The sequence below is a fragment of the Helicobacter pylori genome (genome assembly GCF_030062585.1).
GTDB lineage: Bacteria > Campylobacterota > Campylobacteria > Campylobacterales > Helicobacteraceae > Helicobacter > Helicobacter pylori_CN.
On sequence record NZ_CP071935.1, the window covers coordinates 1363545 to 1420483 of the forward strand.

At 38.6% G+C, this 56939-nt stretch carries 57 protein-coding genes, 1 tRNA gene and 2 pseudogenes (2 of these 60 cut by a window edge); 22 read left to right on the forward strand and 38 right to left on the reverse strand.

All coding sequences use genetic code 11. The annotated features are described in order from the left end of the window. The 22 genes from J5F42_RS06545 to J5F42_RS06650 all read right to left on the reverse strand — a co-directional run. Positions 1 to 8, reverse strand: the beginning of a protein-coding gene (locus tag J5F42_RS06545; protein WP_021172305.1) for a flagellar biosynthesis anti-sigma factor FlgM. 196 nt of this gene lie to the left of the window's left edge; 8 of the gene's 204 nt are visible here — the first part of the coding sequence; it begins with the start codon at positions 6 to 8; its stop codon lies beyond the left edge, outside the window. 63 nt (positions 9 to 71) lie between these two features. Continuing rightward, a complete protein-coding gene (locus J5F42_RS06550) occupies positions 72 to 278 on the reverse strand; it encodes a hypothetical protein (RefSeq protein WP_001088955.1) in 207 nt (68 codons plus the stop codon). 31 nt (positions 279 to 309) lie between these two features. Further along, complete coding sequence (locus tag J5F42_RS06555; RefSeq protein ID WP_078261266.1) at positions 310 to 867, reverse strand: FKBP-type peptidyl-prolyl cis-trans isomerase; 558 nt, start codon at positions 865 to 867, stop codon at positions 310 to 312. Continuing rightward, positions 854 to 1849 (reverse strand): hypothetical protein, encoded by a 996-nt coding sequence (locus J5F42_RS06560; protein ID WP_097689817.1) that lies wholly within the window; start codon positions 1847 to 1849, stop codon positions 854 to 856. Before J5F42_RS06560 ends, J5F42_RS06555 begins: the two co-directional genes overlap by 14 nt. 7 nt (positions 1850 to 1856) lie before the next feature. Further along, on the reverse strand, positions 1857 to 2396 hold the full coding sequence (locus tag J5F42_RS06565; RefSeq protein WP_078249486.1) for an outer membrane protein Omp18: 540 nt from the start codon (positions 2394 to 2396) through the stop codon (positions 1857 to 1859). Between the two features lie 66 nt (positions 2397 to 2462). After that, positions 2463 to 3716, reverse strand: a complete 1254-nt coding sequence (gene tolB / locus J5F42_RS06570; RefSeq protein ID WP_097559714.1) for a Tol-Pal system protein TolB — start codon at positions 3714 to 3716, stop codon at positions 2463 to 2465. Continuing rightward, complete coding sequence (locus tag J5F42_RS06575; protein ID WP_097699045.1) at positions 3713 to 4507, reverse strand: energy transducer TonB; 795 nt, start codon at positions 4505 to 4507, stop codon at positions 3713 to 3715. The genes tolB and J5F42_RS06575 overlap by 4 nt, the downstream gene beginning before the upstream one ends. 18 nt (positions 4508 to 4525) lie before the next feature. Next, positions 4526 to 4927: an ExbD/TolR family protein gene (locus tag J5F42_RS06580; RefSeq protein ID WP_001105112.1), complete on the reverse strand. Its 402-nt coding sequence runs from the start codon at positions 4925 to 4927 to the stop codon at positions 4526 to 4528. A 43-nt stretch (positions 4928 to 4970) separates the two neighbouring features. After that, a complete protein-coding gene (locus J5F42_RS06585; protein ID WP_097699044.1) occupies positions 4971 to 5549 on the reverse strand; it encodes a MotA/TolQ/ExbB proton channel family protein in 579 nt (192 codons plus the stop codon). A 10-nt stretch (positions 5550 to 5559) separates the two neighbouring features. Then, positions 5560 to 5931, reverse strand: a complete 372-nt coding sequence (gene atpC, locus J5F42_RS06590; protein WP_164863130.1) for an ATP synthase F1 subunit epsilon — start codon at positions 5929 to 5931, stop codon at positions 5560 to 5562. Positions 5932 to 5941: 10 nt separating this feature from the next. Continuing rightward, on the reverse strand, positions 5942 to 7342 hold the full coding sequence (atpD, locus tag J5F42_RS06595; RefSeq protein ID WP_001879504.1) for a F0F1 ATP synthase subunit beta: 1401 nt from the start codon (positions 7340 to 7342) through the stop codon (positions 5942 to 5944). 32 nt (positions 7343 to 7374) lie between these two features. Further along, positions 7375 to 8280 carry an ATP synthase F1 subunit gamma gene (atpG, locus tag J5F42_RS06600; protein WP_097699042.1) on the reverse strand — a complete coding sequence of 302 codons (906 nt, stop codon included), beginning with the start codon at positions 8278 to 8280 and terminating at the stop codon, positions 7375 to 7377. Positions 8281 to 8294: 14 nt separating this feature from the next. After that, positions 8295 to 9806, reverse strand: coding sequence for a F0F1 ATP synthase subunit alpha (atpA, locus tag J5F42_RS06605; protein ID WP_079356542.1), 1512 nt, complete (start codon positions 9804 to 9806; stop codon positions 8295 to 8297). A gap of 22 nt (positions 9807 to 9828) precedes the next feature. Then, positions 9829 to 10371, reverse strand: a complete 543-nt coding sequence (locus tag J5F42_RS06610; RefSeq protein ID WP_079356541.1) for a F0F1 ATP synthase subunit delta — start codon at positions 10369 to 10371, stop codon at positions 9829 to 9831. Next, on the reverse strand, positions 10372 to 10887 hold the full coding sequence (locus J5F42_RS06615; RefSeq protein WP_000244687.1) for a F0F1 ATP synthase subunit B: 516 nt from the start codon (positions 10885 to 10887) through the stop codon (positions 10372 to 10374). Between the two features lie 3 nt (positions 10888 to 10890). After that, positions 10891 to 11325: a FoF1 ATP synthase subunit B' gene (locus J5F42_RS06620; RefSeq protein WP_001027627.1), complete on the reverse strand. Its 435-nt coding sequence runs from the start codon at positions 11323 to 11325 to the stop codon at positions 10891 to 10893. Positions 11326 to 11429: 104 nt separating this feature from the next. After that, on the reverse strand, positions 11430 to 12302 hold the full coding sequence (locus J5F42_RS06625) for a ParB/RepB/Spo0J family partition protein (RefSeq protein ID WP_021175468.1): 873 nt from the start codon (positions 12300 to 12302) through the stop codon (positions 11430 to 11432). A 3-nt stretch (positions 12303 to 12305) separates the two neighbouring features. After that, entirely contained in the window at positions 12306 to 13097 is a 792-nt protein-coding gene (gene soj / locus J5F42_RS06630; protein WP_001879503.1) for a chromosome partitioning ATPase Soj, read from the reverse strand. Positions 13098 to 13102: 5 nt separating this feature from the next. Further along, a complete protein-coding gene (locus J5F42_RS06635; protein ID WP_283491256.1) occupies positions 13103 to 13741 on the reverse strand; it encodes a biotin--[acetyl-CoA-carboxylase] ligase in 639 nt (212 codons plus the stop codon). Further along, entirely contained in the window at positions 13738 to 14655 is a 918-nt protein-coding gene (gene fmt, locus J5F42_RS06640; protein WP_283491257.1) for a methionyl-tRNA formyltransferase, read from the reverse strand. The genes J5F42_RS06635 and fmt overlap by 4 nt, the downstream gene beginning before the upstream one ends. 11 nt (positions 14656 to 14666) lie before the next feature. Beyond that, the gene (locus tag J5F42_RS06645) at positions 14667 to 17249 is read right to left on the reverse strand and encodes a TrlF family AAA-like ATPase (protein WP_283491258.1); all 2583 of its coding nucleotides are present in this window, start codon (positions 17247 to 17249) and stop codon (positions 14667 to 14669) included. Between the two features lie 44 nt (positions 17250 to 17293). Continuing rightward, entirely contained in the window at positions 17294 to 18595 is a 1302-nt protein-coding gene (locus J5F42_RS06650) for a DUF2130 domain-containing protein (RefSeq protein WP_283491259.1), read from the reverse strand. 295 nt (positions 18596 to 18890) lie between these two features. Here J5F42_RS06650 and J5F42_RS06655 point away from each other — a divergent pair. Further along, positions 18891 to 19302, forward strand: a pseudogene (locus J5F42_RS06655) (hypothetical protein). A gap of 474 nt (positions 19303 to 19776) precedes the next feature. Here J5F42_RS06655 and J5F42_RS06660 read toward each other — a convergent pair. The 5 genes from J5F42_RS06660 to J5F42_RS06680 form a co-directional block, all read right to left on the reverse strand. Further along, positions 19777 to 20532: a HugZ family heme oxygenase gene (locus J5F42_RS06660; protein ID WP_283491260.1), complete on the reverse strand. Its 756-nt coding sequence runs from the start codon at positions 20530 to 20532 to the stop codon at positions 19777 to 19779. 60 nt (positions 20533 to 20592) lie between these two features. Further along, positions 20593 to 22218, reverse strand: a complete 1626-nt coding sequence (gene argS, locus J5F42_RS06665; RefSeq protein ID WP_097699469.1) for an arginine--tRNA ligase — start codon at positions 22216 to 22218, stop codon at positions 20593 to 20595. 2 nt (positions 22219 to 22220) lie between these two features. Further along, entirely contained in the window at positions 22221 to 22460 is a 240-nt protein-coding gene (gene tatA, locus J5F42_RS06670; protein WP_000508588.1) for a twin-arginine translocase TatA/TatE family subunit, read from the reverse strand. A 70-nt stretch (positions 22461 to 22530) separates the two neighbouring features. Next, positions 22531 to 23151 (reverse strand): guanylate kinase, encoded by a 621-nt coding sequence (gmk, locus tag J5F42_RS06675; RefSeq protein ID WP_000551231.1) that lies wholly within the window; start codon positions 23149 to 23151, stop codon positions 22531 to 22533. Next, a complete protein-coding gene (locus J5F42_RS06680; protein WP_097699470.1) occupies positions 23144 to 24643 on the reverse strand; it encodes a midas domain-containing protein in 1500 nt (499 codons plus the stop codon). The genes gmk and J5F42_RS06680 overlap by 8 nt, the downstream gene beginning before the upstream one ends. A 145-nt stretch (positions 24644 to 24788) precedes the next feature. Here J5F42_RS06680 and J5F42_RS06685 point away from each other — a divergent pair, with 145 nt between their 5' ends. Further along, positions 24789 to 25331: a phospholipase D-like domain-containing protein gene (locus J5F42_RS06685; RefSeq protein ID WP_078215875.1), complete on the forward strand. Its 543-nt coding sequence runs from the start codon at positions 24789 to 24791 to the stop codon at positions 25329 to 25331. Positions 25332 to 25339: 8 nt separating this feature from the next. Here the strand turns inward: J5F42_RS06685 and J5F42_RS06690 are convergent, their stop codons facing one another. Further along, positions 25340 to 26077, reverse strand: coding sequence for an outer membrane protein (locus J5F42_RS06690; protein WP_001878238.1), 738 nt, complete (start codon positions 26075 to 26077; stop codon positions 25340 to 25342). 131 nt (positions 26078 to 26208) lie between these two features. Between J5F42_RS06690 and flgH the strand changes: the two genes are divergently transcribed. From flgH to pseH, 4 genes are read left to right on the forward strand one after another with little or no spacing between them, the layout of a single operon-like run. After that, positions 26209 to 26922: a flagellar basal body L-ring protein FlgH gene (gene flgH, locus J5F42_RS06695; protein ID WP_001921802.1), complete on the forward strand. Its 714-nt coding sequence runs from the start codon at positions 26209 to 26211 to the stop codon at positions 26920 to 26922. A gap of 17 nt (positions 26923 to 26939) precedes the next feature. After that, positions 26940 to 27629 (forward strand): pseudaminic acid cytidylyltransferase, encoded by a 690-nt coding sequence (gene pseF, locus J5F42_RS06700; protein ID WP_283491261.1) that lies wholly within the window; start codon positions 26940 to 26942, stop codon positions 27627 to 27629. Beyond that, positions 27620 to 28486 (forward strand): CMP-N-acetylneuraminic acid synthetase, encoded by an 867-nt coding sequence (locus J5F42_RS06705; RefSeq protein ID WP_283491262.1) that lies wholly within the window; start codon positions 27620 to 27622, stop codon positions 28484 to 28486. The genes pseF and J5F42_RS06705 overlap by 10 nt, the downstream gene beginning before the upstream one ends. After that, the gene (pseH, locus tag J5F42_RS06710) at positions 28483 to 29025 is read left to right on the forward strand and encodes a UDP-4-amino-4,6-dideoxy-N-acetyl-beta-L-altrosamine N-acetyltransferase (protein ID WP_283491263.1); all 543 of its coding nucleotides are present in this window, start codon (positions 28483 to 28485) and stop codon (positions 29023 to 29025) included. Before J5F42_RS06705 ends, pseH begins: the two co-directional genes overlap by 4 nt. Here pseH and J5F42_RS06715 read toward each other — a convergent pair. Both J5F42_RS06715 and J5F42_RS06720 read right to left on the reverse strand, forming a co-directional pair. After that, entirely contained in the window at positions 28958 to 29896 is a 939-nt protein-coding gene (locus J5F42_RS06715; RefSeq protein ID WP_283491264.1) for a tetraacyldisaccharide 4'-kinase, read from the reverse strand. The genes pseH and J5F42_RS06715 overlap by 68 nt on opposite strands. Beyond that, positions 29893 to 30675, reverse strand: a complete 783-nt coding sequence (locus J5F42_RS06720) for an NAD+ synthase (RefSeq protein WP_078267541.1) — start codon at positions 30673 to 30675, stop codon at positions 29893 to 29895. The genes J5F42_RS06715 and J5F42_RS06720 overlap by 4 nt, the downstream gene beginning before the upstream one ends. Positions 30676 to 30759: 84 nt before the next feature. Between J5F42_RS06720 and J5F42_RS06725 the strand changes: the two genes are divergently transcribed. From J5F42_RS06725 to J5F42_RS06765, 9 genes and pseudogenes are all read left to right on the forward strand, one after another. After that, positions 30760 to 30836, forward strand: a tRNA-Arg gene (locus J5F42_RS06725). A gap of 87 nt (positions 30837 to 30923) precedes the next feature. Then, positions 30924 to 31916, forward strand: a complete 993-nt coding sequence (ilvC, locus tag J5F42_RS06730; protein WP_283491265.1) for a ketol-acid reductoisomerase — start codon at positions 30924 to 30926, stop codon at positions 31914 to 31916. Between the two features lie 23 nt (positions 31917 to 31939). Further along, complete coding sequence (gene minD, locus J5F42_RS06735) at positions 31940 to 32746, forward strand: septum site-determining protein MinD (RefSeq protein ID WP_283491266.1); 807 nt, start codon at positions 31940 to 31942, stop codon at positions 32744 to 32746. Next, on the forward strand, positions 32743 to 32976 hold the full coding sequence (minE, locus tag J5F42_RS06740) for a cell division topological specificity factor MinE (RefSeq protein ID WP_000051418.1): 234 nt from the start codon (positions 32743 to 32745) through the stop codon (positions 32974 to 32976). The genes minD and minE overlap by 4 nt, the downstream gene beginning before the upstream one ends. A 6-nt stretch (positions 32977 to 32982) precedes the next feature. Beyond that, on the forward strand, positions 32983 to 33783 hold the full coding sequence (gene dprA, locus J5F42_RS06745; protein ID WP_283491267.1) for a DNA-processing protein DprA: 801 nt from the start codon (positions 32983 to 32985) through the stop codon (positions 33781 to 33783). Further along, complete coding sequence (gene ruvX / locus J5F42_RS06750; RefSeq protein ID WP_283491268.1) at positions 33780 to 34184, forward strand: Holliday junction resolvase RuvX; 405 nt, start codon at positions 33780 to 33782, stop codon at positions 34182 to 34184. The genes dprA and ruvX overlap by 4 nt, the downstream gene beginning before the upstream one ends. Positions 34185 to 34309: 125 nt before the next feature. After that, positions 34310 to 34780 (forward strand): tetratricopeptide repeat protein, encoded by a 471-nt coding sequence (locus J5F42_RS06755; RefSeq protein ID WP_097699365.1) that lies wholly within the window; start codon positions 34310 to 34312, stop codon positions 34778 to 34780. Positions 34781 to 34966: 186 nt separating this feature from the next. Continuing rightward, positions 34967 to 35305, forward strand: a pseudogene (locus tag J5F42_RS06760) (hypothetical protein). Further along, a complete protein-coding gene (locus J5F42_RS06765; protein ID WP_283491269.1) occupies positions 35289 to 35849 on the forward strand; it encodes a hypothetical protein in 561 nt (186 codons plus the stop codon). The pseudogene J5F42_RS06760 and the gene J5F42_RS06765 overlap by 17 nt, the downstream one beginning before the upstream one ends. Before the next feature lie 143 nt (positions 35850 to 35992). Here J5F42_RS06765 and J5F42_RS06770 read toward each other — a convergent pair whose 3' ends face one another. Genes J5F42_RS06770 through pyrG form a run of 3 tightly spaced genes read right to left on the reverse strand, consistent with a single transcriptional unit; the run spans position 35993 to position 40049 of the window. Then, positions 35993 to 36874 carry an RluA family pseudouridine synthase gene (locus J5F42_RS06770; protein WP_283491270.1) on the reverse strand — a complete coding sequence of 294 codons (882 nt, stop codon included), beginning with the start codon at positions 36872 to 36874 and terminating at the stop codon, positions 35993 to 35995. Further along, entirely contained in the window at positions 36874 to 38424 is a 1551-nt protein-coding gene (gene recJ, locus J5F42_RS06775) for a single-stranded-DNA-specific exonuclease RecJ (RefSeq protein WP_283491271.1), read from the reverse strand. Before recJ ends, J5F42_RS06770 begins: the two co-directional genes overlap by 1 nt. A gap of 8 nt (positions 38425 to 38432) precedes the next feature. After that, complete coding sequence (pyrG, locus tag J5F42_RS06780; RefSeq protein ID WP_283491272.1) at positions 38433 to 40049, reverse strand: glutamine hydrolyzing CTP synthase; 1617 nt, start codon at positions 40047 to 40049, stop codon at positions 38433 to 38435. 258 nt (positions 40050 to 40307) lie between these two features. On the opposite strand from pyrG, the gene J5F42_RS06785 reads away from it, so the two are divergent. The 7 genes from J5F42_RS06785 to J5F42_RS06815 are packed head-to-tail and all read left to right on the forward strand — an operon-like array spanning position 40308 to position 48961. Continuing rightward, entirely contained in the window at positions 40308 to 40970 is a 663-nt protein-coding gene (locus tag J5F42_RS06785) for a phosphatase PAP2 family protein (RefSeq protein WP_283491273.1), read from the forward strand. 43 nt (positions 40971 to 41013) lie between these two features. Further along, positions 41014 to 42717, forward strand: a complete 1704-nt coding sequence (fliF, locus tag J5F42_RS06790; RefSeq protein ID WP_283491274.1) for a flagellar basal-body MS-ring/collar protein FliF — start codon at positions 41014 to 41016, stop codon at positions 42715 to 42717. A gap of 12 nt (positions 42718 to 42729) precedes the next feature. Next, on the forward strand, positions 42730 to 43761 hold the full coding sequence (gene fliG, locus J5F42_RS06795) for a flagellar motor switch protein FliG (RefSeq protein WP_000201863.1): 1032 nt from the start codon (positions 42730 to 42732) through the stop codon (positions 43759 to 43761). Next, the gene (gene fliH / locus J5F42_RS06800; protein WP_078240905.1) at positions 43748 to 44524 is read left to right on the forward strand and encodes a flagellar assembly protein FliH; all 777 of its coding nucleotides are present in this window, start codon (positions 43748 to 43750) and stop codon (positions 44522 to 44524) included. Before fliG ends, fliH begins: the two co-directional genes overlap by 14 nt. Before the next feature lie 2 nt (positions 44525 to 44526). After that, complete coding sequence (dxs, locus tag J5F42_RS06805; protein WP_198973048.1) at positions 44527 to 46377, forward strand: 1-deoxy-D-xylulose-5-phosphate synthase; 1851 nt, start codon at positions 44527 to 44529, stop codon at positions 46375 to 46377. Between the two features lie 20 nt (positions 46378 to 46397). Further along, positions 46398 to 48188 (forward strand): translation elongation factor 4, encoded by a 1791-nt coding sequence (lepA, locus tag J5F42_RS06810; protein WP_097699366.1) that lies wholly within the window; start codon positions 46398 to 46400, stop codon positions 48186 to 48188. 14 nt (positions 48189 to 48202) lie between these two features. Next, complete coding sequence (locus J5F42_RS06815; protein WP_001052087.1) at positions 48203 to 48961, forward strand: protein NO VEIN domain-containing protein; 759 nt, start codon at positions 48203 to 48205, stop codon at positions 48959 to 48961. A gap of 543 nt (positions 48962 to 49504) precedes the next feature. On the opposite strand, the gene J5F42_RS06820 is transcribed toward J5F42_RS06815, so the two are convergent. From J5F42_RS06820 to tkt, 5 genes are all read right to left on the reverse strand, one after another. Then, positions 49505 to 50314: a flagellar hook-basal body protein gene (locus J5F42_RS06820; protein ID WP_001179205.1), complete on the reverse strand. Its 810-nt coding sequence runs from the start codon at positions 50312 to 50314 to the stop codon at positions 49505 to 49507. Between the two features lie 53 nt (positions 50315 to 50367). After that, a complete protein-coding gene (locus J5F42_RS06825) occupies positions 50368 to 51648 on the reverse strand; it encodes an MFS transporter (protein WP_077654148.1) in 1281 nt (426 codons plus the stop codon). A 264-nt stretch (positions 51649 to 51912) separates the two neighbouring features. Next, positions 51913 to 54498 carry a DNA translocase FtsK gene (locus J5F42_RS06830; RefSeq protein WP_198973053.1) on the reverse strand — a complete coding sequence of 862 codons (2586 nt, stop codon included), beginning with the start codon at positions 54496 to 54498 and terminating at the stop codon, positions 51913 to 51915. Further along, complete coding sequence (addB, locus tag J5F42_RS06835) at positions 54495 to 56831, reverse strand: ATP-dependent deoxyribonuclease AddB (RefSeq protein ID WP_283491275.1); 2337 nt, start codon at positions 56829 to 56831, stop codon at positions 54495 to 54497. The genes J5F42_RS06830 and addB overlap by 4 nt, the downstream gene beginning before the upstream one ends. After that, positions 56828 to 56939 carry the final stretch of a transketolase gene (gene tkt, locus J5F42_RS06840; protein ID WP_283491276.1) on the reverse strand. The gene runs 1814 nt beyond the window's last position, so 112 of the gene's 1926 nt are visible here — the last part of the coding sequence; its start codon lies beyond the right edge, outside the window; its stop codon occupies positions 56828 to 56830. Before tkt ends, addB begins: the two co-directional genes overlap by 4 nt.

The following is a 56939-nucleotide window of genomic DNA, read 5'->3' on the forward strand; positions in this document are numbered from 1 at the left end:
TTGATCATTGTAAAATCCTTTAATTTGATATTCATTCCATTACAGCAAGTATCGGCAAAAAAGAAAAAAAGTTAATGGATTTTTGAAATCTGTTTTTGCAATTCCTTACCAAATTTCTTGGTGGTGGTGATGGGTTTTTTTCCGGTTTCTGCCACAGAGCCAAACGATTGCGATTGCAAACTTTTAAACATAAAAAACATTAAAAAAATTAAAATATAACAAAATAAAAAAAAGCAAATGGTAGGGAATAGCCAATTTTTGAGGTTAGAACTATTCATGACCTTGCCTTTTAAAGACTCCTATACCTTACTACCCATGCGAACATGAGCAACCACAACCCCCACCTTTCTTTCCGCCATGACCCCCATGACCGCCACAGCAACCTGTCCCACCGCCATGGTGTGAAGCTAAAATTTCTTCTTCGCTCACTTCTCTAAAACCTAAAACCTTGAAACGAAACGCTAAAGTTTTCCCAGCTAACGGGTGGTTATAATCCACCATCACATGCGTGTTGCTAAAGTCTTTGATAGTGGCTTGAATGGTTTGGTTGTCTTCAGTTTGCCCAAAAACGCTCATGCCTTTTTCTAATTCAATGCCTTCAAATTGATCTCTAGGGACTTCTTGCAAATAGCTGCTTTCATAAACCCCATAAGCTTCCTCTGGGGCGATAACAACCTCTTCCCACTCGCCAATTTGAGCCTTTAATACCGCTTTTTCTAACCCTGCTATGATCTGATTAGCGCCTATAATAAACTCTAAAGGCTCTTTAGAAATATTGCTGTCTAGCACAATGCTAGAGCCCTGCTCCCTCACTTCATATTCAATCAAAGCGGCTTGTTTGACTGATTCTAAATCATGGTTTTGCATGGTGGTGTTTCTCCTTGTTTTCTAAGATTTTTTGTGCCATTTTAGCTTGTTCGCTTGAAGGATACAAGTGTTGCAAAGTGTTTAAAAATTTATAATAGTTTTGATCGTCTTTGATTTTTTTAAACGACCATGCCGTATGCCACAAAAGCACAGGCATGTAAGACGCTTTTTTATTTAAAAGAGCGCTCTCTTTGTAATACTTGATCGCTTCTCTGTATTTCTTTTCTCCATAAGCCACTTCTCCAAGAACATAACGCACATAATAAAGTCTGTAACTATTGGCTTCTAACCACAACAAACGCTCTTTGGCTTCTGCATAGGATTTGTTTCTAAAAAAAGACAGAGCTTCTTGAAAAATCTCTTTTTGCTTGGACAAATCTTTATCAAACTCCACTTTCGCCTTTTCTTGGGTTTTTTTCTCTTGATTTTTTGAGGCTTCGGCTTTTAAAGAGGGGTTTTTATTGGCCGGAACGCTTGATTTGAGCGGCTTTTCAGCTTTTTCCTCTTGTTCTTTGAGGGCTTTTTGGATTAAGGCGATTTGTGAAACCAAATCCTGGCTTAACTTGGTCAATAATTCACTCATCTCTTTGTTTTGCTTGTCTAACTGCTGGATAGCTTGCTGGTTAGCGCGAATCTCATTCCTCAAATCCTCTAAAGTTTGCGATTGCTGCTTTAATGTGTTAGCTTGCACTTCTTGCGAGGCTTTTAAGGCTCGCAAGGATTCTTCTTGGGAAAGGATAGCGTTATTGAGATCTTTAATCTTATTAGCCTGCCCTTCATAAACGCTCCTTAGACCCTCTTGAGCTTGAGTGTTAGCCTCTACTTGCGAATGGATTTTGGTCAAAATATTAGAAAAATTCTTACTATTGACTTGCAACTGCTTGAGTTCTTTTTTAGTAGCCCCGCTTTGCAAATCAAATGCTGAAGGCTCCCCATTGAGAAAAAAGGGAGCGATAAAAGGGATAAAAAAAAGCCTTTTCATCCTAGAATTACTTCACTAATTTGACATCCACTCTTCTGTTTTCTTTGTAACATTCTCTAGTTTTTTGGGTGCATTTGGGTTTGGTTTCACCAAAACTGATGGTTTTGATCATATCTTTTTCTACCCCTTTAATGACTAAAGCGTTTTTCACGCTCAAAGTCCTTTTAACGCCAAGTGCTTGGTTGTATTCGCTAGAGCCAAATTCATCGGTATTGCCTTCCAAAAGCACTTGCATGTGGTTTTCTTTAGCTTTTTGCACAATCTCATCTAAAGTCTCTTGATCGGATTCTTTGATCTCATACTTGTCAAAATCAAAATAAATAGAAGCGATGATAGTCCCGCTCTCAATAGCCGGTTTTTCTTCAACCACTGGAGCTGGCTCTTGTTTAGGCTCTTCTTTCTCTGGAGCTGGTTCTGTAGTAACAGGTGCAGTCTGAACCGTTTTAGCGCTCACATCGCCAGCCACAGTCTTATTATCCATTTTATGACTACAGCCAGCTACCAATAAAAAAGCTACCAAGAAACTAAATGCAGAAGATCTCTTCATTATAAATTCTCCAAGAATCAAATTTTAATAAATGTAAATATTAACTCACATTCGCTTAATTTAACCTTACCAATCAAAGGCTTGTATTTTCACATTCTTTAAAGGGAATAAAAAACTCTGATTATAGTCTAGCAAAATAAGCCCCATGGCGTATTCTTGGGGTGTCTTTTTGATATACATGATATTTCTCCCATCCGTAGAAAAACGAGGCATCTGGTTAGAGCCATTCACGGTAAGTCTGCGGATATATTTGCTGTTTAGAGTGATCAGATTCAAATTAAACACCGTTTTGCCAAATTCATTAAGGTTTTCTCGGCTCACATACACAATACTATCTTTATAAGCGTCAATGGATTCATTGCTTCTTCCTTCATAAAGGAGTTGCTCCGCGCTTTCTTTTAACCCCAATTTCTTCATGTAGATGTTAGGATAACCGGATCTATCCGAAACAAAAGCCATAGACTTGTCATCTTCTAAAAACACTCCTGAAACATCTATCCCAGGATAGCGCGTTATTTTAGTTTTAGTTTTTTTATGCGTGTCATACAAATACACATCCGGTTGGCCATCAGGGGCTAAAGACATTAAGATTTTAGAGCCATCAGAACTCACGCTAGAGACCACAGCCATTCCTTGAGAGCTAGCGATATTCTCATGAGTGGCTTTTTGAATGTTGTATTTTAAAATCATGGGCGTTCTTTCGCCATACTGCGTGTAATAAAACTCCGTTTGCTCAGCGTTCGCCCATTTAGGGAAAATATTGAGCCTATTGTTTTTGATGATTTCTTTTTGATAACGCATCGTATAATCCGCTAGTGCGATGTTTGTGATTCCTGGTCCAATGTATTTAGAAAAAACGATCAGGCGCTTCATCCAAGCGATAGAAGGGGCTTTTAAATAATCATTCACCACAATGGCCATGTTGTGCGCTGCAAAAGGGTATAGATCTAAACTTACAATGGGGTAGTCAAAAGTCTTTTTGAGCGTTCCTGTATCCACATCATAAAGTTTTAATCGTGAAATTTTATTGCCGTTTTCTACCGCCACGCTCACAAGCGCTACAAGATGGACTTTTTTATCCTTGAGTTCTGCGTAATTGATAGCGCCTTGCTCTTTGTTTTGAGAAACATCAAAATGCTGGCTAGTCTTTAAATCGTTCGCTAAGACTTCATGCAATTTTAAAGCGTAATTGGCATCGTTGTCTATGGAGTAGCGCACTTCAATCTTAGGAAGTTTTTGAATGGTTTTAATAATATCTAGCGTTTTATCTGTTGCAAAAAGCCCTATAGCGCTTATTAAAAAAAGCCATAAATATTTCATTGTTCTTCCTTAGTGGTGAAATTAACTTTAATAGAAACCATGTTTCCTCCAGGATATGGGGGGAAATCCACTTTCTTTAAATCATCTAAAAGGGTCATCACGCTCTTGTTATAATCCTTAAAATCAGAGTAACTAAGAATGGTATAATCAAACTCTCCATCTTTAGTGATCATAATCAGCGCGCTCACTGAAGCCTTGTGATAAAAAACGCCCCTCCAGCCTTTATATAAAATCTGATAGATTTGAGCGTACCACTCTTGGTAAGCCTTTTCATCAACCCCATCTTGTTTAGGAATTTGCAAATCTAAAGTCTTGTTTTTAACGCTTTCTAATTTTTGCGTGAATTGATTCAAATTTTGTTGCAAACCTTTCAACATCTCTTGGTTTTCTTGGTTTTTTCTTAAGCGTTGCTGTTCTTTTAAACGCCTTTGCTCTTCTTCTTGCTCATTTTTTTGCTCATCTTTTTGAGCGTTTGTGTCTGTCTTTTCTTGAAAATCATTGAGTGAAGAAAAAATATTTTCAAGGCTTTCTTCAGGCTCTTCTTTGGGTTCTTCTTTAGGCTCTAAAAAATCGCCCTGTTTTTCCGTTACTTTTTCAATTTTTTCATTCTTTTTCTCGCTAGGCAGATCTTCTAAATTCAAGTCAATGGCTTGTTCGTCCTTTTTATTTAAACCTAAAAGGATTTTCTCCGCTTCTTTATTGTGCTTTTCTAGCAACAAACCATATAATAACAAAGCATAGAGCAAGAACGCTAAAAAGCCAGAAACAACAAAGATCGCGCTCTTACTCATGCAAATTAGCCCTACTTTTTAAGGACTTGTAATTAAAGAAACTTTTAAAAAACCCGCTTCTTTAATCGTTTTTAACAAATAAATCACTTTGTCATAGGTCAATCGCTTGTCCGCACGGATACTCACCCTAGTATCTTTATCGTATTTTTTAGAAAGCAAATTGAAAGTGTCCGGGAAAGAGTTGTATTCATAGGTTTGACTATCTATATAGATTTTTGCGTCTTTATCCATGCGTATCTCTATCACTTTATCTTGAGTGGCTCTAGCAGTTTTTGAACCAGAAGGCAAAGCAATCTCTTCTTTATAAGTGAGAGTGGGCGTCGTTACCATAAGAATAGCCAATAAAACAAGCATCACATCCACTAAGGGCGTGATATTGAGTTCTGGTTTGTCTTCATCCCAATAGTTATCATAATTCATAAAAACCTTCTAACTCCCTATTTAAGATATTTATAAAATCCCCTTAAAAGCTTTCTTTTTTAGAAGACAAAATATCCACTTGCATCTGCACATAAACCGATAAATCATACACCTTGCGTTTTAAAATCAAGTAAAAAGAATAGGCTGGAATGGCCGCTAAAATCCCTGCAGCGGTGGCAATAAGAGCCTTAGAAATAATGGGTGCGATCACTCCAAAAGAAGCTTGACCCAACGCGCCCAAATTGTTAAACGCTTCTAAAATTTCAACCACCGTTCCAAACAAGCCAATAAAGGGGGCTGTAGAAGAGATGATGCTCAACACCACTAAACCCGTCGTGCTTTGCTTAAGAACCTGGTGTTTCCAAGCCTGCAACAATTCATTAGAATACCTTTTGGTCTCATCATTTCTTTTTTTATTAAACATAAAATGCTCTGGAGCGTCTTGCACCCCATTAAGAATGTTAGACAAAGATTGCATCTCGCGCTTGAGTTCAATCTTTAACACAATGCTTTTATACAAAAAGACCCATAAAGTCATCACCAAATAAAGCGAAATCCAAACTAAAACAAGCGTGGTAACAAACCCGCTCTTATTGAAAAAATAAACGATTGAATCGAACATGATTATCCCCTTAAAGAGACTCAATCTTAGCCAGCACGCTAGAAACCGCTAACCTGTCAGAGCTTGCGTCCTCTAAAAGCCTTTTAGCCCTAGAAATCGCATCGTCTCTGTCATCTGATTCTTTTTTGATAAAGACCGCCCCATCGGCTAAAATATCCACATGCTCACCAGTCACTTCTGCATAGCCCCAACTGATCGCGATGTGTTCTCTTTGGCTCTCCGTTTCAATCTCAACCACTCCCGCCTGAAGCAAGGTGATCATGTTGCTATGCCCATAAAGCACCCCAAATTCCCCTTCCACTCCTGGCAACACAACGCTTTTAACCTCTCCTGTATAAACTTCCCCCTCAGGAACTACCACACTAATTTTCAACAAAGCCATCACAAAACCCTTAGGAATTTTTCATGTTTTTAGCTTTTTCTAAAACCTCTTGAATGCTGCCCACCATGTAAAACGCGTTCTCAGGAATATGATCGTATTTACCTTCTAAAATCCCTCCAAAGCCCTCTAAAGTCTCTTGGAGAGTCACGTATTTACCGGGACTTCCCGTAAACACTTCAGCCACAAAAAACGGCTGGGATAAAAACTTCTCAATTTTTCTGGCCCTTTCAACCGTTTTTTTATCCTCTTCGCTCAATTCGTCCAATCCCAAAATCGCAATAATATCTTGCAAATCCTTGTATTTTTGCAAAACTTGCTGGATACCGGTGGCGATTTCATAGTGCTTCTCGCCAATCATTTGAGGACTTAAAATCCTTGAAGTGGAATCCAAGGGATCAACTGCTGGATAAATCCCTTTTTCAGCGATCTTTCTATTCAACACCGTAGTCGCATCTAAGTGCGCAAACACCGAAGCAGGGGCTGGGTCAGTCAAATCGTCTGCTGGCACATACACCGCTTGAACGGAAGTGATAGAGCCATTTTTAGTGGAAGCGATGCGCTCTTGAAGTTTCCCCATTTCCCCGGCTAGCGTGGGCTGATACCCCACCGCTGAAGGGATACGGCCTAATAGCGCACTCATCTCTGCACCGCTTTGAGCGTATCTAAAGATGTTATCAATGAACATCAACACATCTAAGCCCTTTTCATCACGAAAATACTCCGCCATCGTCAAGCCGGTGAATGCGATGCGATTCCTAGCGCCTGGTGGCTCATTCATTTGCCCATAGCACAGCGCGACTTTGTCTAAAACGCCCCCTTCTTTCATTTCAAAATACAGATCATTCCCTTCTCTGGTGCGCTCCCCCACACCCGCAAACACTGAATACCCGTTATGCTTATAAGCCACATTGTGGATAAGCTCCATAATGATCACCGTTTTCCCCACGCCAGCCCCACCAAACAAGCCTACTTTACCGCCCTTAGAATAAGGCGCGAGCAAGTCAATGACTTTAATGCCGGTTTCAAACATTTCTGTTTTAGTGCTTTGTTGTTCAAAACTAGGGGCTTTTCTGTGAATGGGCCAAGTCAAGGACGGCTTAAGAGACTCTAAATTGTCAATGCTCTCGCCCACAACATTAAAAATACGCCCCAACACTTCTTCGCCCACAGGCACTTCAATCATCTTGCCACGAGCTTTGACGATCTGGTTACGCACCAAGCCTTCTGTCATATCCATAGCAATCGCTCGCACCCGATTACCGCCCAAATGGGCTGCCACCTCTAAAACTAAAGATTTTTGAGTGCCATTGACTTCAAAATTAATGTCTAGTGCTTCAAAAATCGCCGGTAGATAGGATTCAAACTCCACATCTACCACAGGGCCTAAAACCTGAATGATTTTACCTTCCATCGCTTTCATCGCTCCTTATTTTAATGTAATTTTTATTTTAGGGCTTCTACGCCAGCATTGATTTCTACTAGCTCGGTCGTAATCGCCTCTTGTCTGGCTTTATTATAAGAAATAGTTAAAGTTTTAACCAAATCTTTAGCGTTATTCGTCGCTGTATCCATAGCCTGCATTCTAGCACTATGCTCTGCGGCTAAAGAATCAATCAAAGCGTAGTATAAACTATACTCCACATATTTTTCTGCCAAAGAGTCTAAAATTTCATCTTCACTCCCGCTTGGCTCACTAGTAATAGTCTCTTGCGCCTCATTAGGATGAGGGTTTTGGTGGATGATTTTATACCCAATAGGCAAAATTGTTTTGACTCTTATTTCTTGACTGATCATGTTTTTAAAGCCATTATGAATGATGATGACCTTATCGGTTTTCCCACTCAAATAATCCTCTACCACTTTTTTCATGAATTCCTGCGCACGTTCATAATTAGGCATAGAACTCAAATTATTGATCTTGTCTAAAACCTCTATCCCGTTAAAGCTAAAATACTCATTACCCTTTTTACCAATACCGCGCAAACGCACTTTAATGTCTTTTTCTTTGTATTCATTCGTGCATGCTAAAACTTTTTTAATGGTATTGGTGTTAAAGCCCCCACAAAGCCCCTTATCAGCTGTGATAAAAATAATATCCACTTTTTTGATTTCAAGTCTTTCTAATTCCCTAAAATACTTGCTTTGAATGTCTTCAATCCCTTGATTTTTCATCTTGGATAGCACATCATCAAACACAGCGTCTAGTTTCAGTGCATACGCTCTGGAATTTCTTGCAACTTCTTCAGCTTTTCTTAGCTTGGAAGTGGAAACGAGTTTCATCGCATGCGTGATTTTTTGCGTGTTTTTAACGCTTCCAATTTTCTTTCTAATGTCTCTTAAATTCGCCATATTCTAGCCGTCTCCTACTCGCTATAAGTGAGCTTAAATTCCTCTAAGACTTTTCTTAGCATGGCTTCTAAATCCTTATCTAGCACTTTTTTAGTGTGGATTTCTTCTAAAACTTGAGGGTATTTTGCTTCCAAGAAAGGGTGCAGTTGCTCTTCAAAATCCACGACTTTTTTCACGCTCACGCTGTCTAAAAAACCTTTAGCCCCAGCGTAAATAATGACCACTTGCTTTTCAATGGGCAAGGGCGAATAAGGGGCTTGTTTGAGCACTTCCACCATGCGTTGCCCCCTTTCTAATTGCTTTTTACTCGCTTCATCTAAATCAGAAGCGAATTGCGTGAAGGCTTGCAACTCTCTGTATTGCGCTAAATCCAGGCGCAAAGTCCCTGAAACCTGCTTGGTCGCTTTGATTTGAGCGGCCCCTCCAACCCTTGAAACCGATAAGCCCACATTGATAGCCGGGCGGATTCCTGAATAAAACAAATCCGTTTCTAAGAAAATTTGCCCATCTGTAATAGAAATGATATTCGTAGGGATATAAGCTGAAACATCGCCCGCTTGAGTTTCCACAATAGGGAGTGCGGTCAAAGAACCCGCACCTTTTTCATCGCAAAGTTTAGCCGCTCTTTCTAAAAGCCGTGAGTGGATATAAAACACATCTCCAGGAAAAGCCTCCCTACCTGGGGGTCTTCTCAAAATCAAAGAAATCTCTCTGTAAGCGACAGCATGCTTACTCAAATCATCATAAACGATTAAGGCATGGCGGGCATGATCTCTAAAGTATTCCCCCATAGCCACACCTGAATAAGGGGCTAAATATTGCATTGCAGCTGAATCTGAAGCCGAAGCGTTGATCACGACGCTGTATTCCATCGCTCCGTATTCTTCTAATTTGCGGACCACTTGCGCGACAGTGGATTCTTTTTGCCCAATAGCCACATAGATACAGATCACATTTTGCCCTTTTTGGTTAATGATCGCATCGATCGCTACGGTGGTTTTACCGGTTTGTTTATCCCCAATAATCAATTCCCTTTGCCCGCGCCCAATAGGCACCAACGCATCAATGGCTTTAATGCCAGTTTGTAAAGGCTCATGCACCGATTTCCTGTCCATAATGCCTGGGGCTTTTTGCTCTATGAGACTAAATTCATTCGTTTCTATCTCACCCTTGCCATCAATAGGCTCACCCAAAGCGTTTAGCACACGCCCTACAACCGCATCGCCAACAGGAACTTTCATCAAACTCTTCGTGCGTTTAACGCTAGTCCCCTCTTTAATATTGTTGCCAAAACCAAACACAATCACGCCAACGCTATCTTCTTCTAAATTAGCCGCAACGCCTTTATCCCCTGTTTCAAACTCCAGCACTTCATACGACATCACACCATTTAAGCCATAAACCTTAGCCACACCATCAGCGTATGAAACGACTTTTCCTACTTCAGCCATATCGCAATCAAGTTCAAAATTCTTGATTTTTTCTTCAATAACCGAGCTGATTTCTTCCAATTTTAGTTGGGACATTATCTTTATCTCCTTAGATTGATTAAATAGATTGAATAACCTGTTTTTCTATTTTCTTTAAAATATCTTCTTTAGAAAAGCCTATTTCTAAATCCAGGCTTGAAACGCTCAAAGAAACCCCTTTTTTAGACCAAGTGTCTTGAGCGATTTCTACAGGGGCGTTAAAACGCGCTTGCAATTTTTGTTGCACGGCTTCTAGTTCACTATTTTCAAGCTTTTCTGGGACTAAAAGCGTGGCTTCTAAAGTCCTTTTAGAATCAAAGGACAGCTCTTCAGCGACTAATTCCAGCATGTCAAGCCTGTTATTTTTTAACACCACTTCCATTACAGGCTTTAAAATTGAACATGCTTTTGTGGGAGTTATTTTTTCTAAAACTTCTAACACAACCTCTTTTTTAACTTTTAAAGAAACATGGGCTAACACTTGATGGAGTTTGTGCAATTTTATAGCTTCTGCTAAATTTTTAAGCCCCACGACAATTTCTTCTAATAACGCCAAATTATCCTTAGTGTGGTTTTTCAACGCCTTAGCGTAATGCTTGGAGATCACTTTTAAATCTTGCATTTAAAGCCTTTGTTTCAAAATATTCACGCAATCTTGCGCATTGAAAGACACTTTTTTGCTCTCTCTTAGATCTTTAAAAACGCTTTCAACCAGCTCTCTTTTGATCTTTTTAACTTCTAAATCCATCAACGACTTAGAATTTTTGATCAAATTTTCCACATCTATTTTGGTTTGCAATTCGTATTTTTGCGTGATCGTGTAGGCTTCTTTATTCGCATCAGAAATAATCAATTCAGCTTTTTCTTTGGCTTGCTCTAATTCTTTAAGGAGTTTTTTCTTATTTTCTTTACTCACTTTGAGTTGGGCTTGAATTTCTTCTAAGCGTTTGGAGATTTCAAGGCTTTTGGAGTGTAAAAATGAACGCAATCTTTTAGCCAAAAAATACCACAAGATCCCCACAAACAAGAGAAAATTTAAAGATCGCTCTATAATGTCTGTTTGTGAAATATCCAATCCAGTAGCGTACAAAGGGCTTAAAAGGATCAAAAACCCTAACACTATTTTAACTAACACCATCTATCAACTCCCTAAACCCATAGCCACACGCTTGTTTAATTCGTCTTCAAATACCGGCATTTGCGCTTGCAATTGCTCTTTTAGCGCTTGCTTTTCATTTTGCAATTGCTTTGCGAACGCTTCAAACTCTTGATTGAGTTCGTTCTCTTTTTGCTTGATCACAGCGTCATAAGACTCTGTGGCTTTTTGAATCGCTTCTGCTAACATTTCTCTGCGCTTTTCAGCGGCTTCTTTAAGAAGAGTCTCAATTTGATGGCCAATCTCCACGCTTTGGGTGTTATCCGTTTTGATTTTAGCCAAGCTATCCTTTATCTCTGCCTGTCTGTTATCCATAAAAGCCAACAAAGGCCTATACACCCAAACATTCATCGCCCACAACAACAACACAAACACTACAAAAACGACCGCCATTAAATAGGGGTTAACCGATATATTCATGACCTATTTCTTTCATCCTAAAAATATTTGAAACTCGCACTTGTTATAAAAACATTAACTCTATCTTAACAAAAAATCGCTTAAAAATTGAGAATATCTAAGCGTTAAGACATCATTTTTTTCATAAAAGCCTCTAAAAGAGAATTTTCATAACATCGTAAAATGATTTTATTCCCTTTTAAAGCCGCTTTAAGCTTGTAACGATCCCACAAACTTTGATTCAAGCACTCTAATTCATCTTCAGCGATGAGCGTTTGGGTTTGCTTGAAACCATGTTTTTTATTGTCAAAATTTGCGTTTATTTTAAAATCACGTGCTAAATCTTCTGTTTGGCGCACGCTGAGTTTCTGCCCTATGATGGAATTTAAAATCAATTCTTGTTTTTCTTCATCCAAACCCACCAAAACTTTTGCATGCCCTGAAGTGATTTTTTCTTCTAAAAGAGCGTTTTGAACCTTAGAAGAGAGCGTCAATAAACGCATGATATTAGCCACATGGGCTCGGGATTTTTTAACGATTTTAGACAGCTCTTCTTGGGTCATTTGATAGCTTTCAAGCAATTCTTTATAAGATCTAGCCAATTCCAAAGGGTTTAAATCTTCTCGCTGGATATTTTCAATCAAAGCGACTTCACGCATTTTTTCTTGCTCAATATCCACAACAATCGCTTTAATCGTGGGCATTTTAGCCAATTTGCTCGCTCTTAGGCGCCTTTCACCAGCGATCAAATGGTAACGCCCGTTCTCACTCACCACTAAAACCGGCTGCAACAAACCATGTTCTTTAATGGATTGCGCTAACTCTTCTAAAGAATCTTCGCTAAAGATTTTTCTGGGCTGGTAAGGATTGGGCATCACCTCATCAATACCAAGCTCCACAACTCGATTCGCTCTTTCATACAGCCCTTGCTCATACACTTCATTAATTTCAGGGAAAATATCCGCTAAACCCCTACCCAACACTTTATTTTTTGCCATATGCTACCCTTGAAGAATACTTTGAGCTAATTTTTGATAAGCGATACTGCCATTAGATTTAATATCATAGAGCAAGATGGGCTTACCAAAGCTAGGCGATTCCGCTAGTTTCACGCTTTTAGGGATCATAATATACTCTCCTGTAGCTGAATCTCTAAAAAACTCTGAGTCAAAATACTTGAACAATTCCGCTAAAACCCCTTTTGTCAAATTGAGTTGAGGGACATGCATTGTGGGTAAAAACCCTCTGATTTTGAGCTTAGGGTTCGTGCTTTTTTGCAGCATTCTAATGGTGTTGAGCAATAATTTAGTGCCTTCAAGGGCGAAAAATTCGCATTGGATAGGAATGATCACCGAATGGGCTGCTGAAAGCGAATTGATCGTGAGAGGCCCTAGAGCTGGCGGGGAATCAATAATGATATAATCATAAAGTCCCACCACGCTCTCTAAGGCGTTTTTGAGCATGAGCTCGCCTCGTTTATTCTCATCTTGGCTATCATAAAAGGTTTTTTCAAACCCGGCCAAACCCAAATTAGAAGGCACTAGATCCAAAAAAGGCATTTGGGTTTTTAAGATCACTTGAGAAATTTGCTTACGACCAATCAACACATGATAAATATCATAATCAATTTTATCGCGCCTAAAACCCAAGCTTGAAGTGGCGTTGGCTTGAGGGTCAAAATCAATCAGCAAGATTTTTTTTTCATGCGCCGCTAAAGAAGCCGCTAAATTAACCGCTGTTGTCGTTTTGCCCACACCCCCTTTTTGATTAGCCACTGCAATGATTTCACTCATCATACTCACATCCTATCATAAATCTTACCTTTAATACAAATGCGACCGTCTTCTAACAATTCCGCATCTTTCAAACTCACCAATTCGCCCCAATCATTATGGAAACTAAAAGAGTTGCTTCTATGAAATTCTAACGCATACTTACTTAAAACTTCCCCCCAAAAAAGATTTTCTTCTATTTTTTTTAAAAAGCCCTCTATAATCAAATCATCGCTCGCGCCAATATCTAAACATGCCCATTTTGTTGAAACCCTATTCACGCCAATGCCGCACACCCGCATGCCTTTATAAACATTAACCAGCACGCCCCCTATTTTTTGACTCCCTAAATACAAATCGTTAGGCCATTTGAGCCAGGTTTGAGAGCCTAATTCTTTTAAAACTTCTTTGAATAAAAACCCCAAATACAAAGCGTTCGCTTGCATGGGCAAATCTTTAGGCAAATCGCTTGCGTTTAAAGCGAGTGAAAAAGTCAAAGCGCTTTTTGCACCCTCCCAAACATTCCCCCTACTGCCTATCCCAGCGCTTTGGTTTTTAGCCACAATCAAAATAGGGGCTTTGAGTTCGTTATTTTTAAGTTTTTCTAAAAGATAGGTTTGCGTGGAAGGCAGGCTATCAAAAACCCTTTTTTCACATTGTCTCATGCCAAAATACCGCCTACTTTCAAACGCTTGCCATTCAAATAATCCTTCGCTTTCAAGGGCTTTTTACCCACCGCTTGCAACTGTGCTATACGCACGCTGCCTTTCAAGCAGCCTACAAGAACGCCTTTTTCATCAATTGCTAAAATCTCGCCTTCCTTGTGGCTCTTTTCATTCTCCACCAACTCCACTTCTAAAAGTTTAAGGCTGTTTTCTAAAAAGATTTCTGGCCAACTCTTAAACGCAAGCGATTTTAAAAACAAGCTTTTAGCGTCTTTAAAACCCACTAAACCATCGGCTTTGGTGATTTTTTTACAAAAAGTAGCTTGCGTGTGATCTTGATGCTTTCTTGTGATGGAATGAAAATTTTTGAGCGTTGAAAGAAGTAAATCCGCTCCCATATGCGCTAATTTTAAACTTAAAGCGTCTAAATCCAAATAATCTTCTCTTAAAAAAGAAGCGTTCTCTAAAATATCCCCGCTATCCAACTCTAAATCCATAAGCATGGTGCTTATGCCATAAATCCTATCGTCATTGAGTATCATCTCATGAATGGGCGAAGCCCCCCTGTATTTGGGCAATAAAGAGGCATGCGCATTGATGCAAGGAGCGATGGTTAAAACCTCTTTAGACAAGATCTTACCATAAGCCACCACCACGATAAAATCAGGCTTTAGATCTTTTAAGATTTGAACTTCAGGCTCTTTCAAACTTTGTGGCTGGAAAATAGGGATATTTAAATGATTTTCTAAAATGTATGTTTTAGTCTCTGGGGCTTTCAATTCTTTTTTGCGCCCAAAAGGTTTATCTATTTGAGTGAATAGCCCCACCACTTCTATCTGGTTATTTTTATTTTCAACCAACGCCCTTAAGATCACTTCAGCAAAACCAGGCGTTCCCATAAATACGATACGCATGTTACCAACCCTTAATTTTTATCTTTTGTAATACCATACTTTCTTTCACGATCCTTAAAAGCTTTTTCGCCTCCCTCTAATTTTAATAAATCCTCTTTATATGCATCGCTCTCAATCATAAAAGACTGTGCAACTATCTTATTATTCTCATTTTTTAACTGAATAATTAGCTCTGCATCAGCGTTCAAAACAAAATTAGCGTTATGTGTGGCAAAAATAATTTGTCTTTTTTGTTTCTGCTTTTTAATTAGAGTAACTAAATAATTAGCGATTAAAGCGCTATCCAAGTGCGCTTCTGGCTCATCAATAATGATGGGGTTATTCCCTAAAGATAAAAGGACAACCAATACAGCCGTGCATTTTTGCCCAAATGAAGTTTCATTTAAAGCTCTTTTGTCATAACGGACTTCAAAAATTTTATATTTTTCAACATTCCTTAAATGTTTGAGAATGAGAAGCCGATAGATTTGAAAATGAATTTCTCTATCAAATATATCTTTCATGGTTTCATAAAATGCCGCTTTTTTATTGTCAATTGAGTTATAAAGCTCTTCTATAAATTCTGCGTGTTGCTTATTTATAATGTCTTTTAATCCAATTTCTTTTAAATATTCCTTGATTTTTGATTGGTGTTTTTGGATCTTAAAATCCTTATCCACCAACTTATCAAAATCCTCAAAAACCTCTTCAAAAATATCTTCATTCAAACGATATTCTATGGTAATTGGTTTCACTTCTTTGTGATTTTTTGAAATTTCTTCAAAAGCCGAATTGATTTTGCTTAATTTCTCATTGATTTGATCTTTAAATTCTTCAATATTTTTATCCATATCTTCATAAGAAAAATTCTCTATTTTGTTAGCGTTCTCTTTTATTTCATGCTTTAAATCATTAATATCCATTTTTATTTTTGCTAAATGGTCATTAGCGTTTCTAATATCTCCTATACTTTCATCGCTCACGCCTTTTTCTTTAAGAAATTCCCTAATCTCTTGGCTCAATGCTTCGCGTTCTGCTCCTAGCGTCCTTATTTTCTCATCTTCGCTTTTAAAACACCCGTTTTTTATATTTATATCTATCCGTTCAAGTTCCTTACAAATATCTTGTTTGAGTTGGTTATAGACCTTATCATAGCTATTTTCTTTCATGTTTTCTTTTGATTCAAAATTCACCACCCGTTTTAATTCTTTAATAAAAGTCAAAAATCCTTCTTTAGATTGTTCTAAATCAATGAGCGCTTTGCGTTTTTTTGCAATTTGTCTTTTTTTGTCCAAATAGTTTTTATCTGTAAAAGTGTTTATAATGCTTTGGTATTTCTTTCTTATTTTCTCGCTCTCTTTTAGTTGTTCTTCTAGCTTATTCTTTTCTTGCCAATATCTAATTTGCTCATCAAATTTTTCAATGCTTTTTGTAATTTGTTTTTCTAACTCCTTAGGTTTTCCACTTGACTTGCTATCTATTCGGTTAAAAATAGCCTCCGTGAATTTTGAGACATTAGTCGCAAATTCTTCTACCTCATTTTGAGCTAAATACTCTACGCTATCTACTATGTCTATGTCTGGTTGTATCTCTATATATTTTTGAATAGTTTCATGCTTTAAGCCTTTCACAAAACTATTATTTTTAATTGCTGAGGCTATCAATTGCAACAAAGTGCTTTTACCGCTCCCTCTACCCCCTATCACACAAGTAAAGTTCGGACTAAAAAATAGTGTTTCATTAAATCCTGCATAACAAAAAGGAGTATCGCCTTTTTCATTGGTAATTTTTATATCTTCATTAAAGTGCAACCCCACACAATCTATCTTATACAAAGGATCTTGAGGTTTCTCTTCATCAATGCTCACTCTTGTTTCTGGCTCATAAATAATTTGTTTTAACCCTTCAAAGGTTTTTTCAGCCTTTATCCAAGTGTATTTTTTCCCTATTTGCTCCTCTTCGTGGGCATCGCTGCTCTGTATGAGAGGTTTGTTATATTTAAGCCAATATTCTCTATCCTTTTTAAGGTTTTCTTGCTTATTTGATGAGTGGATTAAAAAATGCACTTTTTTAACTATTTTTTCATAATTACTGCTACTGCGAGAACTGCCATGCCCTCTTGATAAAAACCCTAATAAATACTTTCCTCTCAATTTTAAAGACTCTTTCTCTAAACATTCCAACAATTGATCAAAATTAACTACCGCTTTATCAAAATCATCTTTTTCTAAATCTGCAAGTTTTTTCTCAGTTCCACCAACATTGGCATCTGCATTCTTTAAAAAATTATCTATTTCTTGTTGTGTAACCTTATCTGAAAAAATAATATGGAAATCCAAACACTGATCTTCCTTATTTTGATAATCCAGCCTAACTTCTAAATTATAAAAAACCTTGATGCCTTTCTTTTCTATTTTTTCTTTTAAATCAAATTCTTTCTCATTAAACTTAAAATAGTTCGTTAATCCAATACAATCAATTTGGCTATCGCATAGTTTTTGTATAAACTCCTCTTCACAACATTGATACGCCTTATTTAAATATGTATATGGCGTATGCACATGCAAATCCCATTTATGCCAACTTGAACCTTTACTATGATCTTTATTGCCCATATTTTCTCCTAATATTACCTCAAAGCATACCACAAAGACTAAAACTAATCCTCTAAATCCCCCTCATCATACCCAAGCTCTAGCGCTTTCACTTGCCCTATCACATTACCTGCAATGCCCTTGATAGAGCCATACATGTTAATCGTACCCTCAAACACTTTTTCCATTTGCTTTTCCCTGCTTTTCCAAATCCTAGCCATCGCGCGTTTTTCGCTTTCTAGATCCGCTCTCAATTGCTCAAACCCCTCTATAATCGCATTCACTTGCATAGAAAATTCAGAGCTTGTCAAATAATGATAGAGCAGGTTCACTTTATCGCCCTTATTTTCCTGACTTTTTTTAGCCAAACTCACTTGAATAACCCCCTCTCTTAGCACTGTGCTCAACCCCTTAAACTCTTCAAACGAACACACCCACACCCCTTCAAATAACCCCATCCTCTCCATCTCTTTAGGCAGCGCTTCACTCACAATGACCCCCACATCAGCCCCAATCTCTCGCATGTCGCTTTTAAGCTTTTCCACCCAAGCTTTTTGGAATTCTTTGGTGCGTTTGCTCTCATAATAAATTTTCCCGCAATTTTGAAATTCCCTAGTATGCACCACTTGAATGCAATCGCCCCCTCTTTGCCCTTTTTTGATTTCTTCAATGCTATCTAGGGGGAATTTTTGCTTCAAAAACTCTTCAATCGCTAATTCTTGCACCTCGCCTTGGAGTTGCTGCGAGCTTAACTCCGCCTTTCTTTGAGCGTTTTTCAACTCGTTTCTTAACATTTCTAATTGCTCTTCTTGCTGTTTGAATTTCAATTCATTTTTTTCATGCAAGGCTTTTTCTATTTTTTCCCTTTCCAGATCCAATTTTTCATTCAATTTTTTTTCATTTTCAGCCTTCAATCGGCTCTCTGCTTCGTTATTTTCTCTTTTGAGCCTTTCAATTTCCGCTTCTTTCTGGTGCAATTCCTGAACTTGTTTGGACTTCTCGTCTAATTCTTTTTGCAACAATTCCAAGCCCTTTTGCTGCTCTAAAAAAGCGTTTTTTCTGGCTTCTTCAATGATTTTAGCCCTTTCATCTTGCAAGGCTAGCACGCTCGCTTGTTTGACTGCATCATCAAATTGAGCCTGTTGCTCTTTTGCCCGCTCTTTTAGGGCCTCTTCTTTTTGCTCTAAATTTTTGAAATAGCTTTGATACTGCGCTCTTTTTTCATTCACCTCTTTTTCAAACTCTCTTTGCTGGGCTAAAAACCGGCTTTGATTTTCTTGCTCAATCTGTTTGTATAGCGCTTCACTCACATTAATTGGCGCTTGACACTCTGGGCATTTAAAAGGAATGGTTTGATTTTCTTGCATGATTTTCCTTTAAGATTTGATTTTTTATATTTTATAACAGAATGGGATCAATTTAACTTAAGCAGGTTTTATCCAATAAGTTCAGTAAAATAGGGCTTTAATATGAAAGCAAGGACTTTTTCTTAGCGTTCCCGCAAACAACAAAAAATAAACAAGGTAAAAAATGCCCTTCGCATAAAAACTACATTGACCCATTTTAATACAGAATAAATATTACTCATTGTTAGATCCTTTTTTTTTCTTCTTCAAACTCTTTCACTCTAGCCCTAAAACGCAAGTTTTAAAGAACAATACGATGGGAAGAAGTCTTGCATTAGCATTACAAAAGGTATCTATCCCTAGACCCACATCGGCGCATAGAGCTTTACTCATCAATTATTTTTTAGAACAAGTTAGAACAAGTTATTTTACAAAGCCAATCTGATGAAAACAAAAGTATAAAACCAATTGCTTTTGGAAGTATTATCAAACTCAATCCACATAATGAAAATCCCCTATTAAAACCCTACAGCGTATTTATTGCGCTTTCTTGCACTCAATTCCATTATTCAGGCATGCACCTAGTTGCCCCCTATGAAAACGATTCTATTATTTTTGAATTATTGCATTGCATTGATTTTCAAGCACGCAATTTTGAATACCAACAACTTGTTCAATTAGATCCGAAAGAAATTAAAACCCAAATCCTTGAGCGTTTAAAACTCTAGAAATACAGGGCGTTAAAAAATTAAAATAACCACTCCCTTATATGCATTTCACAAAAAATAAAACTTAACACGCAAGAAATCAAAAACAAGAAACAAAACNTCACCGATCTGATAGCCTACGCTTGTGTAAAAGCCGTCGTCTTCAGCGTGGAGCAAAAACGAGAGAGAGAGAGAGAGTAAAAGGGTTTTTTTCATGTTTTCTCCTTTTTAAATTGGATTGTAGTATTAGGGATTTCATACATTAGAATGCATTTGTATTGGAATGCATTTGGAGTATTATAGCATAAAGCGTTTTTTTTTTTGTCATTTGGGGAAAATTTTGTCATTTTTTTGATTTTGACGCTTTTTGTGTGGTGTTAGCCCATAAAAAGGCTTTTAGCTTTTTTTAAGGTTAAATAGTAAAGAGCTTGATTTTGCCGTAATCTCTTTAAAAAGCGGTCTTTTGGGGCGTTTGCCCCTTATGGGTGAGAAAGTTTATTTCTTGTGAGAGAAATTGTGTGGGTTGCCTTTATCCCCAACATAAGCGATTTTGTCGCCTAAAATGTCATAAGCTTGACCAAAGCCTTTCACAAAACGCCCTTCTTTAAAATCCAATGCGATCAAATGGAAATCTTGCATGGCACGAATGGTTTTAATGCCCCTAGCGCCGCCGGTTTTTTCAATGAAAGAATCAAACGCTTTGTCAAACTCCGCCCCTCTTTCAATAAAACGAGCGTTGGTTTTATAACGCAAGCGTTTTCTCAAAATAGCTGATTTAGCCTTGCTCTCGTCTTCTAAAAACATCACTTCCACATTGTGGGGGTTGTTTTTAAGGCCCGCAAAATGCTCAGCCACTTCGCTCACATAAATGTAGTATTGTTTGCCATCGCTCATTAAAGGCGCATAAGAGCATACCACATGCCCATTAGGGTGTAAGGTCGCTAAACAAACAGAATCAAAGCCTTCTTTAAAAGCCTTAACTTCTTCTTCCACGCCTTTTAAGTCATGGGTTTTTTCCACGCTTTGGCACAATTCAATGATGGCGTTTTTGTAGTCTTTGGGGTCTTTAACTTCGTGGTTAAATTCAATCCTTAAGGTTTGATTGTGGTTATAACCAATCACAATACCTTGAGGATCCACGCTTTTAAAGGCGACATTTTCAGCGTGATGGACTTGCCCGAATTTTTTCAATAAACCTTTCATGTCTTCTACATGGTGAGCGTTCATGTGCTCTATAATACGATTAAGCAAAATATTCTCCTTAGTTTCAAAAAATAAGGGGAATGTTATAACAAAAAATTAAATATTGGCTTAATCTTTAGCGGAAATTTTGGTTTTGATTTCTATGCCTAAAAGTTTGAAAGCGTTGCTTAAGCTCAAGCTCACCATTAAACAAATTTTTAAAAGCTCTTTCGCTTTAGGGGTGTTTAAGATTTTGCCAGCGTTATAGAAGCGGTGGAATTCTGAAGCGAGAGTTTTTGCGTATTCGCATATTTTTTGCAAGCCGTATTCTTCAAAAGAGGATTCAATTGCTTTAGGCAAGCTTAAGGCGCTAAAAAGCAAGTATTTTTCTTCAGCGTTTAAATTTTTTAAAGGGGTTTGTAAGATTTCTTCTTTAGAAAAGGGGGATTTTTCTAGCATGGTGTGGATGCGCGAATTAGCGTAATGGATATAGTAAATGGGGTTTGAGCTGTCTTGCTTTTTTAAAGTATTGACATCAAATTCTAAATGAGTGTCAAGCCGTTTGCTCAAAAAAATAAACCTTAAAGCATCCTTACCCACATCATCAACCACATCTTTAATCAAAATGAAATTACCCGCTCTTTTACTCATCTTGTAAGGCTCGTTATCTTTGAGCAAGCGCACCATTTGAGCGAGTAAGACTTCAAGCTTGTTGGAATCATAGCCCAAAAACTCAAGGCTGGCTTTCACTCTAGCGATATAGCCGTGGTGATCTGCCCCCCAAATGTTGATATATTTGGTATAATTTTGCTTGAATTTTTCATCATGATAGACAACATCGCCGGTTAGATAAGTGTAGCTCTTATCTTCTTTAATGAGCACCCGATCGCTTTCATCTTGGTAGAGTGAAGATTTGAGCCAGATTTTAGAATCCTTTTCATAAAGGGCGTTCGCTTTTTCTAATCGTTCAAACACCGCATCTTTATGTTTAAAAATTTCTTTTTCGCTCGCATAGGAATCAAAATGAATGCCTAAAGCGTCTAAATTATCTTTAATTTCTAAAAGCATTAGATCCTTAGCGTAGCCGCTTAAAACTTCAATGATAGTTTCTTCGTTTTCTTTAAAAAGGCTTGGCTCTAAATCGTTGTTCGCCTTTTTAGCGATTTCAATGATGTATTCGCCTTTGTAAAAGACTTCTGGATAAGTTACGCTTTCTTTTAAAACATGCTCTCTGTAAGCGAGCCATACCGAAAGCCCTAACAAGCGGATTTGAGAACCCATGTCATTGACATAATATTCGCACAAAACTTCATGCCCTAAAAAGCGAGCGATTTTAGCCAAACTATCGCCAAAAACCGCCCCTCTAGCATGCCCTATGTGTAAAGGCCCTGTGGGGTTAGCGCTCACAAATTCTAAAAAGATTTTTTGAGAATGTTCGCTTTTAGGCTGAGAGCCAAATTGTTCTTTTAATTCTAAAGCCTTTTGGGTGAAACGCTCTAAAAGATCTAAAGAAAGCGTGAAATTGATATAGCCCTTACAAGCCACTACGCTGTCAAAAAACCCTTGAGTTTTTTCGTGCGTGCTGATTTTAAGGGCTAACTCTTCAGCGATAGCTAAGGGCGATTTTTTAAAAACTTTGGCGAGATTGAACGCAATGGGCGTAGCGTAATGCCCATGCTCTCTGTCTTTAGGGTATTCAATAATGACTTCTTCTTCTAAAATCTCTTCTAAAACGCCCTTAATGAGAGTGTGCATGCTTAACTTTCTTGTTTGCTTTTAATCTCGCTACTCTCATGCACTTTGGTTTGCGTTGCTTGAGCGTCTAGGGTTTTTGGCTCGTTTTTAGCCTCTTCTTCATCGTCTTTCACGGCTTTTTTGAAATTTTTAATCCCACTGCCTAAACCTTTAGCCAACTCTGGGATCTTTTTAGCCCCAAACAACAACACAATCACTAATAAAACAATGACCCAATGCCATATACTTGTGAATCCGCCCATATGTTACTCCTTAAACTATTGGTTGGTTTTTATTTGAATTATAGCTTTTTTAAAAAATAATTGATAGGTTTTATAAGGATTCGTTTTTCCAGGCCTTGCATATTTTTTCAAAATTAAACGCTTTTAAGCGATAGACTAAAGTTTTTGCGATGCTTAAGATGATTTCTTTGGATTTTTCTAAATCTTCATTGATGATGAGGTAATCAAAGCTTTCCAAGCACTGCATTTCCTTATAAGCGTTGATCAAGCGTTTTTCTATCGTCTCTTTAGAATCCGTCCCCCTTAAAAGCAAGCGCTCTTTTAAAATTTCTTGGTTTTTGGTGCTAATAAAGACTGAGCATGCGTTAGGGTAATGCTTTTTAAGGATCTCATGCCCTTGCACATCAATATCAAAAATGACGATTTTGCCCTCTTTTAAGGCTTTTTCTACAGGGATTTTAGAAGTGCCATAGTAGTGGTTATGCACGATCGCCCATTCTAAAAACTGCCCTTTTTCTATGCCTTGTTTGAATTCTTCTTCGCTGACAAAATTATAATGCAAGCCATCAACTTCGCCCTCTCTGGGTTTTCTCGTGGTGGTGGAAAGGGAAAAATGGGTTTTGGGGATTTTTTCTTGCAAATACTTTGTAAGGGTGCTTTTACCCGCTCCGCTAGGGCCTGAAAGGATGAGTAAATTAAAATCATTATGCATTAGGTTTTTTATCCTCTAAAGTGATTTTAATGCTTAAGGTTTTGTTTTCTAAAAGGCTTTTTAAGGACTCTTGATTCAGGCTTTTTAATAAATCCTGCAAATTCAAGCGCAATTCTAGGGGGCTGGAAGTTTTATCGCTTTCTTCTTTTTCTTGCGGGGTTTCTGTGTCGTTCTCATTCTTGGAGGTTTCTGTAACGCTCTCTTTAGGGGTTTCTGTGGCGTTTTCATTATTAGGGGTTTTTGCAACACTTTCATTCAAAAAGGGCAATTCTTCCCCCATCGCTTTAGCCATCACCGGCTCAGGAATGTCTTCAATGCTTTCGTAATGGTCTTCTTGGGGCGTTTCATCTTGGGTTTCTTGGGTTTCTAATTCTTGTAAATTTTGTGCGCTTTCTTGCGTGTTTTCATCTTTGGGGGTTTCGTTTTCTTGGAGTTTTTCATCTTGGACTTCTAATTCTTGGGGTGTTTCATCTTGGGTTTCTTGGATTTCTTTTTCTTGGGGCGTTTCTGCGTTTTCTTGTTTTTCTAATTCTTGTGCTTGGGTTTCTTGGAGAGCTTCTGCACTTTCTTGCGTTTTTTCTTTAGGAATTTCTAATTCTTGCGCTTGGGTTTTTTCGGTAACAACTTCTTGGATTTCTTTATCTTGTGGAATTTCTGTGCTTTCTTGCGTTTTTTCTTTATTCTCTTGGCCGTTAGAGTTTTCTTGGATTTCTTTGACTAATTCTTGCATGGCCTCTAATTCTTGCGTGCTTGGGGAATCTTGTGTTTCTTCTTGTTTTTCCTCTTTAATTTCTTGTGTTTCTTCTTTGATTGGCTCTTGTTCTTTGACTTGCTCTTCTTGCGTTTCTTCTTTAGGGATTTCTAATTTTTCTTGCGTTTCCAACTCTTTAGAAACTTCTCCATCTTTAGAGGTTTCACCCTCTTGCGTTTCATCATCTTTAGGCTTTTCTTCTTCTTGGGGCGTTTCTTTAATCTCTTCTTTTTCTTCTTGTGCATCTAAAGTGGGGAGTAGTTGCTCTTCATTATTAGGCTCTTCTTTGGCGAGAGCTTCTAAATCGCCTAAATTTTCTAATTCGTCCCAATTGGTTTCTAAAACTTCTTGAGTTGGGTCTAAATTCTGGCTAGGCTCTAGCTCGCTCATGTCAGAACCAAGCTTTTTTTGAAGGACTTTCAACATTTCAGTGGGTAAAAAAGGTTTTTTGATTTTCATCTCAAAGCCCTCTAAAAAGGGCTGCATTTCATTGCCTTTTTTATACATGCACACGCTGTTTTTATTTTGAGAGATGGTTTCTTTTAATTCTAGCCAATCCACTTGGTCTAGTTTTTCCAAACATTCATCATCGGCTATCAAAAGCCATTCTGGATCTCCTTTAAGGCATGCGGATAACTCTTGATAGTGGTTAAAATTTTCTATAGATAATTCTAATTTCTTAGAAACACTCTCAAGCAGCTTTTCAATCATGGGGTTTTGGTTGAATAGAATCATTTTCATTTTAGGAACTCCTTATTTACAAGAAACGCTTTTTAAGCCTATCAATTTTCATCGCTTTTTTTAAATTTTTTATTATAATCAAAAATACAATCAAAAATCCACTGGGTTGGTTATTTTTATCGCATTATTTAATAAGGATCATTTGATGTTCAACAAATTTAAAAAAATCGTTGGCGTGGGTGTGTTAGTGGGCTGTTTAGGGGTTTTGCAAGCTAAAAACAGCTTATTTGTCTTACCTTATGAGCAAAAAGACGCTTTGAATGCTTTAGTTTCTGGCATTAGTAACGCTAGAGAGAGCGTGCAAATCGCTATCTATAGTTTCACGCACAGAGATATTGCAAGAGCCATTAAAAGCGTAGCGAGTAGGGGGATTAAGGTGCAAATCATTTATGATTATGAAAGCAATCATAATAACAAGCAATCCACTATTGGCTATTTAGACAAATACCCTAACACGAAAGTGTGCTTATTGAAAGGGCTTAAGGCTAAAAACGGGAATTATTACGGCATCATGCACCAGAAAGTAGCGATCATTGATGATAAGATCGTGTTTTTAGGCTCAGCGAATTGGAGCAAAAACGCTTTTGAAAACAATTACGAAGTGCTTTTAAAAACCGATGACACAGAGACAATTCTCAAAGCCAAGAGTTACTATCAAAAGATGTTAGGGAGTTGCGTTGGGTTTTAAAAGCCCTTTTAGAAGTGGTAATTATACCCCACATAAAAGGCAAAGACCCTACGCATTTGAACCTTGAGCGCATCAGTAGTGTAGTATTTGTTATTAATGGTGGGGAATTTAAAGCCGATTTCAAATTCATGTTCATCTACAAATAAAGCCTTGAGGCCAAAGTTAAAGAGGAATTGAAAAGAAGTGTTATCAACCGCACTGCTGTTAGTGATGCCTAACAATTCCTGCCCTTTACTGCCAATATACCAGCTATTCCCCGCAATCGCAATCCCCCCAAAAACGCCAATATCCACGCTAATGTCATCTTGATAGAAACTCCCTTGGAAGAAATTCCACACCGCATCCACGCCCACGCCATAAGTGATCATGTTATTGCCGCCATAATAGCCTTTAGGGTATCTCATGCCATAGCCTTGCCAATCTAAAAAAGCAAAATAGCGCAAACCCAAGATTTTATCCGGATGGAAAAAGTGGTTATAGCCCATGACTAAGCCAATCCCATTAGATCCCATGTTGGTGAGCTTTTTAACGCTATTAACGCTAGTTATGATATTGGTGTAACCGGTTTGATAGTTAGTCACTTCTCTAACTTCATGGATATTAGTCATTAAATTGATAGAACCTGTTTGGTAATTGAATCCCATATACAAATTTTTTGTCCAAGAAGGCGCTGCGCTTTCTTCTTTAGCTACTAAGGCGTGTGTCAGTAAGCTTGCGCCAACTAACATTTTTAACAAGGTTCTCAATTTTATCTCCTGCATAGTAAGTTTCATTATAAAGATCTAAATTTTACAACAACTTACTCAAAATTAAGCATTTATTCTTTATAAGAGAGTATAATTTAGGGCTTAAAATAACTCAAAAGTAAGGCTAGTGGATGAAAAAAGCGCTTTATTTAGGGGCTGTTGCGTTTAGCGTTATATTCAGCATGGCATCAGCCAATGAGCCAAAAATTGATTTTAACCCTCCTAATTATGTAGAAGAAACCCCCTCTAAAGAATTTATCCCTGAATTGAACAAGTTGGGGAGTTTGTTTGGGCAGGGTGAGCGCCCTTTATTTGCAGACAGGAGGGCGATGAAGCCTAACGATTTGATCACAATCATTGTCTCTGAAAAAGCGAGCGCGAATTATTCCAGCTCTAAAGATTATAAAAGCGCTTCAGGGGGTAATTCCACGCCCCCAAGACTCACTTATAACGGCTTAGATGAGAAAAAGAAAAAAGAAGCGGAGTATTTAGACGATAAGAATAATTACAATTTCACCAAATCCAGCAATAACACGAATTTTAAAGGCGGCGGCTCGCAAAAAAAGAGCGAAGATTTAGAAATCGTGTTGAGCGCTCGAATCATTAAGGTGCTAGAAAACGGGAATTATTTCATCTATGGGAATAAGGAAGTGCTAGTGGATGGGGAAAAGCAAATCCTTAAGGTGAGTGGGGTGATCCGCCCTTATGATATTGAAAGGAATAACACCATCCAATCCAAGTTTTTAGCTGACGCTAAGATTGAATACACGAATTTAGGGCATTTGAGCGATTCCAACAAAAAGAAATTCGCTGCTGATGCGATGGAAACCCAAATGCCTTATTAAAAAGAGCAAAGCCTAGCATGAGAGCGATCGCTATTGTTTTAGCCAGAAGTTCTAGTAAGAGGATCAAGAATAAAAATATTATTGATTTTTTCAATAAACCCATGCTCGCTTACTCTATTGAAGCGGCGCTAAATTCCAAGCTTTTTGACAAGGTGTTTATCTCTAGCGATAGCATGGAGTATGTGAATTTAGCTAAAAATTATGGGGCGAGTTTTTTGAATTTGCGCCCTAAAAATTTAGCGGACGACAGGGCCACGACTTTAGAGGTGATGGCCTATCACATGAAAGAATTAGAGTTAAAAGATGAAGATATTGCGTGTTGTTTGTATGGCGCTTCAGTGCTTTTGCAAGAAAAACATTTAAAAAACGCTTGTGAAACTTTAAAACAAAATCAAAATGCGGATTATGTTTTCACATGCTCTCCTTTTAGCGCTTCGCCCTATCGTTCTTTTAGCCTTGAAAACGGCGTTCAAATGGCTTTTAAAGAGCATTCAAACGCGCGCACGCAAGATTTAAAAACGCTCTATCATGACGCAGGGTTGCTTTATATGGGGAAGGCTCAAGCCTTCAAAGAAATGCGGCCTATTTTTAGTCAAAATTCTATCGCTTTAGAATTATCGCCCTTAGAAGTCCAAGATATTGACACTTTAGAAGATTTAGAATTAGCCAAGCTCAAATACAGCCGTTTGAAAAACGCATGCCAGTAAAAATTTTGTGCGATGCGTTTGTAACAAGCGGTTTAGGGCATGTGAGGCGTTGTGAAAAAATCCTTTCTTTTATAGAAAAATTAGGGGTTGAAGCAAGCCTTTATTTATATAAGCAAAACGATATAAGCGCTTTTTTAGAGGGCGTTGGCAATGATGATTTTTTGATTATGGATAGCTATTGTTTAAATTCAAAGGATTTTTACCTTTTAAAAGAAAAAGCCAAAAGCCTTATGGTGATAGAAGATGAAGAGCATGCTAAGGGGTTTTACCCTAAAAACACTAAGATCCTAAATTTCACGCTGAACGCCTTAAAACACTATAACCATGCGTCTAAAGATCATTATTTGGGGGTGGGGTTTTACCCTGTTGATGCTCGTTTTATTTATGAGCGCCCTATCAATACAGCAAACAAAGAAGTGCTAATCACTCTAGGGGGGAGCGAGCAAAAAACGCTCAAAGAGATAGTCAAAATTTTAGAAAATAAGAATGTGAATTTGCATATCATTTCACCTTATACGCCTAAAAATCCTCCCAAAAACGCGTGCTATTACAGCCCTTTAAGCCCTTTAGAGTTCAGTTCTTTGATGAAATTTTGCGCTTGCGCTATTAGCGCTTCTGGTCAAACCCTCTATGAATTAGCCCTTTCTCAAACGCCCTCTCTTATCCTTCCCATTGCTTCTAATCAAATCATTCAAAGCCAAGAATTTGAAAGTTTGGGTATTTTCAAACAAACGAGTTTAAAAACTTTAGCTAGAGATTTTGAAAATTTACAAATTCAAAAAAATCAAGCCTGGGCAAAAACCCTAGCCTTTGGGAGTGAGCTAGAGGGCGCATTAAGGGAGTTTTTAGAAATTTGAAAAAAAATTATTCTTATAAAAATATCCAAGCGATTGATTTTACCCATTTAAACGATGGAGAAAAATTGTTGGTTTTAGAGTTTCGCAACCACCCAAACACTGCTTTATGGATGTATAGCGCTTTTATTTCTTTAAAAACGCATTTGCAATTCATAGAAGATTTAAAAAACTCACCCAACCACCGCTATTTTTTGTTTAAAGAAGAGGGCGTTTATTTAGGGGTTGGCTCTATCACTAAAATCAATTTTTTTCATAAGCATGGGTATTTGGGGATTTATAAAAACCCTTTTTTGAAAAATGGGGGAGAAACGATTTTAAAAGCTTTAGAATGCATCGCTTTTGAAGAGTTCCAATTGCATTCTTTGCACTTAGAAGTGATGGAAAACAATTTTAAAGCGATCGCTTTTTATGAAAAAAACCATTATGAATTAGAGGGGCGTTTGAAAGGCTTCATCTTTAAAGATAAGGAATTTATAGACGTTCTTTTGTATTACAAGGATAAGAAAGGATATAGTGATCAATCCTCTCTAAAATCTTAGGATCAATTTCTAGTTTTAAATCCAATACGCTTAAAGGCAATTTACAATCTTGTAATTTGACGAGATCTTTTGAAGTAACCAATAAGGAAGTGGCGTTATTTTGATAAAACTCTTTTTCTAAAAGCTCCAAATTAAAAGGGGCATGGTCTCTAAAATACAATTTTTTAACCACTTCTTTGGGTAAAAATGCATCAAGCCTGCTGGGATTAGCGATAGCCGTTACTAAAAGCATGCGTTTGGTGGGGTGAGAAATAGAGGTGATTCTTTTATAATCCTTATCTTCTGTAACGACTAAATGGGCTTCTTTATAGCTTTTAATATTTTCTCTATACAACCCGCTAGGCAAACAAAAAGGGTAGTAGGGGGGGATTTTAGGCTTTAAAAGCAAATTGAACTGGTTGAAATTAAACCTAAAACCATCGTCTAAAAACACGATTTTTGCCCCTAATTCAAGGGCTTTTAAAACGCCTAACTCTCTTTTTTCGCTTACAATCACGCTCGCTTGTTTTAAATTTAAGGCCAAAAGATAGGCTTCATCGCCCGCTGTTTTTTGAGGAACTAAAATGTTTCCTTTAACGCTCACCACCACCAAGCCTTTAGAATCTCGTTGATACCCTCTAGAAACAATAGCCACTTCTTGGTATCTTGGAGCAATCTCTAAAATAAAGGGCGTTTTACCGCTTCCCCCAGCGATGAGGTTGCCTATGCTGATAAGGGGGATTTTAAAATCATGCTTTTTAGCGGTTTTTCGTTTAATTGTGGCAATAAATTGATAGATTAAAGAAAAAGGATAGAGCGCGAAAATCAACCCCTTTTGCAAAAGAGTGGGGGCGTAAAAATAGCGTTCTAAAAAGGGTTTATCGCTTTTCATTCAGGGTTAAATCGTTTGGCGATAGTGGGTAATTCTAATTTAAAAGCGTTTTTTTGGATACGGCTTATGATGCTTTTTACTAAAATTTCATCATGGCCTAGTTGGGTGAGCGTTTCTAAATGGATGGGCTTGTTTTTGAACAACGCTTCAATATCCTTCAATAAAGGATCAATCACGCTATAAGGATAGCCCAAATCTTTTTCATCGCTTTGCCCCACAAATAAATCCGCGCTGGGGGGTTTATTTAAAATCTTTTTAGGGATATTTAAACGGCGAGCGAGTTCATAAACTTCGGTTTTAAATAATTCCCCAATCGGGTTAATCGCGCACGCCAAATCCCCAAATAAAGTGCCATAGCCTAGCATTCTTTCGCTTTTATTGCTCGTGCCAATGACTAAAGAATCGCTTTTTAAAGAATAATCGTATAAAAAAGCCATGCGCAATCTTGCGCAAAAATTCCCCTTTCTAGTAAGGCTCGCGTCTTTAAAATGAGAGCCAAAAATTTTATCATAGGGAGCGATAGAATATTCTGTATAAGGGATAGAAAATTTTTCGCACAAAGTTAAAGCATCTGTTTTACTTTCTGGCATAGAGACTGAAGAGGGCATTAAAAGGGCATGGGCGTTTTCTTTAAAAACTTTTTGGCATAGCACCCCAACGACCGCGCTATCTAGCCCCCCACTCAGCCCGTAAACGACTTTTTTAAAGCCTTTTTTTTGAACTTCTTTTTCTAAAAAATCGCATAGATAAGCGATGAGTTTTTGGTAATCTTTTTGCATGCCTTAAATTATAATAGAAAAAACGCATCGTTTAAGTGAAAAATTAGCTTTTCTTGCTATAATCATCGTTTCACTCCTTTAAAAGTGCTCGTAGCTCAGCTGAATAGAGCAACAGGTTGCGGTCCTGTAGGTCGGGGGTTTGAATCCCTCCGAGCACACCATTTCTTAACATTCTGCATGTTTTTAAACATTATCGCTCCCATTATGGTAAAATAAATACTTGCTTAAACACGCTAGGAGATTTGATTTTGGCATTACCCGTTTATTATGATAAAGACATTGATTTAGGCGTTATCCAATCCTTACAAGTGGGCATTATTGGCTATGGCGCGCAAGGAGAAGCCCAAGCGCTCAATTTGAGGGACTCTAAAGTAAAAGTGCGTATTGGCTTGTATCAAGGGAGTTTGAGCGTTTCAAAAGCAAAAAAAGAGGGCTTTGAGGTGCTAGGAGTCAAGGAATTAGTCCAACAATCGGATGTGATCATGGTGTTACTCCCGGATGAATTGCATAAGGAAGTGTTAGAAAAAGAAGTGATCCCTTTTTTAAAAGAGGGGCAAATTATAGGCTTTGCTCATGGTTTTAGCGTGCATTTCAATCAGGTTGTTCTCCCAAAAGGCGTTGGCGCGATTTTAGTTGCGCCAAAGGGGCCAGGGAGTGCTTTAAGAGAAGAATACCTTAAAAATAAGGGCTTATACCATTTGATCGCCATAGAGCAAGAAAATTCAAAAAATAACGCTAAAGCGGTGGCTTTAAGCTATGCTAAAGCGATGGGCGGAGGGAGAATGGGGGTTTTAGAAACAAGCTTTAAAGAAGAATGCGAGAGCGATTTATTCGGCGAGCAAGCGGTTTTGTGCGGGGGGTTAGAAGCGATTGTGAGAATGGGGTTTGAAACTTTAATTAAGGCAGGATACCCTGAAGAATTAGCCTATTTTGAATGCGTGCATGAAGTGAAATTAGTGGCGGATTTATTGCATTATAAGGGGGTAGAGGGCTTAAGGAAACACATTTCTAACACTGCTGAATTCGGGGCGATTAAAGCTAGAGAGCCTATGGGAAATCTGTTAGAAAAACGCATGCAAAAAATCTTAAAAAAGATTCAAAACGGCTCATTCGCTAAGGATTTTTTACTGGAAAAGAGCTTGAATTACCCCAGGTTAAACACAGAGAGGAAAGCCCTTAAAGAGACTAAAATAGAACAAATTGGGGAAATTTTACGCGCCCCATTCAATCATAAAAAATAAATCATTAAATTAAAAGGAATCATATGGCAATAGTAGTTACTATCACTTCAGGTAAGGGGGGCGTGGGTAAAAGCACCACCACGGCTAATTTAGCGATCGGCTTGGCTGAGAGCGGTAAAAAGGTCGTAGCGGTTGATTTTGACATAGGCCTTAGGAACTTGGATATGATTTTAGGCTTAGAAAATCGCATTGTTTATGATGTGGTGGATGTGATGGAAAAAAATTGCAACCTTTCGCAGGCTTTAATCACGGATAAAAAGACTAAAAACCTTTCTTTTTTAGCGGCTTCACAAAGCAAGGATAAAAATATTTTAGATAAGGAAAAAGTAGCGATTTTAATCAACGCTTTAAGGGCGGATTTTGACTATATTTTGATTGACTCACCGGCTGGGATTGAAAGCGGTTTTGAGCATGCGATTTTGCATGCAGACATGGCGTTAGTGGTGGTAACGCCAGAAGTGAGTTCCTTAAGGGATAGCGACAGAGTGATTGGCATTATTGACGCGAAGTCCAATCGGGCCAAAAGGGGCGAAGAAGTGCATAAGCATTTGATAATCAATCGCTTAAAACCTGAGTTAGTGGCAAATGGCGAGATGATTCCTATAGAAGGAGTGCTTAAGATTTTGTGCTTGCCTTTAATTGGGATCATTCCTGAAGATCACCATATTATTTCAGCGACCAATAAGGGCGAGCCGGTGATTCGCACGGACTGCGAGAGCGCGAAGGCTTACCAACGCATCACCAGACGGATTTTAGGCGAAGAAGTGGAATACGTGGAATTTAAGGCTAAAAGAGGCTTTTTTAGCGCGTTAAAAGGGATATTTTCATGAGTTTGTTTGATTTTTTTAAAAACAAAGGGAGCGCGGCTACTGCAACCGATAGATTAAAATTGATTCTAGCCAAAGAGCGCACCTTAAATTTACCCTACATGGAAGAAATGCGTAAAGAAATCATTGCTGTTATTCAAAAATACACTAAATCTTCAGACATCCATTTCAAAACCCTTGATACAAACCAGAGTGTGGAAACGATTGAAGTGGAGATTATACTGCCTAAATAGTTTAAAATGAAAAGCCATTTCCAATACAGCGTGCTAGAGAATATCCCTAAAGCCTTTGACATTCTCAAAGACCCCCCTAAAAAGCTCTATTGTGTGGGCGATACCAAGCTTTTAGAAGTGCCTTTAAAAGTAGCGATCATAGGCACAAGAAGACCCACCCCTTACAGCAAGCAACACACCATCACTCTGGCCAGAGAGCTTGCTAAAAATGGCGCGGTTATTGTGAGCGGAGGAGCGTTGGGCGTGGATATTATCGCTCAAGAAAACGCCTTACCAAAAACCATCATGCTTTCGCCTTGCAGTTTGGATTTGATCTATCCTACGAACAACCATAAAGTGATCCAAGAAATCGTGCAAAACGGCTTGATTTTAAGCGAATACGAAAAGGATTTCATGCCCATTAAAGGCTCTTTTTTAGCGAGAAACCGCCTGGTGATCGCTTTAAGCGATGCGGTGATTATCCCCCAAGCGGATTTACAAAGCGGCTCTATGAGCAGCGCGAGATTAGCCCAAAAATACCAAAAGCCCTTATTTGTTTTGCCCCAACGCCTGAATGAGAGCGATGGCACTAATGAGCTTTTAGAAAAAGGGCAGGCTCAAGGGATATTTAATATTCAAAATTTTATAAACACCCTTTTAAAAGACTACCATTTAAAAGAAATGCCTGAAATGGAAGATGAATTTTTAGAATATTGCGCCAAAAACCCTAGCTATGAAGAAGCGTATCTCAAATTTGGGGATAAGCTTTTAGAATACGAGCTGTTGGGTAAGATCAAGCGCATCAATCACATTGTGGTGTTAGCATGATTTTAGCGTGCGATGTGGGGCTAAAACGCATTGGAATCGCTGCGCTTTTAAACGGCGTTATCTTGCCTTTGGAAGCGATTTTACGCCACAACAGAAATCAGGCCTCTAGGGATTTGAGCGATTTATTGAGAGAAAAAAGCATTCAGGTGCTAGTGGTGGGCAAACCCAATGAAAGCTATGCGGATACGAACGCCCGCATTGAGCATTTTATCAAGCTTGTAGATTTTAAGGGCGAAATCGTTTTTATTAATGAAGATAACTCCAGCATAGAAGCCTATGAAAATTTAGAGCATTTGGGTAAGAAAAACAAGCGACTCGCTATCAAAGACGGCCGGTTAGATTCTTTGAGCGCTTGTAGGATCTTAGAACGCTATTATCAGCAGGTTTTAAAAAATCATTAGATCTGATTGCAATTTGATTATAATAAAGTCTAAATTTTTTAATAAAAAGGAGAGCATCATGTTAGGGAATTTCAAAAAAGCGATTTTTAGGGTTTTATGCTTGGGTTTATTGGGGGGGGGGGTTAATGGCAGAGCCAAACCCTGAAGAGCTTTTTGATTTGGGTATGCTGAGTTATGACAAGCAAGATTTTTCTAAAGCTAGGAAGTATTTTGAAAGAGCGTGTGGTTTGAATAATGGTAGTGGTTGTAATAATTTAGGGGTGCTTTATAGAGATGGTCAAGGAATAGAAAAAAACTTAACAAAAAAAGCCGCTCAATTTTACTCTAAAGCATGCGATTTGAATAATGGTAGTGGGTGTAGTGGCTTAGGTTTTCTATATGGAAGTGGGGAGGGGGTGAAACAGGACTCAAAAAAAGCTGTCGCTCTGTATGAAAAATCTTGCGATTTGAATATTAGTAGGGGGTGTGGTGCTTTAGGAGTTCTATATTATAATGGTCAAGGGGTGGAAAAAAACTTAACAAAAGCCGCTCAATATATCTCTAAAGCTTGCAAGTTAGGAGATCAAAAGGCATGCGAGGTGCTCAAAGAAAAATAAGGGACAAAAAGCATGCGATAGTCTCACCTAGAAACTATCCCACAAAAGCCCTATTTTAGGGGGTTAGAACATCGCCAAAATGCCCCCTATTCTTTTAAGAAAATATTTTTACTAGAGAGTTTTAATCTTTTTTTGGTATCCTTTTAGGGGTCACTAGTCTTAAAAACTCTTTAAAAACGGATAACCATGAAAATTATGCATCAAGTCAAGGATTTTTTAGATTTTTGCAAACAAACGATCCACAAAAATTCTAATGAAGCGTTTCAAAAAACCAAACGAGCGCTTTTTAAAGAAAAATCTCAAAAAATCAGGGAGCAAGCGGTTAAAATCGTAGAAAAACGCTTGGCAAAAGAGGGCATGCAATTGAGCGATTTTAATGAAGAATAATTAAAAATCATGTTTGAAGCTGAAGAAAAAAGGTTGTTAGAGCAAATCCATGCTAAAGAATTGAAAGAAAAACAAGAAAAAACCACCAAGCATTTTAAAGAAGTTTGGGAAAAGGGCGACAATGAACAAGAAAAATAGCGTAATTTCTGGTTTGATGAATTTTTTTAGCGAAAAGAATGAGCGCTGGCTGTTAGCCCACAGGCACACGAGAGGGTTTGTGATAGTGGCATGGCTTTTTAGGTTTAAAAGCATTGCGTTTTCTATTTTCATCACTTTGTTGGTTATTTTAGTGGATATTTGGGTTTATAGCGATGTGCGCCAGTTTTTATTGGACACTTCTAGCCCTTTTATTTGGCTTTTAATCGCTTTACTAATCAAGTGGGGCGTGATTGTCATAAGTGCACGTAAATGCTACCAATTCAGCCAAAAAATGTTTACGCTCATTCAAAGAAAAAGGCAAATCAGAGAGAATTTAAAAAACCGCTCCAACTACAAAGACACTAAAAATTTTGAAAAACTCTCTAGCATCGCTGAAGAAATCATTTCAAAAAAACAAGAAGAGTCCCGCCACAAAGAAGATTCTAATCATGAAAACCATAAAGACAAGCTTTCTAACATTACTGAAGAAATGATTCTCAAAAAACAAGAGGAATTGAAAGCTAGAAAGGATAAGGGGGATTGAAAAGAGCGTGGAGTGCTTTAGCTTATTGACCGAAGAAAACATTCAAGAGGGTTTATTTAAAGGGTGCAGAAAACCTTAATCAAAAAAACCCCCCCAATAAAAATAATCAATAAAATAATCAGGGGATAATCAATAAAAAAGGGTCAATCTTTTAAAAAGGGCATGAAGCGTTCAGGCATGGGGGAGGTGATCTCATAGAACGCTTTTTTAAATTCAAACCCCAGACGAAACGCATGGAGCATGAGTAATGGGGCGTTGTTTTCACGCTTTAATTGAAGGTATCCTCTCGCTTCTTCATCAACCACCCCATAAAGCCCCTCACCCACAATCCTATGCCCCACGCTGCTTAAATGCAAGCGGATCTGGTGCGTGCGCCCGGTGAGTGGGGTGATTTTGAGTAGGCTTATATCCAAAAAAGGGTTATAGCTTAAAGGCTCAACAAGCGTGATTGAAGGCTTGCCTAAAGGAGAAATTTTAGATCGAATGCACAAGTCTTTTTGAATGTTTTGTGGCGTTAGAATGGGTTTGTCTATTTTCATGCTTTTTTCAACCAACCCATGCACTAGCGCTAAATAAGTTTTTTTCACTTTTTTTTGCATGAAAAGCGCTTTTAAATCCTTAACGCTTTGTAAAGTCTTGCCCGCTAAGACTAACCCGCTCGTTTCATAGTCCAGTCTGTGGGCTGGGTGGGCGTTTTTGCCAAAATGCGATTGGATACAATCTAATAAGCTTTCATGGTAAAAATAGCCTTTAGGGTGGGTATAGACTTGAGTGGGTTTGTCAAACACGCCAAAATCTTTCGTTTCAAAAACAAGCTTTTCTTGTTTTTCATTAGGCTTGAAATAAATCAAGCGAACGACCCCTTGAATGATTTGAGATTTACGCACGGCTTGTTGGTTTTGTTTTAAGCGTTGCTTGTCAAGGTGGCGTTGGGCTTCTTTTAGAGAGCATTTTAAAACATCGCGCACCAAAAACAAGGCTTTGGTGGGTTTTAAAATTTCAAATTCTTCTTCAACAAAAGGCACTATAATAAACTTTTAACAAACATTTTTGGCTCATTAGAACACTCATCTAATTCCACGCTAAAAATCGCGCTCACCTTTTCGCCCGCTTTCAAAAACCGCTCAGCGTTAAAATAAATAGCCTCTTTGACGCATTCTTTATCCTTAAAACGCAAAACCTGGTGGCTTTCTTTAATGATTTTTTCTTCTATGACTTCTAAATTTTTTGCTTGGAATAGGGGTTCAGGGTTTTCTTGCCCATAAGGTTCGCCCGTTTCTATAATCTCTAAAAGCTCTCTGTCAATGTCTTTTAATTTGAGCGTTAAAGGGGGTTCTGTTTCACAAAAAGGCAAGACTTTAAAATCAAAATTTTCTAAAGTTTCAAAGAGCGAGATGATATTGTTTTTTCCAACGCTCAACCCGCAAGCTTGCCTATGCCCTCCATATCCGAGCAACAAAGAAGAAACCCCATTCAAAGCGTCAATGAGATCAATATTTGGAGAGCTACGAGCGCTCCCCTTATACACCCCTTCTTTAAAAGTGAAAACCAGGCTTGGCTTTTGGGTGGCTTCCACTAATTTTGAAGCCACAATCCCAAGCACGCCCTCATGCCAATTATCCTTAAAAGCGACGATAATTTTTTCTCCAACCATCGCATGCTTAAAGGCTTCTTCAAAAACCTGCTGTTGGATCATTTTACGCTTCAAATTGCATGCTTTCAAGCGTTCATACAAAGAATAGCCATCTTGAAAATTATTCGCGCTTAAAAAATCCAGGGCTATTTTAGCGTCTTGCATGCGCCCTGCGGAATTGATTAAAGGGGCGATATTAAAAGAAATATCGCTCGCTTTTAAAGAGCGTTTTCTAAAAACTTCTCTTTGGCGTAAAAACCCCATCGCCCCTAAGGATTCTTTTTGTAAAAAATACAAGGCTTTAGAAACCAAAAAGCGGTTAAAAAAAGTCAAAGGCATCATATCAGCAATAGTCGCCACGCCCGCTAAGCATAGCAACTCGCTAGAATGGCTTTTTTCTTTTCCTAAAAGCTTGTGGATTCCATAGCACAAATAAAACGCCACTAACGCCCCGCACACTTCCTTTTGGATAAAATCACAATCCGGTCGCTTGGGGTTGATCACTGCATAAGCGTCTGGAATTTTATCATGGTGCAAGCAATGGTGATCGGTGATGATAAGGGTGTAATTTTTTTCTTTGCAAAATCGTGCAGCTTCAAAGGCGTTAATCCCGTTATCCACCGTGATGATTAAAGGGGCGTGGTGTTTTTCTAAAAACTTTTTAGAAATCCCATAACCATCCATGAAGCGATTAGGGATTGCAATGCGCACATGCTTATAGTTCAGGCTTTCAAAGAATTTTGCCATGATAGCAGAGCTAATCACGCCGTCAGCGTCATAATCGCCCACCACTAAAATTTCTGTGTTTGCGCGCATGGCTTCTATGATTTTGAGCGCGGCTTTTTTCAAGTCTTTAAATAAAAAGGGGCTAGGAAACCCTTTTTCATTGTAAGCGATAGAAGCCAATCGCTCTTTGATTTGAGCTTTAAGCTTTTGTTTCATTTGTTAGATTAGGATTTAGAAAGAGCGCTCTTAATGAAATCCAAAATAATAGGGTTAGGGCTTTGCAACCTAGAGGTAAATTCCGGGTGGAATTGCACCCCCACAAAGAACGGGTGATGCTCTAACTCAATCGCTTCAATCAAATGATTCGCTCCAAAACCCACCACTTTCAAGCCCTTATTTTCCCACTCTTGGCGGTATTTGGGGTTGATTTCATAACGATGGCGGTGTCTTTCTTTAATGCTAGGCTTTTTATAAGCTTTTTCTAACAAGCTATTAGGCATGATTTCGCATTCGTATTCGCCTAATCGCATGGTGCCTCCTAAAGGCGAATTATAGGTACGCACCTGTTTTTGGTGGTTTTGATCCATAAAATCTTCAATCAAATACACCACAGGGTATTCGCAGCGTTGGTTAAATTCCGTAGAGTTAGCCCCTTTTAAACCTAAAACATTGCGGCAAAACTCCACGATCGCTAATTGCATGCCCAAACAAATCCCTAAAAAGGGGAGTTTTTCCACCCTAGCCCTTTGAATGGCGCAAATTTTGCCCTCAATCCCCCTTTCTCCAAAGCCCCCCGGCACTAAAATCGCATCAACGCCCTCTAAATCCGTCTTTTCATTAAAATTCTCGCTATCCAGCCATTCAATATTGACTTGCGTATCCAAATGCGCGCCCGCATGGATTAAGGCTTCAATCAAGGATTTATAAGATTCTTTTAAGCTTAAATACTTGCCCACAAAACCAATTTTGACTTTGTGTTTAGGAGCGATAATCTTTTCTACTAAAGTGTTCCAAGCCGCCATTTTGGGGTGTAGTTTATTCAAATTAAAGCGTCTGGCAATGGGGGTTAAAATGCCTTCTTGCAAGAAAAGAATAGGGCATGCGTAAATGCTTTTAGTGTCTGTGGCGACAATCACGCTGTCTTGCTCCACATCGCAACTCAAAGCGATTTTATTTTTCAACTCTTTATCCAAAGGCTTAGGCGATCGCGCCAAAATGATTTGAGGGGTTACGCCAAGACGCCGTAATTCTTGGACGGAATGCTGCGTGGGTTTGGTTTTTAGCTCGTTAGTGGTTTGGATATAGGGGATCAAGGTTACATGCACATTGATGACTTTTTCATTCCCTAATTCCAGTTTAAGCTGGCGGATCGCTTCCAAATAAAACATGCCCTCCATATCGCCCACGGTTCCGCCCACTTCCACGATTAAAAAATCCAACCCCTTAGCCGCGCTTTTAATGCGCCTTTTGATTTCATCGGTTACATGGGGGACGATTTGAATGGTTTTGCCTAAATATTCCCCTTTCCTTTCGTTTTCTATCACGCTTGAAAAAATCTGCCCGGTAGTGAAATTATTCAACCTCGTTAAATTCCTGTTCAAAAAGCGTTCATAATGCCCAATGTCTAAATCCGTTTCAGCGCCATCGCTAGTCACAAACACTTCCCCATGCTCTAAAGGGCTCATGGTGCCTGGATCAATATTAATATAAGGATCGATCTTCAAAATAGAAACCTGGTAATTGCAATGCTGTAAAAGCGTAGCGATTGAAGAAGATGAAATCCCTTTCCCTAGAGAGCTTAACACGCCCCCTGTAACGAATATAAATTTGGCTCTATCCATAAGTTATTGCGTTCCTTTGATTTTTACTTCTTAAAATTGTAGTCTAAAAAGGGTTAAAAAGCTTTAAAAGAGGGCAAAAATTAAAGCGATTTCAAAAAAAAAAAAAAACAATTTCAGTTTCTTATTAGTTAGGTTTGATTAAAATAAAAAGCTTTTATGCGTTTAAACTTCATTGTCTTAAATTTTTTAAGAGCGATTTTAAAGTTCGTTGGCGTATAATATCCATTTTGAATGAACTGACTAAAAGGGTTTTAAATAATGGCTGAAAATTCTTTCAAAAATGTTTCTGCACAATCCAAAGTATTTTTCTTATTACCAGTTAAAACCCTGTTTCTTTTAGGAGGCGTTTTTAGCGCGTTTTTCATCCTTATTGCTGGCTTGGTTTTTTTTGATTATGCTAATTCAATGGACCATGCGATTTTTAGCTTGATGCGTTCAAATTCTTCTAACCCTATTTTAGATCAAACGCTCCGACGCGTTGTTTTTTTAGGTTCTTCTCAATTCGTGTTACCTTTGAGCTTGTTGGTGGGGGTGTTTTTAAGCCTGTATCGCAGAAATTTAGCGCTTGGGGTGTGGTTTGTGCTAAGCGTGATCTTATTTGAAGCCCTTTTGGAATCTTTAAAACATCTTTTGGCGCATTCCATTCAGTGGCTTTCGCACAGCGCTAATTTCCCTAGCGCTATTGCGCTTTCTTTGACGCTATTTTATGGGTTGCTTGTTTTATTGATACCCCATTTGATCACGCATCAAATATTTCAAAACATTCTTTCTTGTAGTTTGCTTGGTTTGATTCTTTTAATAGACTTAGCGCTGATTGTTTTAGGGGTGTCTTTTAGCAGTGTTTTAGGAGGGGTTTGTTTAGGGGCGTTAGGGGCTTGTTTTTCCATAGGGATTTATTTGAGCGTGTTCCAAAAGATCTAAGCGAACGGCTTAAAAGAATAAAAATTTTATCAAGGTTTTAATATTGGATTTAAAGGTATTATTGCAACGGATTGTTGATTTTTTCATCAAGCTCAATAAAAAGCAAAAAATCGCCCTGATTGCAGCTGGGGTTTTAATCACGGCTTTGCTCGTGTTTTTGTTGCTCTATCCCTTTAAAGAAAAAAACTACACGCAAGGGGGTTATGGGGTTTTATTTGAAGGTTTAGACTCTAGCGATAACGCTTTAATCTTGCAGCACCTCCAGCAAAACCAAATCCCTTATAAAGTCTCAAGAGATGACACCATTCTTATCCCTAAAGATAAAGTGTATGAAGAAAGGATCACGCTGGCTTCTCAAGGGATCCCTAAAACGAGTAAAGTGGGCTTTGAAATCTTTGACACTAAAGACTTTGGGGCGACTGATTTTGATCAGAACATCAAACTCATTCGCGCCATTGAGGGGGAATTGTCGCGCACGATTGAAAGTTTAAACCCCATTTTGAAAGCCAATGTGCATATTGCAATCCCTAAAGACAGCGTGTTTGTGGCTAAAGAAGTGCCTCCTAGTGCTTCGGTGATGCTCAAACTCAAGCCTGACATGAAGCTTTCACCCACTCAAATTTTAGGGATTAAAAATTTAATCGCTGCAGCTGTGCCTAAACTCACGATAGAAAATGTGAAAATCGTGAATGAAAACGGCGAATCAATAGGCGAGGGCGATATACTAGAAAACTCCAAAGAATTAGCCCTAGAGCAATTGCATTACAAACAAAATTTTGAAAACATTTTAGAGAATAAGATTGTCAATATCTTAGCCCCTATTGTGGGGGGTAAAAACAAGGTGGTCGCAAGGGTCAATGCGGAGTTTGATTTCAGCCAAAAGAAAAGCACTAAAGAGACTTTTGATCCCAATAATGTTGTAAGGAGCGAGCAAAATTTAGAAGAAAAAAAAGAAGGCGCTCCTAAAAAACAAGTCGGCGGCGTGCCTGGGGTTGTGAGCAATATCGGGCCTGTGCAAGGATTGAAAGACAATAAAGAGCCAGAAAAATACGAAAAGTCTCAAAACACGACCAATTATGAAGTGGGTAAAACCATTAGCGAGATTAAGGGCGAGTTTGGCACTTTAGTGCGTTTGAATGCGGCGGTTGTGGTGGATGGCAGGTATAAAATCGCGCTTAAAGATGGGGCAAACACTTTAGAATACGAGCCCTTGAGCGATGAATCGCTTCAAAAAATCAACGCTCTAGTGAAACAAGCCATTGGCTATAATCAAAATAGAGGCGATGATGTGGCGGTGAGCAATTTTGAGTTTAACCCTATGGCGCCTGTGATTGATAATGCTACTTTGAGCGAAAAAATCATGCACAAAACTCAAAAAATCTTAGGCTCATTCACGCCTTTAATCAAGTATATTTTAGTGTTTATAGTGCTATTTATTTTCTATAAAAAAGTGATTGTGCCTTTCAGCGAGCGCATGCTAGAAGTGGTGCCTGATGAAGATAAGGAAGTGAAATCCATGTTTGAAGAAATGGATGAAGAAGAAGATGAATTGAACAAACTGGGCGATTTGAGGAAAAAAGTAGAAGATCAATTAGGGCTTAATGCAACCTTTAGCGAAGAAGAAGTAAGATACGAAATTATTTTAGAAAAGATTAGAGGGATCCTTAAAGAACGCCCTGATGAAATCGCCACGCTCTTTAAACTCCTAATCAAAGATGAAATCTCTTCAGACAGCGCGAAAGGTTAAAAAAGGTTAAAAATGGCAACCAAGCTTACCCCCAAACAAAAGGCTCAATTAGACGAACTTTCCATGAGTGAAAAAATCGCTATTTTACTCATTCAAGTGGGCGAAGACACCACAGGCGAGATTTTAAGGCATTTAGACATTGACTCTATTACAGAGATTTCTAAGCAAATCGTGCAATTAAACGGCACGGACAAGCAAATCGGCGCGGCGGTTTTAGAGGAATTTTTTGCGATTTTCCAGTCTAACCAATACATCAATACCGGCGGTTTAGAATACGCTAGAGAGCTTTTAACCAGGACTTTAGGGAGCGAAGAAGCCAGAAAAGTGATGGACAAACTCACTAAAAGCTTGCAAACGCAAAAAAACTTCGCTTATTTAGGCAAAATCAAGCCCCAACAACTCGCTGATTTCATCATTAACGAACACCCTCAAACCATTGCCTTGATTTTAGCCCACATGGAAGCCCCTAATGCGGCTGAGACTTTGAGCTATTTCCCTGATGAAATGAAAGCGGAAATCTCCATTAGAATGGCGAATTTAGGCGAAATATCGCCCCAAGTGGTTAAAAGGGTTTCCACGGTGTTAGAAAACAAACTAGAATCGCTCACCAGTTATAAAATTGAAGTGGGCGGTTTGAGAGCGGTGGCTGAAATCTTTAACCGCTTGGGCCAAAAGAGCGCTAAAACCACGCTCGCTCGCATTGAAAGCGTGGATAACAAACTCGCCGGCGCGATTAAAGAGATGATGTTCACTTTTGAAGACATTGTGAAATTGGACAATTTCGCTATCAGAGAGATTTTGAAAGTAGCGGACAAAAAAGACTTGTCTTTAGCCTTAAAAACTTCCACGAAAGATTTAACCGATAAATTCTTAAACAACATGAGCAGTAGGGCTGCAGAGCAATTTGTAGAAGAAATGCAATATTTAGGGGCGGTTAAAATCAAAGATGTGGATGTGGCCCAAAGAAAGATCATTGAAATCGTGCAGAGCTTGCAAGAAAAAGGCGTGATCCAAACCGGTGAAGAGGAAGATGTCATTGAATAGCCGTAAAAACTTGATCCAAAAAGATCATTTGAATAAGCATGACATTCAAAAATACGAATTTAAGAGCATGGCAAATTTACCTCCTAAAACTAATCCTAATGGCGCGTCTTTAGAAACGCCTAACCTAGAAGAGCCTTTGGAAAAAAAAGCGATAGAAAACGATTTGATTGATTGCTTATTGAAAAAAACCGATGAGCTTTCAAGCCATTTAGTGAAATTGCAAATGCAATTTGAAAAAGCTCAAGAAGAGAGCAAAGCTTTGATTGAAAACGCTAAAAACGACGGCTATAAAATCGGCTTTAAAGAGGGCGAAGAAAAAATGCGTAACGAACTCACTCACAGCGTGAATGAAGAAAAGAACCAGCTTTTGCATGCAATCAGCGCTTTAGATGAAAAAATGAAAAGCTCAGAAAATCATTTAATGGCTTTAGAAAAGGAGTTGAGCGCGATTGCGATAGATATAGCTAAAGAAGTGATCCTTAAAGAAGTGGAAGACAACAGCCAAAAAGTAGCCCTCGCTTTAGCTGAAGAGCTTTTAAAAAACGTTTTAGACGCAACGGATATTCATTTAAAAGTCAATCCCTTGGATTACCCTTATTTAAACGAGCGTTTGCAAAACGCTTCTAAAATCAAATTGGAGAGCAATGAAGCTATTTCTAAAGGAGGCGTTATGATCACTAGCTCTAACGGGAGCCTTGATGGGAATTTGATGGAGCGCTTTAAAACGCTCAAAGAAAGCGTGTTGGAAAATTTTAAGGTGTGATTTTGCAAAATAAAACTTTTGATTTAAACCCTAATGATATTGCAGGCTTGGAGTTGGTGTGTCAAACGCTGCGGAATCGTATTTTAGAAGTGGTGAGCGCTAATGGGGGGCATTTAAGCTCTTCTTTAGGGGCTGTGGAGCTGATTGTAGGCATGCATGCCTTATTTGATTGCCAAAAAAACCCTTTCATTTTTGACACTTCGCACCAAGCTTACGCCCACAAGCTTTTAACCGGGCGTTTTGAAAGCTTTAGCACTTTAAGGCAATTTCAAGGTTTGAGCGGCTTTACTAAACCCAGCGAGAGCGCATACGATTATTTCATTGCCGGGCATAGTTCCACTTCGGTGTCCATAGGCGTTGGGGTGGCTAAAGCTTTTTGTTTGAAACAGGCGTTAGGCATGCCCATAGCTTTACTAGGCGATGGGAGTATTAGCGCGGGGATTTTTTATGAAGCCTTAAACGAACTGGGCGATAGGAAATACCCCATGATCATGATTTTGAACGATAATGAAATGAGTATCAGCACGCCTATTGGAGCCTTATCCAAAGCCCTTAGCCAGCTGATGAAAGGCCCGTTTTATCAGTCTTTCCGCTCTAAAGTTAAAAAAATCTTAAGCACCTTACCTGAAAGCGTGAATTACTTAGCGAGCCGTTTTGAAGAATCTTTCAAGCTCATCACCCCGGGCGTGTTTTTTGAAGAATTAGGCATTAACTATATAGGGCCTATTAATGGGCATGATTTGAATGCGATTATTGAAACCTTGAAATTAGCCAAAGAGCTTAAAGAGCCGGTGCTAATCCATGCGCAAACCTTAAAGGGCAAAGGCTATAAAATCGCTGAAGGGCGGTATGAAAAATGGCATGGGGTGGGGCCTTTTGATTTGGATACCGGCTTGTCTAAAAAATCCAAAAGCGCGATTTTATCGCCCACTGAAGCGTATTCTAACACCCTTTTAGAATTAGCCAAAAAAGATGAAAAAATCGTAGGCGTAACTGCGGCGATGCCTAGCGGCACAGGATTAGACAAACTCATTGACGCTTACCCTTTGCGCTTTTTTGATGTCGCTATCGCTGAACAACACGCCTTAACTTCTAGCAGCGCTATGGCTAAAGAGGGGTTTAAACCTTTTGTGAGTATCTATTCTACTTTTTTGCAAAGGGCTTATGATTCCATTGTGCATGACGCTTGCATTTCTAGCTTGCCGATTAAATTAGCCATTGATAGGGCTGGGATTGTGGGCGAAGATGGCGAAACGCACCAAGGGCTTTTAGATGTGTCGTATTTGCGCTCTATCCCCAACATGGTCATTTTTGCCCCACGAGATAATGAGACTTTAAAAAACGCCGTGCGTTTTGCCAATGAACATCATTCAAGCCCTTGCGCGTTCCGCTACCCTAGGGGGTCGTTTGCGTTAAAAGAGGGGGTTTTTGAGCCTAGCGGTTTTGTTTTAGGGCAAAGCGAATTATTGAAAAAAGAGGGCGAAATTTTACTCATTGGCTATGGTAATGGCGTGGGGCGGGCGCATTTAGTCCAACTGGCTTTAAAAGAAAAAAACATAGAGTGCGCGCTGTTGGATCTCAGGTTTTTAAAGCCCTTAGATCAAAATTTAAGCGCCATCATTGCCCCTTATCAAAAGCTCTATGTTTTTAGCGATAATTACAAGCTTGGGGGGGTGGCTAGCGCGATTTTAGAGTTTTTGAGCGAACAAAATATTTTAAAGCCTGTTAAAAGCTTTGAAATCATTGACGAATTTATCATGCATGGGAACACCGCTTTAGTGGAAAAATCCTTAGGCTTAGACACGGAGAGTTTGACTGACGCTATTTTAAAAGATTTAGGACAAGAGAGATGAAAGAAAAGACGCCTACGCCAATGAAAAATATCCGCAATTTTTCCATTATCGCTCACATTGACCATGGTAAAAGCACTTTAGCGGATTGTTTGATTTCTGAATGCAACGCTATCAGCAACAGAGAAATGACGAGCCAAGTGATGGACACTATGGATATTGAAAAAGAAAGGGGCATTACGATTAAGGCTCAAAGCGTGCGCTTAAATTACACTTTTAAGGGGGAGGATTATGTGTTAAACCTCATTGACACCCCAGGGCATGTGGATTTTAGTTATGAAGTGTCGCGCTCTTTGTGTTCGTGCGAAGGGGCGTTATTGGTGGTGGATGCCACTCAAGGCGTGGAAGCGCAAACCATTGCGAATGTTTATATCGCTTTAGATAACAATTTAGAAATTTTACCGGTGATCAATAAAATTGATTTGCCGAATGCGAATGTTTTAGAGGTCAAACAGGATATAGAAGACACGATAGGGATTGATTGCTCTAATGCTAATGAAGTGAGCGCTAAAGCTAAGCTTGGCATTAAAGATTTGTTAGAAAAAATCATTACAACCATTCCTGCCCCTAGCGGTGATCCTAACGCTCCCTTAAAAGCGCTCATTTATGATTCATGGTTTGACAATTATTTAGGGGCGCTAGCGTTGGTGCGTATCATGGATGGGAGCATCAACACTGAGCAAGAAATTTTAGTGATGGGAACGGGTAAAAAACATGGCGTTTTAGGGCTATACTACCCTAACCCTTTGAAAAAAATCCCTACTAAAAGTTTAGAATGCGGCGAGATTGGCATTGTGAGTTTGGGGCTAAAAAGCGTTACGGATATTGCGGTGGGTGATACGCTCACAGACGCTAAAAACCCTACCCCTAAACCCATTGAAGGCTTTATGCCGGCTAAACCCTTTGTTTTTGCGGGGCTTTACCCTATAGAAACGGACCGGTTTGAAGATTTAAGGGAAGCGTTATTGAAACTCCAGCTTAACGATTGCGCTTTAAATTTTGAGCCTGAAAGCTCTGTGGCGCTTGGCTTTGGCTTTAGGGTGGGCTTTTTAGGGCTATTGCACATGGAAGTGATTAAAGAAAGGCTGGAGAGGGAATTTGGCCTTAACCTCATCGCTACCGCTCCCACGGTGGTGTATGAAGTGCATTTGACGGATAATATCATCAAATACGTCCAAAACCCTAGCGAATTGCCCCCTGAAAACCATATCGCTTGCATCAAAGAGCCTTTTGTGAGAGCGACGATCATCACGCCGAGTGAATTTTTGGGTAATTTAATGCAGTTATTGAACAATAAAAGAGGCATTCAAGAAAAAATGGAATATTTGAACCAATCTCGTGTCATGCTCACTTATTCCTTGCCGAGCAACGAAATTGTGATGGATTTTTATGACAAGCTCAAATCTTGCACTAAAGGGTATGCGAGCTTTGATTATGAGCCGATAGAAAACAGAGAGGCCCATTTAGTGAAGTTGGATGTGAGAGTGGCAGGCGATGTGGTGGATGCGCTTTCTATCATCATAGATAAAAACAAGGCGTATGAAAAGGGGCGAGCTTTAGTGGAAACGATGAAAGAGCTTATCCCAAGACAGCTTTTTGAAGTCGCTATCCAAGCGAGCGTGGGGAATAAGATCATCGCCAGAGAGACGATTAAATCTGTCGGTAAGAATGTAACGGCTAAGTGCTATGGGGGCGATATTACACGAAAAAGAAAACTCTTAGAAAAGCAAAAAGAGGGCAAGAAACGCATGAAAGCTATCGGTAAGGTGGAGCTTCCCCAAGAAGCGTTTTTGGCGATATTAAAGATTGATTAGGGCGTTTAGCTTCTATGGCAAAACATAAGAACTATGAAATTTTAAATCTCATAGGCTATGCTTTGGCAAAATTTGATAATGATTTTATTAAAGAATTTGGCTTTTCTACTAAAAATGCTTTTTTTGAATATTGCGTCCAAATTGGCCTAGCTGACACGACTGGCGTTATCAAAAATCGCATGGATTTATTTGATTATTTTTTTCCTAACAAACGCAAAGGTTGGTGGCAAAAAGGTGATGCCTATATCCATAGAAAATTATGGATTGATAGTTTGCTTGAAAAAGAAAGCGTTAAGGGTTTTAGCCATATTGTGAAATTGTTTTTGCAAGAACAATACGGCGTCAAAGATTTAGGCATTACCCCTAACGCTTACCTCAAAACCCGCTATAAAAGCATGCAAGAAACAGGTTTGGAAGCCGAATTATATTTCTTAAACCACTATAAAAACATCAAAATATTCTCTTGTGGGCATTTAAAAGACATGCGTCTTTTTGGCGATGGGTATGACTTCTATATTCAAACCAACAAGCAAGCGTTTTTAGTGGAAGTTAAGGGGATTAGAGAAAAGCAAGGGACATTGAGATTGACCCAAAAAGAATACGAACAAGCACAAACTTATAGCCATGATTATGTGCTTGTAGTGGTATTGAATTTAAGTGAAAAACCCCATCTTTTATCCATTGCTAACCCCTTAAAACATTTAGAGTTTAAGGCATGCGAGAGAAAGCAAAAAAGCATTTTGGAATACCACTTAATAGGGCAAATAAAATAGCTTTACAAAGAGTTTGTCGCAACTCCAACACTATAAAGAGAATTGGCAAATTTTGATTGACTTGGCGTTGGAGTAAAAATATAAAATTACATTTATAAATAAAAAAAGACCTCTTTAGATATGGTGTTGGTTATGCTAAAAGGGCATAATCAAATTACAAAAAAAACGACTTGCTAAAGCTTAGTGGAAGCAGAAAGAAATTTTTACAAGCTTTTAGAATGGCTCTATCTTAAAATGGACGCTGATAATAAAGTGGATAATAAAAAAGCTTGATTTTAATGGGGTGATAAAAGCACTAAGGGAATTAGAGATCAAGCCGACACTCTCTAACCATTACAGAAACGGCTATAGCGTCTCAAACCTTAATGGGATTAGATCCTATCACAAACGAGTTTAAAACACAAAAGCCACAACGAACTGAACAATAAAAAAGAAAAAATAAACATGCAAACACATGCATGCATAGAAATTTTTCACAAGTTAAAGAGGCAAAAGAAATTTTTGAAGACTCGCAAGCCAAAAACAATCCTAAACCATTCGCTCTTAAGCTTTTGTAGCGAGTTTGTTGATCGCTTCAGCGTTCATGTCATCTTGATGGGTTTTTAGCACTTTAGAATACATGTCCAAAAAGCGGTTGATTTCAATCAAAGCACTCATCTCACGCACTGCATTGACATTGCTTTTTTCTAGCATGTATTGTTTTAACGCGCCAGAGTCAGAGACTTGATGGATGCCTTCGCCCTGATAGGTATAAAGGTTTTGCCCTATCTTTTTAAGGTTTTTAGGTTCGCTAAAACTCACTAAAGCTAACGCGCCCGCTTGAATTTGGGCTTCATTATCCCTAAAAGTGATTCCACCATTTTGATCCACTTCAATTTCAGCGTCAGGCATGAGCATGATCCCTCCTTTTTCGTTCAAGCCAGAGCGTGAAAGCACCTTAAAGCCATTAAGAGTAACTAAAAAGCCGTCTTTATCCACGCTGAAATGCCCGTCTCTGGTATAAGCGACGCCCTCATTAGTTTGTATCGCAAAATAGAGGTTAGGGCTTGTTAGGGCAAAATCCAGGGGGTTATGCGTTTCTTCAAACGCGCCAAGACTCCTATCCGTATAGATTTCTGATAAAATAGGCACACGATTGAGGTTGCGGTTTAGATACTTCGCGCTCGCTTTGGTTTGATCTTCTAAGGGCAGTTGCTCTCGGTATTGTTGGTAAAGCCTTAAAAAATCGCCTGTAATCGCATCGTCTCTTTTAAAGCCATTAGTGTTTAAATTAGCTAAATTATTAGAGGTTAAATCCAAGCGGTTAAATTGTGTCGCCATAGCCCCTGTGGCCGCATAATACCCATTTTGCATGCAAGAATCCTTTTAAAAGGAAAAATTATAGCAAAAATTAAATAAAAACAGATTCATTCCAAATAGGTTTTTTTAGGGAATATGATAACCATAACCATAAAGATAACAATACTAAACATGACATAGCCCACAAACCCCGCTTCAAAACCATGCTGTTTGAACTCTAACGCTACATAACTCGCGCTCCCTCCAAAAAGCGCATTGGCGATCGCATAGGCTAGACCCACGCCAAGCGCTCGCACATGTTCAGGGAATAATTCCGCCTTAATGACCCCAGCAATGCAAGTGTAAAAACTCATGCTGCTCAATGCGAGTATTTCATAAAATAGGGCTTCATACACGCTAGTGGCATGCTTGATACCATAAAAGACAACAGGCGTTACAATAAGCCCTGTGATAGCAAAAACCATCAGCATTTGGGTGCGTTTGATTTTATCCGCAAGCATCCCGCATAAGGGCTGTAAGAAGATGAAATAAGAGAGCGCTAAAAGCATGATAAAACTGCTTTCTTTAGGGCTGAATGATGAGCTGTTGGTTAAAAAGATTTTTAAATACACCGTAAAAGTATAAAAACACAAACTCCCTCCCATAGTTAGCCCAAAGACTATCATTAAGGCTTTTTTATGGTTGAGCAATTCCTTTAAACTGCCTCTTTGGGTTTCTTCTTTAATGGTGGTTTTGGGAGTTGTTTTACTATCCATGGTTTCTTCCATGATATTTCTTAAAAAGAGCGAGAGTAGGGCTAATATACCCCCTAAAGCGAATAAATAACGCCAAGCAAACGCACTGATTTGCTCATGCGTGTAAATGTTTTCAACAATAAAGAGTGAAAAAATAGCTAAGAGCTGCCCTCCAACTAAAGTTACATATTGAAAAGAGCCATAAAAACCTTTTTTACCATTCCTGCCTAATTCAGAGAGGTAAGTAGCGACCACGCCATATTCTCCTCCCACGCTAAAGCCCTGTAAAAGCCTGGCTAATAATAAAAACAAGAACGCCCATTCCCCTACGATTTCTTTAGTGGGGAGCAATGCGAGCATGAAAGAACCTAGCGCCATAAGGATAATGGAATACACCATAGAAGTTTTACGCCCCTTTTTATCCCCCAATTTACCAAAAAACAAACTCCCCAAAGGGCGCATGAAAAACCCTAGCATGAAAACCAAAAAAGCTGAGATGAGCGCTAAAGTGGGGTCGTTCGTGTGGGTAAATTCCTTAGCAAAATAAGGCGCTAAGAACGCATAAGCGTAAAAGTCATACCATTCCACTAAATTACCTGAACTAGCGGCTAAAAGGGATTTTAAGGGTTTTTTGGTGGCGGGTTGGGGGTTCATGGCTATCCTTGAATATGAAATTTTTAGGTAATTTTACTAGGAGTTAGGGAAACCACAGATAATATTTGATTAATAGATGAAAGGTTGGTATCGTTTGTATCATTGAGAAAAGTTTTTGTTTTTAATGAAGGATTGATAATAAAGTCTAAAAAATGCGCAAAGGCATTTTTAAAATCAATCATAAAAAGCTTGCGAAAAGCAGGCGGTAACTTTTTAAAAATTAAAAATAATGTTTTTATTGCCAACGTTCAATGAAAACAAAGCCTAAAAATTTTGCAAAATCTCTCTGTTGCCTTTGGCGTTTCTTGGGGATAAAAAGCCTTGAGCTTCTAATTCGTCAGTAATGGTGGCGGCTTGGTTGTAGCCGATTTTTAATTGGCGTTGTAAAAAACTCGTAGAAGTGATCTTTTTTTCTAAAATCACCGCTTTAGCCCTTTCTAGAATGTCATCGCCTTGATAGTTAGGGGTGTCTAAAGGCATGCGCGATTCTTCTAGCAAGAAATCTTTATCGTATTCCACTTCTTTTTGGGCTTTAATAAAATCCACGATTTTTTTGATTTCATCTTCAGTGGCAAAGGGGGCATGCAAGCGCACTAACCCGTTTGTTCCTGGGGGAGTAAAGAGCATATCGCCTCTTCCTAACAAGCTTTGCGCCCCATCGGTGTCTAAAATCACTTTAGAATCAATTTTAGTGCCTACCCTAAAACTCACCCTTGAAGGCAAGTTGGTTTTAATCAAGCCGGTTACGACATCCACGCTTGGGCGTTGGGTCGCTACAATGAGGTGCAAGCCGCTCGCTCGCCCCATTTGAGCGATTCTAGCGATAGGAAACTCCGCTTCTTTGCCCCCTGTCATCATCAAATCCGCTAATTCATCAATCACCACAATCAAATAGGGGAACGCTTCAACGCCGTTATTTGGGGCTTGCTCGTTATAGGAATCAATGGTTTTAACCTTGTATTCGCTCATTAAAGAGTATCGGCGCTCCATTTCTTTAGCCACGCTTTGCAAAGCCCCGATAGCTTTTTTAGGGTCGGTGATAATGGGCGTGAGTAAATGAGGGATGTCCGCATAAATGCTAAATTCTACCATTTTGGGATCTATCATCACTAATTTGAGTTGATCGGGGGGGTTTTTATAAAGTAAGGATAAAATCATCGCATTCACGCCCACGCTCTTACCGCTTCCTGTCGTGCCGGCGATGAGCAAGTGGGGGAGCTTTTTTAAATCCGTGATGAAAGGGTTACCTACAATGTCTTTGCCTAAAGCTAGAGTTAAGGGCGAGCTGGATTTTTGAAACAATTCGCTTTCTAAAATTTCTCTTAAATAAATAATTTGGCTCTGGCTGTTAGGGATTTCAATGCCAACGACATCTTTACCTTTAATAGGGGCTTGAATGCGAATGGATTCAGCGCATAAAGTCATCGCTAAATCATCGCTCAAGCCTAAAATACGGCTCACCTTAACGCTAGGGGCTGGGCGGAATTCAAAAGTGGTTACAATAGGGCCTGAATAAGTGCGGATAATATCGCCATCAATTTTAAAGGTGCGCAGTTTGCTCAATAAATCCTGGATTTTTTGGTCAATCTCGTTTTCGTCTAAAGAAGTGTCTTTCAAACAAACCGCATTCAATAATTGCGTGGTGGGAAGCTCATAATCTTTGGGTTTTTGCACTTCGCCATAATCTAACCCGTCTAATATCTCTTTATTTTCGCTCAATTCTTTAACCATAACGGGTTTTTTAGCGCTTGTGGGGGTTAGTGGGCTAAAGCTTGGAGCGTTTTGCGTTTCTTTTTCTTCTTCTTTGAGATTTTCTTTTTCTTCTATATTTTCTTTTATCATTTCTTCTTGCACGTTTTCTTGTGGGCTTTCTTCTTTTTTAGGGTGATTGGGGGTTTTTTGGTTTTCTGTTTTGTCATGATTTTCTGTGTTGGGTGCAGGTGCGGACATGACGGGTGTGGGTGTGGTGGGTGCAAGAGTTTCTTTTGTGGGCATGGGTTCTCTTTCTTTGGTTTCTTGCTTAGGTTCTTTTAAAGGGGGGTTAGTGGGGTTAGTCAAATCATCAAATCGGTTTCTTTTAGGGTAAATGGTGTAATGGGTAGGGGGGTGAGGGGAAATTTGAACCAAGCCTTCTTGCGGCTCTAAATCGTTTAAAGTCGTGTTATAGGGGGTAGGGATCGCTAAAAACGATTCTTCGTTAGGGGTGTTGTGGTTTTCATCAATAAGGTTTTCTTTAAGGTTTTCTTTAAGGTTTTCTTTAAGGTTTTCTTTTTCTTTGTCGTTGTTAGTTTCTTTTTTTTGAGCGTCTAATGGGGTGTTTTCAAAACTCTCTTTTTTTGGGCTAAAATTAGGGCTAAAGGCTTGTAAGCATTGTTTGTAAATCTCTTTTAAAAGGTTTTGTGTTTTGTTCATATAAGGATAAAAAACGCTTTTAGGGGGTAGTTTGAATAAAATCAAATAAGAAATAACTACCATAAGCGTTATCAGCGCATAAAGCCCAAAGTCCCCTATAAAAGGGCGTAAAAACAAACGCGCGCTGTTGCCGATTTCCCCTTGATTTAATAGGCTAGATTGTAAAAAAAGCAAAGATAAAATGCCTAATAGATGCCCTAAAGTTTTTTCTAAAACGATTTCTGTAAAAGGGTTTTTAGTCTTGTATAAAAGGAATAAAACCCATGCTAAATAGGGTAAATTAATGAATGAAAGATACCCAAAATATTTTTTATTGAGTGCGGCAAACCACACCCCAAAACGCCCCACTAAACCGCTATTACCCAGCCATGAAGATAGGGTTAAAAACGCTAATAAAACCCCTATGATTAAAGCCAAATAAAGTTTTTTAGATTTCATCGGTTGCACATGTCTTTAAAAGAGCAATACTCACAATCTTTAACTTCTAAAGTTTTTTCAAAATCAATTTCTTGCTTGAGCTTGGGGATAAGAGAATATTCCAAATGATCCATTTTAGCCTGTAAAACAAGCTCGTCTTCTTCTAGCAACTCGCCCTTTCTCAAATCATAAAAAAAGGCTTTTATAGGCTCTTTGTAACCCAGATTTTTAAGGGCAAACGCATAGATGGCCATTTGATAATCGGTGCTGATTTGAGCGATTTCTATGGGGCTTAAGCCTCCTCTTTGTGTTTTACTCATGTTGTCTAATCTCAAATCGCTTTTGAATTTGTAATCCAATAAAATAATCTCATTGTCAGCCGTTTTGTCAATTCTGTCTATACGCCCCTTAAAAACAACGCCTTGAATAATCGTTTCAAAGCTTTTTTCAAGATCAAGGATTTTGATTCTTGCCTTAAAGCGTTCTTTTTCTTTAAGATAAAAAGCCTGGATTTTTTTGAGCGCTATAAGAGTGTCTAAACGCTCTTTAGGGGTAATGTTTTCTCTTGTTTCTAAGAGCCAAATGAGCCTCTCTTCTAACGCATGGGGGTTTTTATCTTTTTCATAAGCCTCTTTTAAAAGTTCATGGAGCAAACTGCCCACAGCGCTATTATTTTCATCTTTAGGGCTTTCTTTGAATCGCTTCATGTAGTGGTAGTAAAAACGGCGCTTGCAAGTTAAAAAAGCGTTCAATGAGCTAGCGCTAAAGCTAAAATCTTTAAGGATAGCGGCTTTGATTTCTTCTTCTTGGTAGTCTTTTAAAGGACTTGGTGCAAAAAGCGTGTAAGCGTCTTTGATAGGCTCTGTATGCAAATTTAATTCCAAAAGCATGTTAGAGGCTTTTGAAGTTTCGCTCTCTATATAAGAAAGTGTTATTTCTTTAGAGTTTTTAAAGAGCTGGTAGTAATAATGTTTTTGCAAATTTTTCTTATCCAATAAAGTGGGGAGGTTGAGCGATTGTCTTAAAGCGGAGTTTAAAAACAAATCGCAATCTTTAAGGCTTGGCACGCATGTTTCATTGAAATCCGCAACCACTATTTTATCAAATTGCATGCCCCTTGTTTCTAAAGTGTCCATGACTCGTATTTTGCCCCCACTAGAATCGTCTAAGCGGAAATTGGCTTCAAATTCTTGCAAATACAAATGCAATAAATCTTTAAGGCTGTAGTTTTTAAGCGTGTCTTTTAAAAGATGATACTGGTGCATGATTTGAGAATGCGCTTCTTTTAAGGGCGCTTTTTCTTTAGAGCTTTGTTGTTCTAAAAGCGGGAGTGTGAGATTTTCTAAGTCCAATAACGCAGATCCGCTTAAATTAAAATCGCTTGTTTGTAAATCTTCTAAGATTTTGACAAGCTCTGTATAATAAGGGCTGTTTTTAGCCCCTAAGCCCATAGCGAAATTCAAATTGTTGTTTTTGTCTAAGAGTTTTAAAAAAGGCAAAAAATTCGCATTAGGCGTGATGATCGCCATTTTATTAGGGTCGTTATCTTTTTGCAAATACTCTTCTATGGTTTGTAAAACTAAAGCGCTTTGTTTTAAATAGCTGGAGTTGGCATAAAGCTTTGGCTCTATTTTTTGGCGCTTGGGTGTCTGGGAGAGGATCTTTTGGGTTTTAAAATCTATAGAATAATCGCAATCTGTCTCTAATTTGAGATTGAGAAATTCCAAGAATTTTTGGTTGTATTTGTCGCAAGATAGGTGTAAAGTGATAGGCACTAACTCCGCCACTTCTAATAGGCATTGTCTTTCAAAAACGCTCATAAAGCCGTCTAAATGCCATTCAATGGAGGAAAAATGCTCAAAAAATTCTTTTAAAATCGTGGGCTTTTTTTGCATGATTTTGTCGTAAAAGCCTAATTCTTCTAGCTTTTTAACATAGCGATCATAAATCATTTCTAAGACTTCTAAATGCTTTTCATAATCCAAATAAATGTCTTTAGAAGAAAGTTCATTGAGTTTGATGCAAGCAGAGCTTAACTCATCAAACAAATCAAACAAAAAAGAAGTGCTTTCCAAATACCCCAAAAAGCTGTTTTCAAAAAGTAAAAGCCCTTCAAGAATGGATTTTTTTTCTTTAGCGATGGCTTTAATGGTGTCTATCATTAAAATTTGGCGTGCGCTGTTAGGGATTTTCTTTTGATTAGGGATGTAAAAAGCCTGTTCAAAAAAACTCCCCATGCTCATTGTGCTAGGCAAAAACCCTTCGCCTTGCTCTAAATAGAAATGTTTTAAACGCCTGGTGGAGCTAAAAACAAACAAGGGGGATTTTTCTAAAAAAAGTTTTTCTAAATTCATGCGTTGAGTAACCTTTTAGCTTGAGCGATAACGTTTTCAACGCTAAAGCCAAATTTTTCAAAGAGTTTATCGCCCTTTGCCGAACTCCCAAAAGAATCCATGCCAACG

What these genes read in the sequence shown, in the direction of transcription:
- J5F42_RS06565 (WP_078249486.1), bottom strand. Translation starts at nt 2,396, where the DNA reads ATGAAGAGATCTTCTGCATTTAGTTTCTTGGTAGCTTTTTTATTGGTA.
- J5F42_RS06685 (WP_078215875.1), top strand. Translation starts at nt 24,789, where the DNA reads ATGTTCAACAAATTTAAAAAAATCGTTGGCGTGGGTGTGTTAGTGGGC.
- J5F42_RS06635 (WP_283491256.1), bottom strand. Translation starts at nt 13,741, where the DNA reads ATGAGACAATGTGAAAAAAGGGTTTTTGATAGCCTGCCTTCCACGCAA.
- J5F42_RS06830 (WP_198973053.1), bottom strand. Translation starts at nt 54,498, where the DNA reads ATGAAATCTAAAAAACTTTATTTGGCTTTAATCATAGGGGTTTTATTA.
- J5F42_RS06615 (WP_000244687.1), bottom strand. Translation starts at nt 10,887, where the DNA reads ATGGTGTTAGTTAAAATAGTGTTAGGGTTTTTGATCCTTTTAAGCCCT.
- J5F42_RS06720 (WP_078267541.1), bottom strand. Translation starts at nt 30,675, where the DNA reads ATGCAAAAAGATTACCAAAAACTCATCGCTTATCTATGCGATTTTTTA.
- fmt (WP_283491257.1), bottom strand. Translation starts at nt 14,655, where the DNA reads ATGCGTATCGTATTTATGGGAACGCCTGGTTTTGCTGAAGTGATCTTA.
- soj (WP_001879503.1), bottom strand. Translation starts at nt 13,097, where the DNA reads ATGAGTGAAATCATTGCAGTGGCTAATCAAAAAGGGGGTGTGGGCAAA.
- recJ (WP_283491271.1), bottom strand. Translation starts at nt 38,424, where the DNA reads ATGAAACAAAAGCTTAAAGCTCAAATCAAAGAGCGATTGGCTTCTATC.
- atpG (WP_097699042.1), bottom strand. Translation starts at nt 8,280, where the DNA reads ATGGCGAATTTAAGAGACATTAGAAAGAAAATTGGAAGCGTTAAAAAC.
- fliH (WP_078240905.1), top strand. Translation starts at nt 43,748, where the DNA reads ATGTCATTGAATAGCCGTAAAAACTTGATCCAAAAAGATCATTTGAAT.
- J5F42_RS06580 (WP_001105112.1), bottom strand. Translation starts at nt 4,927, where the DNA reads ATGAATTATGATAACTATTGGGATGAAGACAAACCAGAACTCAATATC.
- J5F42_RS06560 (WP_097689817.1), bottom strand. Translation starts at nt 1,849, where the DNA reads ATGAAAAGGCTTTTTTTTATCCCTTTTATCGCTCCCTTTTTTCTCAAT.
- minE (WP_000051418.1), top strand. Translation starts at nt 32,743, where the DNA reads ATGAGTTTGTTTGATTTTTTTAAAAACAAAGGGAGCGCGGCTACTGCA.
- J5F42_RS06550 (WP_001088955.1), bottom strand. Translation starts at nt 278, where the DNA reads ATGAATAGTTCTAACCTCAAAAATTGGCTATTCCCTACCATTTGCTTT.
- J5F42_RS06765 (WP_283491269.1), top strand. Translation starts at nt 35,289, where the DNA reads ATGAACAAGAAAAATAGCGTAATTTCTGGTTTGATGAATTTTTTTAGC.
- J5F42_RS06785 (WP_283491273.1), top strand. Translation starts at nt 40,308, where the DNA reads ATGGCTGAAAATTCTTTCAAAAATGTTTCTGCACAATCCAAAGTATTT.
- minD (WP_283491266.1), top strand. Translation starts at nt 31,940, where the DNA reads ATGGCAATAGTAGTTACTATCACTTCAGGTAAGGGGGGCGTGGGTAAA.
- argS (WP_097699469.1), bottom strand. Translation starts at nt 22,218, where the DNA reads ATGCACACTCTCATTAAGGGCGTTTTAGAAGAGATTTTAGAAGAAGAA.
- lepA (WP_097699366.1), top strand. Translation starts at nt 46,398, where the DNA reads ATGAAAAATATCCGCAATTTTTCCATTATCGCTCACATTGACCATGGT.
- J5F42_RS06650 (WP_283491259.1), bottom strand. Translation starts at nt 18,595, where the DNA reads ATGCAAGAAAATCAAACCATTCCTTTTAAATGCCCAGAGTGTCAAGCG.
- J5F42_RS06575 (WP_097699045.1), bottom strand. Translation starts at nt 4,507, where the DNA reads ATGAGTAAGAGCGCGATCTTTGTTGTTTCTGGCTTTTTAGCGTTCTTG.
- pseF (WP_283491261.1), top strand. Translation starts at nt 26,940, where the DNA reads ATGAGAGCGATCGCTATTGTTTTAGCCAGAAGTTCTAGTAAGAGGATC.
- J5F42_RS06755 (WP_097699365.1), top strand. Translation starts at nt 34,310, where the DNA reads ATGGCAGAGCCAAACCCTGAAGAGCTTTTTGATTTGGGTATGCTGAGT.
- J5F42_RS06610 (WP_079356541.1), bottom strand. Translation starts at nt 10,371, where the DNA reads ATGCAAGATTTAAAAGTGATCTCCAAGCATTACGCTAAGGCGTTGAAA.
- J5F42_RS06820 (WP_001179205.1), bottom strand. Translation starts at nt 50,314, where the DNA reads ATGCAAAATGGGTATTATGCGGCCACAGGGGCTATGGCGACACAATTT.
- atpC (WP_164863130.1), bottom strand. Translation starts at nt 5,931, where the DNA reads ATGGCTTTGTTGAAAATTAGTGTGGTAGTTCCTGAGGGGGAAGTTTAT.
- tatA (WP_000508588.1), bottom strand. Translation starts at nt 22,460, where the DNA reads ATGGGCGGATTCACAAGTATATGGCATTGGGTCATTGTTTTATTAGTG.
- pyrG (WP_283491272.1), bottom strand. Translation starts at nt 40,049, where the DNA reads ATGGATAGAGCCAAATTTATATTCGTTACAGGGGGCGTGTTAAGCTCT.
- J5F42_RS06645 (WP_283491258.1), bottom strand. Translation starts at nt 17,249, where the DNA reads ATGGGCAATAAAGATCATAGTAAAGGTTCAAGTTGGCATAAATGGGAT.
- J5F42_RS06585 (WP_097699044.1), bottom strand. Translation starts at nt 5,549, where the DNA reads ATGTTCGATTCAATCGTTTATTTTTTCAATAAGAGCGGGTTTGTTACC.
- ruvX (WP_283491268.1), top strand. Translation starts at nt 33,780, where the DNA reads ATGATTTTAGCGTGCGATGTGGGGCTAAAACGCATTGGAATCGCTGCG.
- J5F42_RS06825 (WP_077654148.1), bottom strand. Translation starts at nt 51,648, where the DNA reads ATGAACCCCCAACCCGCCACCAAAAAACCCTTAAAATCCCTTTTAGCC.
- tolB (WP_097559714.1), bottom strand. Translation starts at nt 3,716, where the DNA reads ATGAAATATTTATGGCTTTTTTTAATAAGCGCTATAGGGCTTTTTGCA.
- J5F42_RS06815 (WP_001052087.1), top strand. Translation starts at nt 48,203, where the DNA reads ATGGCAAAACATAAGAACTATGAAATTTTAAATCTCATAGGCTATGCT.
- J5F42_RS06680 (WP_097699470.1), bottom strand. Translation starts at nt 24,643, where the DNA reads ATGAAAATGATTCTATTCAACCAAAACCCCATGATTGAAAAGCTGCTT.
- J5F42_RS06620 (WP_001027627.1), bottom strand. Translation starts at nt 11,325, where the DNA reads ATGAATATATCGGTTAACCCCTATTTAATGGCGGTCGTTTTTGTAGTG.
- dprA (WP_283491267.1), top strand. Translation starts at nt 32,983, where the DNA reads ATGAAAAGCCATTTCCAATACAGCGTGCTAGAGAATATCCCTAAAGCC.
- flgH (WP_001921802.1), top strand. Translation starts at nt 26,209, where the DNA reads ATGAAAAAAGCGCTTTATTTAGGGGCTGTTGCGTTTAGCGTTATATTC.
- J5F42_RS06625 (WP_021175468.1), bottom strand. Translation starts at nt 12,302, where the DNA reads ATGGCAAAAAATAAAGTGTTGGGTAGGGGTTTAGCGGATATTTTCCCT.
- addB (WP_283491275.1), bottom strand. Translation starts at nt 56,831, where the DNA reads ATGAATTTAGAAAAACTTTTTTTAGAAAAATCCCCCTTGTTTGTTTTT.
- gmk (WP_000551231.1), bottom strand. Translation starts at nt 23,151, where the DNA reads ATGCATAATGATTTTAATTTACTCATCCTTTCAGGCCCTAGCGGAGCG.
- J5F42_RS06715 (WP_283491264.1), bottom strand. Translation starts at nt 29,896, where the DNA reads ATGAAAAGCGATAAACCCTTTTTAGAACGCTATTTTTACGCCCCCACT.
- fliG (WP_000201863.1), top strand. Translation starts at nt 42,730, where the DNA reads ATGGCAACCAAGCTTACCCCCAAACAAAAGGCTCAATTAGACGAACTT.
- atpD (WP_001879504.1), bottom strand. Translation starts at nt 7,342, where the DNA reads ATGGAAGGTAAAATCATTCAGGTTTTAGGCCCTGTGGTAGATGTGGAG.
- J5F42_RS06705 (WP_283491262.1), top strand. Translation starts at nt 27,620, where the DNA reads ATGCCAGTAAAAATTTTGTGCGATGCGTTTGTAACAAGCGGTTTAGGG.
- atpA (WP_079356542.1), bottom strand. Translation starts at nt 9,806, where the DNA reads ATGTCCCAACTAAAATTGGAAGAAATCAGCTCGGTTATTGAAGAAAAA.
- J5F42_RS06555 (WP_078261266.1), bottom strand. Translation starts at nt 867, where the DNA reads ATGCAAAACCATGATTTAGAATCAGTCAAACAAGCCGCTTTGATTGAA.